The sequence below is a fragment of the Streptomyces sp. NPDC015532 genome (genome assembly GCF_043078065.1).
Classification (GTDB): Bacteria; Actinomycetota; Actinomycetes; order Streptomycetales; family Streptomycetaceae; genus Streptomyces.
Genome location: NZ_JBIBSY010000004.1, coordinates 1 through 51,358, shown reverse-complemented (window position 1 = coordinate 51,358; position 51,358 = coordinate 1). Strand labels below are relative to the sequence as shown.

The window sequence follows — 51,358 nt, the reverse complement described above, 5'->3', positions numbered from 1 at the left end:
TCCCGCCGGGCCCGCGGCACCCGCTCCCCGCCCCCCGCGGCCCGTGCCGGGGCCCCCCCCCCCGGCCGCCGGCGGCCCGGCCAACGGGGGGGGGGCCCCCCCCCCCGGGGGGGCCCCCCCCCCTCGCCATGGCCCGTGACCGACGTCAGTGGACGCCGCCCATGAGCTGCTTGACCTTCTTGCGGTACATCCACACCGCGACACCGGCGATCACGGCGAGCGTGGCCTCCAGGGCGACGATGCCCGTCTTGTTGAGGTCGACCTCGGCGATGGAGAGCAGACCGGTCGTGGCGTCACCGGCGGTGACGGCCAGGAACCAGACACCCATCATCTGGGAGGCGTACTTCGCCGGAGCCATCTTCGTGGTCACGGAGAGGCCGACCGGGGAGAGCAGCAGCTCACCGACGGTCTGCACGAAGTAGATCGCCACCAGCCACATCGCGGCCGCCTTGTGACCGCCCTCGGCGATCGTCAGCGGGGCCAGGAAGAGGAAGAACGACGCGCCGACCAGGATCAGACCCGAGGCGAACTTCGTCGCCGTGCTCGGCTCCTTGCCGCGCTTGTTCAGCCACAGCCACGCCCAGGCGAAGACCGGGGCCAGCGCCATGATCATGACCGGGTTGACGGACTGGTACCAGGAGACCGGGAACTCCCAGCCGAAGATGGTGTTCTTGGCCGACTCGTCGGCGAAGATCGACATCGTCGAGCCGCCCTGGTCGTAGATCATCCAGAAGACGGCCGCGGCCACGAAGAACCAGATGTACGCGGACATCTTCGACTGGTCGGCACGGTCCAGGGACTTGTCGCGCTTGATGCGCCCGATGACCATGACCGGGATGACCAGGCCGGCGATGATGATCGGGACCAGCAGCCAGTTCAGCGTGTAGTGGCCCGAGAAGCCGACGATCGCGTAGAAGACGACGGCGACAGCGGCCCACAGCGCGGACTTGCGCAGCGTCTTGGACTTCTCCTCGGCCGTCAGAGGCGTGGGGACCTCGTGCGAGCGGGCGCTGAGGTGACGGCCGCCGAGCAGGTACTGGATGAGACCCAGCGCCATGCCGAGCGCGGCGAGGGCGAAGCCCAGGTGCCAGTTCACGTTCTCACCGACGGTGCCGATGATCAGCGGAGCGGCGAAGGCGCCGAGGTTGATGCCGACGTAGAACAGGGTGAAGCCACCGTCACGGCGCGGGTCGTCCGGGCCGTCGTAGAGGTGGCCCACCATCGTGGAGATGTTGGCCTTCAGCAGACCGGAACCGATCGCCACGAGGCCGAGGCCCGCGTAGAAGGTTCCGGAGGAGGGCAGAGCCAGCGTGAGGTGGCCCAGCATGATGATCAGACCCGCGACGGCGACCGTCTTGCGGGGGCCGAGGACGCGGTCGGCGAACCAGCCGCCCGGCAGGGCGAGCAGGTACACCAGGGAGAGGTACACCGAGTAGATCGCGGTCGCGGTGGCCGCGCTGAGGTGCAGACCGCCCGGTGCCACCAGGTACAGCGGGAGCAGTGCCTTCATCCCGTAGTAGGAGAAACGCTCCCACATCTCGGTCATGAAGAGAGTGGCCAGTCCGCGGGGGTGGCCGAAGAAGGTCTTCTCGGAGCCGGAGATTCCCGGAGTCGCCGAGTCCTTCGTCAGGCTGGACGCCATTTCGATCCTTGCTGGTCGGGACGCGCGGTTGGGGGGTCCCCTCGCTCACGGGGAAACCGAGAGCTCGGGGGAATTGCGCGCCCATGGGGGGCGGCCGGCACCGGCGGGATACGGCGTCCGTCCCCACGCCCACGGGGAGTCCGCTCCGGAAGTACCGGAGCGGCGGACGGCGACCACCGGGATCCACGCCCGTCACGCGTCAGCGTGTCCGGGCCCGGCCACAGGTCTTTCCTTCAAGGCTGGCTGTCACCAGCCCGCACACAGAAGAGACCTTCAGCATCAAGTTCGAGCCAAAGGTCCCGATGTGGTGCAACAGGCGTTCGGTCACCTTACGACATCACAATGCCCCATATGGAAGGACTTGAGATATGGATCACAGGCGATCATGGAACCGTGAGCGATCTTTCGAAGGTCTCATCAACGATCTCATCCCACACCCACAGGTAAGAAACACCCGGACGGAGGGTGTGAATCACCAAGGCGGATCACTGCCCGGGCGTACTCCGCGGCGGACTACCATCACCCCATGACCCGTGTACTGCTCGCCGAGGACGACGCGTCCATCTCGGAGCCGCTGGCCCGTGCCCTGCGCCGGGAGGGTTACGAGGTCGAAGTCCGCGAGGACGGCCCCACCGCGCTCGACGCCGGAATGCAGGGCGGTGTCGACCTGGTCGTCCTGGACCTCGGACTGCCCGGCATGGACGGCCTGGAAGTCGCCCGCCGGCTGCGCGCCGAGGGCCACACCGTGCCCATCCTCATCCTCACCGCGCGCGCCGACGAGGTGGACACCGTCGTGGGCCTCGACGCGGGCGCCGACGACTACGTCACCAAGCCGTTCCGGCTCGCGGAACTCCTCGCCCGGGTACGGGCCCTGCTCCGGCGCGGCGCCGCCGAACCCCAGCAGCCGCCCGCCACCCACGGCGTACGCATCGACGTCGAGTCGCACCGCGCCTGGATGGGCGACGAGGAACTCCAGCTCACCGCGAAGGAGTTCGACCTCCTGCGGGTCCTCGTCCGGGACGCCGGCCGCGTCGTCACCCGCGACCAGCTCATGCGCGAGGTCTGGGACACCACGTGGTGGTCCTCCACCAAGACCCTCGACATGCACATCTCCTGGCTGCGCAAGAAGCTCGGCGACGACGCGGCGAACCCCCGCTACATCGCGACGGTACGAGGCGTCGGCTTCCGCTTCGAGAAGAGCTGAGGCCTCACGGGAGACTCCACTCCCGGAGGGGGCCGGGTCCCGAAGGGGCCGCGGCCCGGCCGGTCCGGCCGGCGACGGAGAACCCGCGCCCCGGACCGGTGACCCGCTCGGCGACGGAAAACCCGCGCGCCCGGACCGGTGACCCGCTCGGGCCGGAGCGGCGAACGTGCACACTGGTCCCGGTACAGCCATCTGCCCGGAGGGCCCCGTGCGTCGCCGTCTGATCCAGTCCACCCTCGCCGTCGTCCTCGTGGTGATCGCCGTCTTCGGGGTCTCCCTCGTCATCGTCGAGACCCGCACGATCAGCAACAGCGCCCAGGAGCGTGTGGACTCCGAGGCGCTGCGCCTGGCCAGCATCGTGGACAGCCGCATCCTCGGCGACGAGAACATCTCCGGCACGACGTTCAAGAACCAGGTCACCGACCGGCGCTACGCCGTGATCAGGATTCCGGGCCGCGACCCCATCGAGGTCGGCAACCAGCCCACCGGCGACGTCATCCAGTACACCGCCAAGGGCGAGTCGGGCGAGACCGTCACCGTCCAGGAGCCCCGCTCCTCGGTGACCAAGGAAGTCGGCCGCACGCTCCTGGTCATCGGAGCCGTCGCCCTGCTCGCGATCATCGCCGCCGTCCTGCTCGCCGTACGCCAGGCCAACCGCCTCGCCTCCCCCCTCACCGACCTCGCCGAGACGGCGGAACGGCTGGGTTCGGGCGACCCCCGCCCGCGGCACAAGCGCTACGGCGTCCCCGAGCTCGACCGGGTCGCCGACGTGCTGGACAGCAGCGCGGAACGCATCGGCCGCATGCTCACCGCCGAGCGCCGCCTCGCCGCCGACGCCTCCCACCAGCTGCGGACACCGCTCACGGCGCTCTCCATGCGTCTGGAGGAGATCACCCTCACCGACGATCCCGACACGGTGAAGGAGGAGGCGACGATCGCGCTGACGCAGGTGGAGCGCCTCACGGACGTGGTCGAGCGCCTGCTCACCAACGCCCGCGACCCGCGTACCGGCTCCGCCGTCTCCTTCGACCTCGACGAGGTCATCAAGCAGCAGCTGGAGGAATGGCGCCCGGCCTACCGCAGCTCCGGCCGCGCGATCGTCAGCTCCGGCAAGCGCCATCTCCAGGCGGTGGGCACCCCGGGCGCGGTCGCCCAGGTCCTCGCGGCACTGATCGAGAACTCCCTCATGCACGGCGGCGGCACCGTCGCGCTGCGCACCCGTGTGACCGGCAACCAGGCCGTCATCGAGGTCACCGACGAGGGCCCCGGCGTCCCCACCGACCTCGGCGCCCGCATCTTCGAGCGCACCATCAGCGGCCGCAACTCCACCGGCATCGGTCTCGCCGTCGCCCGCGACCTCGCGGAGGCCGACGGGGGCCGTCTGGAGATGCTCCAGGCCCAGCCGCCGGTCTTCGGCCTGTTCCTGTCCCGCACCCCGCACAAACGCCCGCCCCGGCTCGCCGAGGACGACGAGGAGCGCACGGTCAGGTAGAGCGGAGGGGCAAGCGGAGGGGCGGTCGGCCGGAGGGGGCGGACCGCTCAGTTCACGCGGGCCCGCGGACGGCGCGCCTCGGGCTCGGGCTCCTCGTCCAGGAACGATTCGGCGCTGGCCACCGCCTCGCGGGCGGGAAGCGCCCGGAACACCCAGGTTCGGTACGACCAGAAGCGGAAGAGCGTCGCGACGCCGATGCCGATGAACTTGAAGACGTTGCTCTGCAGCGGGGTGTCCCAGCCGAAGCCGTACGTCGCCGCGTACAGAACACCGTTCTCGATGACCAGGCCCACCACGCTGAACAGCAGGAACAGCGTCAGTTCCTTGGTGCGCCCGCCCTTGTCGCGGTCCCGGTAGGTGAAGTAGCGGAATCCGACGTAGTTGAAGACGATGGACACGACCGTCGCGATGACGCTGGCCCGCACGACCTGCAGGCCCGTGAGATGGCGTACGAGGTTGAACACGAGCAGGTTGACGAGCAGCCCCGCACCGCCCACCGCGCCGAACTTGGCGACCTCACGGAAGAGCAGGTCGAAGCGGCGCCGAACCGCGCTGCGAGGCCCGGCTTGAGGCCCCGATGTAGCACTGTCCATGGTGTCGCCAGCCCCCGTCGGTGGGTCTTGTCGTGTGCCGCGCGGTGAACGCGCGATGGAATACGCCAACCAGCCCATGCTAACCAGCGCCCCCGCGCGGTGCCTGTGCATGTGCTCACAGGTAAGAAAAGACGCGGTCACCGGAAGGGAAAATCGGGCGAATCGCCGCGGAAATCGGCCACTGTGGCGCGGCCGATACTCTTGGAGCGTGACGTTCCCGGTAGTCGGCATGGTCGGCGGGGGTCAGCTCGCTCGTATGACACACGAGGCGGGCATCCCGCTCGGCATCAAGTTCAAGCTCCTCAGTGACACTCCGCAGGATTCCGCGGCGCAGGTCGTCGGCGACGTGGTCGTCGGCGACTATCGCGACCTCGGCACGCTGCGTGACTTCGCGCGGGGGTGTGACGTGATCACCTTCGATCACGAGCACGTCCCCACCGAGCACCTGCGGGCCCTGGAGGCGGACGGCATCCCCGTCCGCCCGGGCCCCGACGCGCTCGTGCACGCCCAGGACAAGGGCGTCATGCGCGCGAAGCTCGACGCGATCGGCGTGCCGTGCCCACGACACCGCATCGTGACCGACGTCGCGGACGTGGCCGCGTTCGCGGCGGAAGGCCTCGCCGAAGGGGAGGAGGGCGACGGCTTCCCGGTCATCCTCAAGACCGTCCGCGGCGGCTACGACGGCAAGGGCGTCTGGTTCGTCCGCTCCCTGGAGGAGGCCGCCGACCCCTTCCGCGCGGGCGTTCCCGTCCTCGCCGAGGAGAAGGTCGACTTCGCGCGGGAGCTCGCCGCGAACGTCGTCCGCTCCCCGCACGGCCAGGCCGTCGCGTACCCCGTCGTCGAGTCCCAGCAGGTCGGCGGCGTCTGCGACACCGTCATCGCCCCGGCGCCCGGCATCGCCGAGGAGCTGGCCCTGGAGGCACAGGAACTGGCGCTGCGCATCGCCAAGGAACTCGGGGTCGTCGGGCACCTGGCCGTCGAACTCTTCGAGACCCGCGACGGACGCATCCTCGTCAACGAACTGGCCATGCGCCCGCACAACTCGGGCCACTGGACCCAGGACGGCGCGGTCACCTCCCAGTTCGCCAACCACGTCCGCGCGGTCCTGGACCTCCCGCTCGGCGACCCGCGCCCGCGCGCCCGGTGGACGGTCATGGCGAACGTCCTCGGCGGCGACTACCCCGACATGTACTCCGCGTACCTGCACTGCATGGCCCGCGACCCGCAGCTGAAGATCCACATGTACGGCAAGGACGTCAAGCCCGGCCGTAAGGTCGGCCACGTCAACACCTACGGCGACGACCTGGACGACGTCCTTGAGCGCGCCCGGCACGCAGCCGGCTACCTGAGAGGCACGATCACCGAATGAGCCCCGTTGTAGGCATCGTCATGGGTTCGGACTCCGACTGGCCGGTCATGGAGGCCGCGGCCCAGGCGCTGGACGAGTTCGAGATCCCCTACGAGGTGGATGTCGTCTCCGCGCACCGCATGCCCCACGAGATGATCGCGTACGGCGAGCAGGCCGCGGAGCGCGGGCTCAAGGCGATCATCGCGGGCGCCGGCGGCGCGGCCCATCTGCCGGGGATGCTGGCGTCCGTCACCCCGCTGCCCGTCATCGGTGTGCCCGTCCCGCTCAAGTACCTCGACGGCATGGACTCGCTGCTCTCCATCGTGCAGATGCCGGCCGGCGTACCGGTGGCGACCGTCTCCGTCGGCGGCGCCCGCAACGCGGGCCTGCTGGCCGCCCGGATGCTCGCCGCCCACGACGAGGAACTCCTCGGCCGGATGCGGGAGTTCCAGCAGGAACTGAACGACCAGGCCACCGAGAAGGGCAAGCGGCTGCGCGCCAAGGTCGAGGGCGCCGCCGGCGGCTTCGGCTTCGGGAAGTGACGCGGATGTCCTCGTCCTCCGAGTCCTCCCTGCCCTCGCTCGACCGTGCCCGGGCCCTGCTCGACGAGTTCCCGATCGTCGACGGACACAACGACCTCCCCTACGCCCTGCGGGAACAGGTCCGCTACGACCTCGGCGCCCGTGACATCGCCGCCGACCAGAGCGCACACCTGCACACGGACCTGGCCCGGCTGCGCGCCGGCGGCGTCGGCGCACAGTTCTGGTCGGTGTACGTCCGCTCGGACCTGCCCGGCGCCCTCACCGCCACGCTGGAACAGATCGACTGCGTACGGCAGTTGATCGACCGGTATCCGGCGGACCTGCGGGCCGCGCTGACCGCCGCCGACATGGAGGCGGCCCGCGCCGAGGGCCGTATCGCCTCCCTCATGGGCGCGGAGGGCGGTCACTCGATCGACAACTCCCTCGCCGCCCTGCGCGGGCTGTACGCGCTCGGGGTCCGCTACATGACCCTCACCCACAACGACAACATCGCCTGGGCGGACTCGGCGACGGACTCTCCCGTGGTGGGCGGCCTGTCCGCCTTCGGCCGTGAAGTCGTACGGGAGATGAACCGCGAGGGCATGCTCGTGGACCTCTCGCACGTGGCGGCGACGACCATGCGCGACGCGCTCGACACCTCCGTCGCGCCGGTGATCTTCTCGCACTCCTCGGCCCGCGCCGTGTGCGACCACCCGCGCAACATCCCGGACGACGTGCTGGAGCGGCTGCCCGCCAACGGGGGAGTCGCGATGGTGACGTTCGTGCCGAAGTTCGTCCTCCAGGCGGCGGTCGACTGGACGGCGGCGGCCGACGAGAACATGCGCGCCAACGGCTTCCACCACCTCGACACCACCGCCGAGGGCATGAAGGTCCACCGCGCCTTCGAGGAGGACAACCCGCGCCCGATCGCCACGGTCCCGACGGTCGCCGACCACCTCGACCACATGCGCGAGGTCGCCGGAATCGACCACGTCGGCATCGGCGGGGACTACGACGGCACGGCGTTCACCCCGGCCGGTCTTGACGACGTCTCCGGCTATCCGAACCTGATCGCCGAGCTCCTCGACCGTGGCTGGTCGTCCACCGACGTGGCCAAGCTGACCTGGCAGAACGCCGTGCGTGTGCTGGGCGCGGCGGAGGACGTGTCCCGCGACCTCCGGTCCCGCCGGGCACCGTCGAACGCGACGCTGGAGCAGCTGGACGGCTGAGGGGCGGCCTGTTGAAGGCCCGCCGTTCTCGGCTCACCGATCACGGAGCCACGGGCTCCGGCCCACGAAGGCGTCCGGGCCCACCGCCCGGACGCCTTCGGCGTGTCCCGGACGGATCGCTCCTTCGCGAGGATCGCCGCCCGGGAGGGCCGACCGCCGCCGGATGCCGCGTTCAGCAGGCGCAGAGGCAGAACGGGTGCCCGGCCGGGTCGGCGTACACCCGGAACGAACGCGCCCTGTCCTCGGTGTCCAGCGGCCTCGCGCCGAGCGCCAGCACGCCCTTCTCCGCCACGTCCAGGTCCTCGACGGCCAGGTCCAGATGGAACTGCTGCGAGCCGTCGGGCGAGGGCCAGCGCGGCGGTACGTACGCGGGTGACCCCTGGAACGCCAGCTTCCGGCCGCCGGGCACCTCCAGGTCGACCCAGTCGGTCTCCTCCGTGATGGTGCCGCCCAGCACCCCCGCGTAGAACTCGGCGAGCGCGAGCGGGTCGGGACAGTCCAGGACGACGACGTCCAGTTCGGCAAGAGCCATGAATTCCTCCGTGGGATCTCCAGCAACACCGACGCGTTGCCCGTGAACCGGTCCAAGAGGTAACGGTTACCCCATGCTCCCGCAAGCATGAATGACCGAGCGTCCGCGCCCGGCGGCCTGGCCCTGGTGAACACCCTGGACATCGAGGCGGGCGCCGACTCCCTGGCCGGGAGCCGGACGCAGTCCGGTGGTCTCCGGTCATCGCACAGCGAAGTGGTGCAGAATGCAACCGGCGCCGGTCCGGCCGACTGAGCCTCGGCCGGACCGGCGTCCCGCCCTCCGCCCGGCCCGGTGCCCGACCTGGAACCTGCTCTTCCCGCGGCCCGGAATCCGGGCCTGGGAGCCGGCCCGGTGTGCCGTCCGGGGACGGAATCCGTGGCCCGGGCGGGGTCCAGCCGCCCGTAGGGGCTCAGGCGGTGGGGCGGCCCATCGCTCGGTACGTCCAGCCGGCGCGGCGCCACGTCTCGGGGTCCAGCGCGTTGCGCCCGTCCAGCAGCACCCGGGACGTGACCGCCTCGCCCAGCACCGCCGGGTCCAGCTCACGGAACTCGCGCCACTCCGTCAGGTGCAGTACGACATCGGCCGCCCGTACGGCCTGCACGGCGGAGTCGGCGTACCCGAGCGTCGGGAAGAGCCGCTTGGCGTTCGCCATGCCCTTCGGGTCGTACACGGTGACCTGGCCGCCCTGGAGGTGGATCTGCCCGGCGACGTTCAGCGCCGGGGAGTCGCGCACGTCGTCCGAGTCCGGCTTGAAGGTGGCGCCGAGCACGGCGACCCGCTTGCCGAGGAACGAACCGCCGCCGAGCGCGTCGCGGGCCATCTCCACCATCTGCCCACGGCGCCGCATGTTGATGGTGTCGACCTCGCGCAGGAAGGTCAGCGCCTGGTCGGCGCCCAGCTCACCGGCGCGCGCCATGAAGGCACGGATGTCCTTGGGCAGACAGCCGCCGCCGAAGCCGATCCCAGCCCGCAGGAACTTCTTCCCGATCCGCTCGTCGTGCCCTATCGCCTCGGCCAGCTTGACGACATCGCCGTCGGCGGCCTCGCAGACCTCGGCCATCGCGTTGATGAAGGAGATCTTGGTGGCGAGGAAGGAGTTCGCGGACGTCTTCACCAGCTCGGCGGTGGGGAAGTCGGTCACGACGAACGGCGTGCCCTCGGCGACCGGCGTCACGTAGACCTCGCGGAGCAGCTTCTCGGAGCGCTCGCCGCGCACGCCGACCACGATCCGGTCGGGGTGCAGCGTGTCGTTCACGGCGAAGCCCTCGCGCAGGAACTCCGGGTTCCAGGCCAGCTCGGCGTCCGCGCCCGCGGGCGCCAGCTCGGCGAGCCGCGCGGCCAGCCGCTCCGCCGAGCCGACCGGCACGGTGGACTTGCCGACGACGAGGGCGGGACCGTGCAGATGCGGGGCCAGCGACTCGAAGGCCGCGTCGACGTACGACATGTCGCAGGCGTACTCGCCGTGCTTCTGGGGCGTGTTCACACACACGAAGTGGACGTCGCCGAAGGCGCCGACCTCGGCCCAGTCCATGGTGAAGCGGAGCCGGCCCGTGGAGCCCTCGATCCCGGCCACGTGCTTGCGCAGCAGCTCCTCGAGACCGGGCTCGAACATCGGGACCTCGCCCCGCTGGAGCATCTCGATCTTCTCCGGCACCACATCGAGCCCGAGAACCTCGAAGCCGAGCTCGGCCATGGCCGCGGCGTGGGTGGCGCCGAGGTAGCCGGTGCCGATCACGGTGATCTTGAGGGCCATGGATGCTCCTGAGGTGTGCGGCGCGTAGGTGCGCGCCTGAGCATAGTCGGGGCTTCGGGGAGCGCTTTCACCGGCGGTTTTCCCCCTGTCGCCAAGGTCACGTATCCGTCCTGCGGGCAGGCCCTTAAAATTTGTGTTACTTAACGGTAGTTAGCGCCGCCAGCACAGCACCTTTTGGAGCGTGAGAGACCTTGGCCGGATCGGCTGATTTCGACCTGTACCGCCCGTCCGAGGAGCACGACATGCTCCGGGACGCGATCCGCGCGCTGGCCGAGGCGAAAATCGCGCCGTACGCCGCCGCGGTGGACGAGGAAGCCCGCTTCCCGCAGGAGGCGCTGGACGCCCTGGTCGCCAACGACCTGCACGCGGTGCACGTCCCCGAGGAGTACGGCGGCGCGGGCGCCGACGCCCTCGCGACGGTCATCGTGATCGAGGAGGTGGCCCGCGTCTGCGTGTCCTCCTCCCTGATCCCCGCGGTGAACAAGCTGGGCTCGCTGCCGGTGATCCTCTCCGGCTCCGAGGACCTGAAGAAGAAGTACCTGAGCCCGCTCGCCAAGGGCGACGGGATGTTCTCGTACTGCCTCTCCGAGCCGGACGCCGGTTCGGACGCGGCCGGCATGAAGACGCGGGCCGTCCGCGACGGCGACTACTGGGTCCTGAACGGCGTGAAGCGCTGGATCACCAACGCGGGCGTCTCCGAGTACTACACGGTCATGGCGGTGACCGACCCGACGAAGCGCTCCAAGGGCATCAGCGCGTTCGTCGTCGAGAAGTCCGACGAGGGTGTCTCCTTCGGTGCCCCGGAGCGCAAGCTCGGCATCAAGGGCAGCCCGACCCGCGAGGTCTACCTCGACAACGTGCGCATCCCGGCCGACCGCATGATCGGCGAGGAGGGCACCGGTTTCGCGACCGCCATGAAGACCCTGGACCACACCCGCATCACCATCGCGGCCCAGGCCCTCGGTGTCGCCCAGGGCGCCCTCGACTACGCCAAGGGCTACGTCAAGGAGCGCAAGCAGTTCGGCAAGGCGATCGCCGACTTCCAGGGCATCCAGTTCATGCTCGCGGACATGGCCATGAAGATCGAGGCCGCCCGCCAGCTCACGTACGCGGCCGCCGCCAAGTCGGAGCGCGGCGACAAGGACCTCACCTTCCAGGGCGCCGCCGCCAAGTGCTTCGCCTCGGACGTCGCCATGGAGGTCACCACGGACGCGGTCCAGCTCCTCGGCGGCTACGGCTACACCCGCGACTACCCGGTCGAGCGCATGATGCGCGACGCGAAGATCACGCAGATCTACGAAGGCACGAACCAGGTCCAGCGCATCGTGATGGCGCGCAACCTGCCGTAGTACGCCCCAGGCGGCACCGGATCGCGGACCGGTGATCGCCGGTGAACGGCAGAGGTGGGAGGCACCCCGGGGTGCCTCCCACCTCTCGCGTTTCCGCGGCGGGCCGGGACGGGTCAGGTCGCCGGCGACGCCGTTCGGTGGCGGGTCAGTTGCCCGACACCGTGACCTTCTCGTCGTTCTTGAGCTCGTTCACCAGCGTCTTGACCTTCGCCTTGTCCCAGACGAGGTTGCCGCCGGCGGAACCGGAGATCGGCATGTTCATGGACGTGCCGTCACCGCTGGTGACGCCCTTCATGGCCCAGAACATGTCGGCCAGGTCCCACAGGCTCATGTCCTTGTCGACGACCAGCGAGTCCAGACCCGCACCCATCGTCGGGTAGAGCTTGAACGGGTTCAGGACCGTCGAGGGGGTCGCGACCTGGTGGGCCAGGGCGGCCAGGAACTTCTGCTGGTTCTTGGTGCGCTGGAGGTCCGAGGCGGCGAAGGCGTGCCGGGTACGGACGAAGGCGAGGGCCTGCTCGCCGTTCAGCGTCTGCTTGCCCGCCTTGAAGTCGGCGCCGGAGTACTTGTCCTTGAAGCCCTGGTCGAGCGTCATCTCGACACCGCCGACCGCGTCGACGATGCCCGCGAACCCGGCGAAGCCGATCTCCACGTAGTGGTCGATGTGCAGGCCGGTGTTGTACTCGATGGTCCTGACCAGAAGCGTGGGACCGTCGAACGCGTAGGCCGCGTTCAGCTTGTTCGGGCCCAGCGGGCCCTTGATCTTGCCCGACTCGGAGCCCTGGAACTTCGGGATCGTGACGTTCGAGTCACGCGGCAGCGAGAGCAGCGTGGAGCCGTTGCTGCCGGTGTGCAGGATCATCATCGAGTCCGTGCGCTTGCCCTCGGCGGAGCCGGTGTGCAGCTTCTTCTTCTCCTCGGCGGACATGCCGGCGCGGCTGTCGGAACCGACGATCAGATAGTTCGTTCCCTCGCCGGTCTCCGGCCGGTCTATGACCTTGGAGAGATCCACGTCACGGTGGAGCTTGGAGTCGGCCCAGAAGTACGTTCCGACGGAGACCACGACCATCGCGGTGACCAGCGTGATCGCGGTCCACTTGATCCGGCGCCGCCAGTTCGGCGCGGGGCGCCGGGGATAGGCGTCACCGCCGCCGCCGGGGCCCTGCGGACCGCCGGGCCCGTTGCCGTACACGTGGCCGGTGTTGTAGCCGGAGTCGTACCCGTTGTCGTAGCCCTGGCCCTCGTCGTGGCCCTGGCCGTCGACGTACGAGGGCTGCCGGGGCACCCCGGCGCCGTACGGCGGCGCGCCCTGGCCCGGTGCGGGTGCGGCGGGTCCACGACGGACCTGGCGCATGACGCGGGCGCTCTCAGGCTGTGCGCCTGCGCTGCCGCGTCCGTAGCGATCGCTGCGGTTGTCGTCGGACCACCCGTCGGGCCAATCATTCATGCCGACCAGTGTGCCGCTCTCCACCAGGCGTCTTACAAGGGAGCCGGGAGATCTGGGTCACGCCTGTTGCAGAGCTGATGCAAAAAGACCGCCACGCGCCCGGCATAAGGTGGAGGACATGACAGATCAGGCCCCCAACCCGGAAAACGACATCCCGGGCAAGCCGACCTCCGCGTCCCGGACCACCCTCAGCCACATCATGACCCACAACGACACGAACCTTCTGGGGTCGGTGCACGGTGGCGTGATCATGAAGCTCGTCGACGACGCGGCGGGCGCCGTGGCGGGGCGGCACTCCGGCGGGCCCGCCGTCACCGCCTCGATGGACGAGATGGCCTTCCTCGAACCCGTTCGCGTGGGTGACCTGGTCCATGTGAAGGCCCAGGTCAACTGGACCGGACGGACCTCGATGGAGGTCGGTGTGCGGGTCCTGGCCGAGCGCTGGAACGAGTCCACCCCGCCTCAGCAGGTCGGTTCGGCCTATCTCGTCTTCGCCGCCGTGGACGGCGACGGCAAGCCCCGCCGGGTGCCGCCGGTCGTCACCGAGACCGAGCGTGACGAACGCCGCTTCCAGGAGGCGCAGATCCGCCGCACCCACCGGCTGGCCCGCCGCCGCGCGATCATGGACCTCCGCGAGAAGCGAGCGGCGGAAGGCCTCGACGACTAGGACCGCCCTGCCCCCCGGATCATGCGGCGGGACGCGGCACCGGCACCGGGTACGGACGAGGGCCACGGACGCGGAGCAGGGGGCGGACGCGCGGCACGGCGCCGGCGGAGTCACTCCGGCGCCGGGTGGGTGCACGTCGCGAGGGCGATGACGGACCGGGGGACCCGGCCGAGGGACTCCGCCGGTGTCCGGGTCAGGGGCACACCACCTGGTCTCCCGTGATCACCCCGGACTCGCCCTGAGCGGGATCCTCGGCCCGCACCCGCGTCACCCGCTTGAAGTCGGCACCGGCGATCACCTTCAGCAGCGGCCCCTGCCCGGGGACCGCGCGCAGCTCGGCGCCGGGCAGCGCGGTGGCGAGGGACTTCGCCGAGCGGTCCCAGCGGGGGTCGTACGCGACGACGGTGCGCCGGACGTGGGGGTCGCGGGCCGTCGTGGGCCGGCCCGTCGTCCGGAAGCCGGTGGCGGCGAGCGCGCCGTCGACCCGCTTGCCGAGACCCGTCGTGGAGGTCCCGTTCTCGATCTGGACCCGGATCTGCTGCGGGGCCACGGCCACCCGGACGGCCCGGGGCCGTGGCGCCCGGGGCGCCGCGAGCGGCTTGTCCTCGCGCAGCTCCTGGAACAGCTTCCGCGCTTTCGGCTCGTCCCACTTCAGGGTCGAGCCGATGCCCTTCACGGGGTAGGCCATCTGTCCGATCGGCACGGTCGTGAACTCGGACGAGGACGGGGAGAAGTTCCGCATCGCCCGGCCCAGGTCCAGCAGCTCGTCCGTGCCGAACCCCTTGTCGGCCCGCACGGAGCCCAGCACCGCCCGTGTCACGTCCCGGAACTTCATCGGGTTCAGCAGCACCCCGGAGGACGTGGCCTGGGAGGCGAGCGAGGCCAGGAAGCGCTGCTGGCGCTTCATCCGGCCGAGGTCGGAGGAGCCGTCGGTGTGCCGGGACCGTACGTACTGAAGGGCCTGTCCGCCGCCCAGCAGATGCGGGCCGGCCGCCAGGTCGAGGCCGGTGTACCGGTCCTTCAGCGGTTGCGCGGTGCAGATACGGACGCCACCGAGCACGTCGACGGTCTTCATGAAGCTGGTGAAGTCGACCTCCAGATAGTGGTCGATCTTCACGTGGGTCATGTTCTCGACGGTCCGCACGGTCAGGGTCGGGCCGCCCTCCGCGTACGCCGCGTTCAGCTTGAGGGGGTGCGGGGTGTGCCGCCTGCCGGTGACCTCGTCGGTGTGCGCGGGCACCTCGGCGTAGGAGTCGCGCGGCAGGCTGACGATGCTGGCGCGCTCCCGGTCCTCCGAGATGTGCACGATCATGACGGTGTCGGTGCAGTGGCAGGGCGCGCCGCCGAGCCGGTACTTCCGCCGCTCCGCCTGGGTGATCTTCTCCCGGCCGTCGGTGCCGACCATCAGCAGATTCATGCCGTGGCCGCCCTCGGGCCGGTTCTTCATGTCCTTGAACGGGTCGACCCGGGCGATGTCCGCGTCCAGGCTGCTCAGCACCGCGTGTCCGATGCCCGCCGAGGCGAGGACCACCACGGAGACGGTGGTCAGCGCCCGCATGGCCCAGCGTGGCCTCCTGCGCCGTACGGGTCGTACGGGCCGTCCGTCGGAGCGCCGGACGGGGCGCCGTGCGGGAGACGGCCGCGGGGGGCGCTGAGGGCGGACGGGGGAGCGGGGCGGCGTGGGCAAGGGGGACACCTCCGCGAGGCTGGACGGGGGAGGGAAGCGTTCCGCGGGGCCGGACGGAGCCGCGTTCCGCTGGCGTGGGGATCCGTGTGCACGGTAGGCCCATACGATCTGCGGCCCGGTCCTTACGCCGGGCGGCGCGCGACCGTGTCCCCCGTTCGCGGTAACGTGAGCTCCAATGAGCGAGAAGTCTGACGTGCGGTCCCCCGCCGTTTCTGTGATCATGCCCGTCCTCAACGAGGAGCGGCATCTGCGCGGGGCCGTCCAAGCGATCCTGGCGCAGGAGTACGACGGCGAGATGGAGGTCGTGATCGCCATCGGTCCCTCAACGGACCGGACGGACGAGATCGCCGCCGAACTCGTCCGTGAGGACCCGCGCGTCCATACGGTGCCGAACCCGACCGGGCGCACGCCCGCGGCCCTGAACGCCGCGATCAAGGCGTCCCGGCATCCCGTCGTCGTGCGCGTCGACGGGCACGGCATGCTGTCCCCGAACTACATCGCCACCGCCGTACGGCTCCTGGAGGAGACCGGCGCGCAGAACGTCGGCGGCATCATGCACGCCGAGGGCGAGAACGACTGGGAGCACGCCGTCGCCGCCGCCATGACGTCGAAGATCGGCGTGGGCAACGCCGCCTTCCACACGGGCGGTGAGGCGGCCCCGGCCGAGACCGTGTATCTCGGGGTGTTCCGGCGCGAGGCGCTGGAGCGGCAGGGCGGTTACAACGAGGAGTTCATCCGCGCCCAGGACTGGGAGCTGAACTTCCGGATCCGTGAGGCCGGCGGGCTGATCTGGTTCTCGCCCGAGCTGAAGGTGTCGTACCGCCCGAGGCCGTCCGTCAAGGCGCTGGCCAAGCAGTACAAGGACTACGGCCGCTGGCGGCACGTCGTCGCCCGCTACCACGAGGGCTCCATCAACCTGCGCTACCTCGCCCCGCCGACCGCCGTCTGCGCGATCGCGGCGGGCCTGGTCGTCGGCGCGGTGCTGACTCCGTGGGGCCTGATCGTCCCGGCCGGCTATCTCGCGGCCATCGGGCTCGGTTCGCTGCCCGCGGGCAAGGGGCTGCCGGCGAAGGCCCGGCTTCAGATCCCCGTGGCCCTCGCGACGATGCACATGTCGTGGGGCTGGGGCTTCCTGACGAGCCCCAGGTCCCTGGCGAAGAAGGTGATCGCGTCCCGGCGGCCCGCGGTCGTCGGCGCGACCCGCTGAGACGGCATGGGGGAGGGGCCGCCCCGACCCGCTGAGGCGGCACGAGGGAGGCGCCTCCCCGACGTTCGGGCAGATGCGTACGCCCGAGCCGACGAGGGGGCCCTGATCCCCGCGCGGGCCGCCCACCGCACATGAGTCGGGCCCCTCTCGCCTTCGAGAGGGGCCCGACCGCCGTTCGCGGCGCGGTCCTACGACCAGGTGTAGTCCGGGTTGACGTGCATGCAGGCGCTGGTGTCCGAGCCCTTGTCGAGCTTCGCGGACTCGGGCGCCGAGTCGTCGTCCTCGGGTGCCTTGTACGTCGTGCCGTCCCGCCAGTCGGCGCCGACGACGAGCGTGACCCCGGAGACGTCCGCCGACTTCTCCACCGCGTGGCTCGACATCCCGAGGGCCTTGGCGACCCGCAGGGCGTCGCCCTCCAGATCGGCGCTCGGGTAGCGGATCACCGTGGCCGCCTCGGCGGTCACCGTCGACGGGTCGGCCTTCGCCTGCGTGAATCCCTCGCCGACGAGCAGCTCGCTCACCGCGCTGGCGCGTCCGGACACCGGGGCCAGCGTGCTGGTGCGGGTGCCGTTCCGCACCAGCACGGCGATCTTGTCGTCCGCCGCGGCCGGGTCCGAGGAGGTCTTCTCCGCGGTCTTCTTCTTGTCCTTGCCGTCCAGCGCGATGTCCTCGCGCAGCAGCCGCCAGACCTTGTCCGCGTCCGCCGGCTTGGGCAGGACCCGGTTGCCGTCGCTGGAGTACACCCACGGCATCGTGGTCATGGTGATGCGCTTGGTCGGGACCTTCTTCAGCTCTTTGCTGAGGTCGTAGAGCTTGGTGACCGAGCCAAGGCCCTGGTCGACGGTCAGCGCGCTGGTGGCCGTCTCGGCGAGACCGCGCAGCTTGCCCGGGTTGCTCAGCGTGGCGTTCTCACGGAGCTGGCGCACCATCGAGTTCATGTACTGGTGCTGGGCCTTGGTCCGGCCGATGTCGCTGCCGTCCTCGAAGCCGTACCGCGTGCGCAGCCACTGCAGGGCCTGCTTGCCCTTGACGGACGTCGTGCCCTCCTCGAGCTTCAGTCCGGAGCCGTGACCGGTGGAGGTGTGCGAGTAGATGTTGGCGTCCACACAGACGGGGACGCCGCCGATCGCGTCGGCCATCGACACCACACCCGCGAAGTCGACCATGATGAAGTGGTCGATGTGGATGTCGGTCAGCTTCTCCCAGGTCGCGACCGTGCAGCCGGGGCCGCCGCGGCCCAGCGAGTCGTTCGTCATCGTCAGCGACGAGCTCGCGGCGTAGGTCTTCCCGGTTTCCGTGTCGGTGCAGTTGGGTATCCGCAGCAGGGTGTCGCGCGGCATGCTCACGACCGACATGTTGGTGCGGTCCGCGGACAGGTGCAGCAGCATCTGGACGTCCGCGCGGGCCGGGGTGTCGAAGGTGTCCTTGGCGCCGCCGAGCTTCTGGTTCTCGGTGGAGTTCCGGGCGTCCGAACCGATCAGGAGAATGTTCAGCGGGGTCTGGCCCGCCGCGTTCGGTTTCGTCTTGGCGGCGCGGTCCTTCGCGTCGCCGATGTTCAGGTCTTCCCGCTTGAGGTTGTTGTTCAGGTGCCGGTAGTAGAGATAGCCGGCACCGGCGGTGCCGAGTATCAGGACCGACAGCACCATCGCCGACCAGCGCAGTATTCGGCGTCTGCGCCGGGGGCGGCCCGTGATCCCGTGCCGTCCGTCGTCGTCCCCGCCGAGCGGACCCCGCTCCTGCGGGCCGAGCGGCCCGGTGCCGTCGCCGTCCGCCGTCCGGACGGCGTCGCCGCCCTCCTCGTACACGCTGTCGTCCCAGCCCAGTTCGCCGGCTTGCGGGACACGTGGTCGTGCTCCCTCCCCGCGCACACTGCTTCGCGCCATCTCCCAGCCTCTCCCCACCCAGCGCCTGACAAACGGGTCCGTCGGGCGTGGGGGGGGGGGGGGGGCCCCCCCCCCCCCCCCCCCCCCCCCCCCCCCCCCCGCCCGCGGCCCCCCCCCCGGGGGGGGGGGCCCCCCCCCCCCCCCCCCCCCCCCCCCCCCCCACCCACCCCGCCCCGGCCCCCCCCCCCCCCGGCCCCCCCCCCCCCCCCCCCCCCCCCCCCCCCCCCCCCCCGCCCGGGGGGGGGGGGCGCGCCCGCCCCCCCCCCCCCCCCCCCCCCCCCCCCGCCGCTCGCGCCCTGTAGGACGCCTGACGGACCCGTTAGGTCACTTCGCGCACACCGTTTTGTCCGCCGTGGACTTCTCCACGTCCGGCGCCTTCGTCGCAGCGGTCAAAGGCACTCCGGCGCCCTTGAAGTCCTTGCCCAGGGTCAGCACGATCGCGGGCAGCCCCTGTGAGTTCTTCTCGCTCTCGCCGGGCTTCATCGCCGAGCCGGACAGCCCCATGAGATCCGCCAGCTTGCGTGCCTGGTCGGCCTGGTCGGGAGAGTACTCCAGGGTCGTCTTGCTCAGCGGTGCGTCGGCGTTGCCCAGCTGGCTGGACTTGAGCACGCCCTCATCATTCTGCAGCCAGTTAAGAGTTTCCTGTGCGGAGCCGGACACGGCACCGCCGTTGTAGATGTCGACGCGGATCTCGGACGCGGCGGAACGGGAGCCCTTGAGGCGGGCGGCCACCGCGGCCTTCTCCTTCTTCGCCTTCTGCTTCACGGCGCTGAAGGAGACGTCGTTCTTGATCGCGTCGAAGACCGCCGGGGCGGTGTTGGGGTTGGGGACGACCGTGGCGTGCACCGTCTCGGCCGGGTTGTCTATCACCGGAACCGTGGTGAAGGTGATGTTCTTCGGCGGCACCTTCTTCAGCTCCAGGGCCATGTCCTTGAGCGTGCCGACGCTGCCGATGCCGGTGTCCACGGTGAGCGCCTTGGTGGCGGCCTCGGCCAGCTTGTACAGCTTGGTCGGGCTCGTGAGGGTGTCGCTGGAGCTCATCTTGCGCATCAGGGAGCCCACGAACTGCTGCTGCACCTTGATGCGGTCGAGGTCGCCCTGGTTGCCGAAGCTGTGCCGGGTGCGCACGAAGGCCAGGGCCTGCTCGCCCTTGATGGTGTGCTCGCCGGCGGAGAGCTTGAGGTGCGAGTCGGCGTCGTCGACGTTCTTGGCGAGACAGACGTCGACCCCGCCGACCGCGGTGGTCAGCGTCTTGACGGCGTTGAAGTCGGCCATCATGAAGTGGTCGACCGTGATGCCGGTGACCGCCTTGACCGTGTCCATCGTGCAGCCGGGGTTACGGCCCTCCTGGCCGAGGCTCGTGTTGAAGCGGACACCCTCCGAAGGCTTGATGACCTTCTCGGTGCCGTCCTCCTGCTTCGACCGGCACTCGGGGATGTCGACGATCAGGTCGCGCGGAATGCTCATCGCGGTCGCGTTCGTCCGGTCCTTGGCGACGTGCAGCAGGATGTTCGTGTCCGCGTGGCCGACGCTGTTCTTGTCGCCGTATCCCGAGTTGCCCGCACCGGTGCGCTTGTCGGTGCCGATGATGAGGATGTTGAAGGCCTCGTCCTTGCTGAAGCCGTCCTTGGCGGAACTGCCGACGTCCTCGGTCTGGACATTGCCCTCGAGGTGCTTGAGGTAGGCGTACGCGGCGCCCGAGACGGCCACCAGGACCAGCGCCATGGTGCCGCCGGTCCAGAGCAGTATCTTCTTCGCCTTCGACTTCTTGGGCGGCCTGTTGCGGCCGCGTCGGCGCCCCGGCAGGGGTTCCGGCGGCTCGGCACGCCGTCGGCGCGGCCCCGGCACGTCGGGGCCGGGCACCTCACGGTCCCGTCCCGGTGCGTCACGGTCCCTGCCCGGTGCCGCGCGGTCCCGGCCCGGCGCGCTTCGGGTGCGCGTCGCCGCGGAGGGTGCGCCCCTCCGCGGCCGCGGCACTCCCGATTGCGCTCCGGAAGGGGGCAGTCGCAGTTCGTATTCACCGGTGTTCGGGTTGAGCACCCACTGGTCTGCGGGGTCGATGTCGTCCGCCCGCCCACGGCCTTGCGCGTCCACGGTTGTCTGAATCCTCCGTCGGGGCCACGCGGCGCCTTTTCCCCCTCAAAAGGCGCTCGGGTCTCGGTCAAGCAGTGCGCGACCTCCAGGACGGACCTCGTGGCCGGGTGCACCGGATCGCTCACACTATCCGCCCAGTTCAGCGTCCAGCGACGGCCGTGACAAATTCAACTTCCCTACAACCGGGCAATCCGCCCCATTTTTCGAGACTTCTTAGCTCAGCTGTTCCCCGCCTTGGTGTGCGCTTTACCCGCAGGCGTCCTGTGCCGCCGTGTTGCCTCGGAAAGTCGGGGCCGGATCGGGTGTGCCGGAGAGACGCGCGACCCCTATTGACGTCGACATTCCGTGACCGTCCGACTTCTCTTCGTCATCGCGGAAGGATTTCCCGTACAGGCTTACGGAATGCGGGGCCTGGCCCTGGGCGGGGCGCGTCGGCGGCTCCTTCGCGACCACGACGGGCTTGTCCGCGCGCAGCCGCTTGAAGAGCCGGGCCGCCGCGGGCTCCACGAGCTGATCGCGGTTGGCGTTGAGGACGTAGGACGTCCGGGGCACGGTCAGGAACTGGATGCTGTCCGTGGGGATGCCGCGCAGGCCGCGGGCGAGGTCGTACAGGCCGCGCAGGCTCGCCAGCCCCGGGTCGGTGGTCAGCGACGAGGTGGCCGCGTCCAGTACCGGGTACAGCTTCGCCGGATTGAACAGGACGTCGTCGCTGCGCACCTTGCTGATCAGCGCGCCGAGGAACCTCTGCTGGCGGTCCATCCGGTCGGTGTCGCTGCCGTTGCCGATGCTCTTGCGGGCGCGCACGTAGCCGAGCGCCTGCTCGCCGTTGAGGACGACCTTGCCCGCGGGCAGCCTCAGCTTCGCCGCCTTGTCGTCGATCGGCTCGCGCAGGCACACCTCGACGCCGTCCACCGCCTCGACCATGTCCTTGAAGCCATGGAAGTCCACCACCATGTGGTGGTCGACGCGGATGTTCGTGAGCTTCTCGACGGTCCGGATCGTGCAGGCCGAGCCGCCCACCTCGAAGGCGTAGTTGAACATCGCGAACATGGGGTCGGTGCGGGTCCCGTCGGGGCGCCGGCAGCCCGGCACGTCCACCATCAGGTCGCGGGGCAGCGACATGGCGGTCGCGCTGCGCCGGTTCGCCGCGAGGTGCAGCAGGATCGTGGTGTCGGACCGTTCCGTCCCCGAGTCGCGGCCGTACTTCTTGTTCCCGGCCCCCGAGCGCGAGTCGGACCCGATCAGCAGGATGTTCTGCGCGTCGCGCACGAGCGCGGTGGGCCGTTCCCTCTCGTACCGGGCGAGCTCGGCCGCCGTGTCGTTGTCGGCCGTGATGTTCCCGTTCAGTTTCTCGTACGCGGCCCAGCCGACCGCCACGGCGCCCAGGACCACCACGGCCACCCCGGTCGCCGTCCAGCGCAGCCAGCGCCGCCGCCGGCGACCTGCCCCCGCCCCTGTGGGCGACGCTCCCGGCCCCGGCTCCTCGGGGCTTCCGGACGGAGTGCCATCGGTGTCGGTCACGTCGGGACCACCACCCCTCATGGCGTACGAACGGGTCCGGCTGCTCCTACGACCATGTCCCGGCGCGGCGGGTGAGGGGGGCCGGTGATGGGCCGAACGGGGGACGCCCCGGCGCGCACGGCACTCCGCGGGGGCCCCGCCGGGAGGCGGACACCCCTTGTCGGGCGGTCCCGTCGGCCGGTTTCGACGGCCCGTCTCAACGGGCCGTCGCGGTCACCCGCTCGCTCTCGATCCGCCGGGCGAGCGCGTCGTCGCCCAGCCCGTCGAGATGGCGGCACAGCACCACGGACCCGCCGGTCGCCAGCGGCGCGTACAGGCCCGCGGCCACGCCCTCCCAGGTGTCGTACGAGAGCGCCGACAGGATGCGTGAACCGGGTCCCGTCAGATCCAGCCCCGGGGCGTCGGCGCGGGCCTGTTCCACGACCTCCGCGCCCGTGTACGCGGCCCCTGCGACGATCAGTGCCCGATCCTCCGGGTCGACGGGCGCGTACGGCGCGAAGCGGTCGCCCTGGCTCGGCACCTCGACGGCGTAGTCGGCGTATCCCGCGGGCGGCGTCGGGAAGCGGCGGCCGAGCGGCGCGAGCGAGAGGGCGACGCGCTCACCGGAACAGGCGAGCCCGGCGTCGAACCGGCCGGGGCCCGCGACGACATGGTCGGCGGCCGCCGGGTCACCGCCGAGATCCGCGACGACGCCCACCGAGGAACAGGCGAGCAGCCACACCGCCGTCTGCCAGTGCGCGGGCAGCAGCAGCGCGACCCGCTCGCCCGGCTCGGCGGACATCTCGCCCTGGAGCAGGTTGGCGGTCTTGGCCACCCAATTGGCGAAGGTGGCCACGGACAATTCGACCCGTTCGCCCGTCGCGTCGTCGTAGAAGGTCACCAAAGGACGTGCGGGGTCCTCGGAGAGCGCGGATCGCAGCAGGTCGGCAGGGGTGCGGTCGGTGGCTTTCACGCGCGCAAGCGTACGCGGGGACGCCGCGCGGCACGGACCGCGCGCGCCACCGGTTCGGCGGAGCGCGTCCGACGGCCCGTCAATTCCGCGATGGACAGATATGTATGACTATGTCCAGGATCAGGAGCATGCGTGGATTCCTTGCTTCCTCGGTCGGCGTCACCTGCGCGGCCGCACTCGCCCTTCCGCTGACCCTGCCCGCCACCCCGGCCGAGGCCGGGCCGTCGACGCTGACATCGGAGGCAGCCGCCCCCGGCAGCACCCAGTCCCTGCCCCTCGTCCCCCTCACCCGCAAACGGTCCCTCGGCCCGACCGCACAGACCCAGGGCCTCGCCCGCCGGAACGTACGGCCCTTCTCCCTGGTCGGCGTCGTCTGGGACGACCCGGACAGCGAGCTGAACGGCCGAGTCCAGGTCCGTACCCGGGCGGCCGGCACCGGCGACTGGTCGGACTGGCAGGACGTCGAGGCCCACAACGACGAGCACGCCGCCGACCCGGACACCGTCGAGAGCGCGTCGAGCCGGGTGCACGGCTCCACCGCTCCCCTGTGGGTCGGGAACTCGGACGGCGTCGAAGTCCGCGTCGAGCCGGAACAGGCGGCGCGGGACGCCGCGGAGGCTCCCGAGCCGGAGGAGGGCACCGGAGGCGGCCCCGAGAACAGGCGCGCGGCCGCCCCGGCGACGGCGTCGCTGCCCGGCGGCCTGCGCCTCGAACTGGTCGACCCCGGCGGGGATCCCCCGAGCCCGCAGGACCGGACGGCCGGGCGGGCCGGCGGCGCGTCCCCGGGGCTGCGCGCCAAGGCCGTGCCCGCGGGCGTGACGAACGGCGGCGGCACGAAGGCCACCGTGATCCCCGCACTCTCGCGGGAGGAGACCACGCGCACGTACTTCCCCGACGGGACGGCCCAACGGCGTGCGACGCCCTACATCGGCCCGCGCCCCCGCATCGTCACCCGGCACGGCTGGGGCGCGAACGAGAATCTGCGCGAACGCGGCTTCCTCTACACGAAGACGGTCAAGGCGGCCTTCGTGCACCACACGGCGTCGGGCAACAAGTACAGCTGTTCGCAGGTGCCTTCGATCATCCGCAGCATCTACCGCTATCACGTGGTGAGCAGCGGCTGGCGCGACATCGGCTACAACTTCCTCGTCGACAAGTGCGGCACCATCTACGAGGGCCGCGCCGGAGGCGTCGCGAAGGCGGTCATGGGCGCCCACACCCGCGGGTTCAACACGAACAGCATGGGGATCGCCGTGATCGGCACGTTCGGCGCCACGAAGCCGACCGACGCGGCGCTCAAGGCCATCTCCCGGCTCACGGCATGGAAACTCGGTCTGTACGGTGCCAATCCGCGTGGCAAGACATACCTGAAGTCGGCCGGTGGCAATCTCTACCGAAAAGGAAAGAACGTACGACTGAATGTGATCTCCGGCCATCGGGACGGGTTCGCCACGGAGTGCCCCGGACGGCTTCTCTACGGCAAGCTCGGCTCCGCCAGGACGACCGCGGCCCGCTACCAGGGGCGTTAGACCGCCCGCACGGCTGCCCGGAACGGCCAGGCCGGCGACGGACCGGCCGGGCCGGACCGGCAGAGATCACCTGACGTCACGGCAGAGGCCCGTCGAAGGACACCGCACGGCCATCGAGGGCGCCATCGAACGGTCTGCATACACTGGCCGGCCGAAAGACAGTTCGGCCGGTCCCGGCAGGAAGCAGAGACGACAGGTGACAGAAGCGATCCTCCTGGTCGGCGGCAGAGGCACCCGGTTGCGCCCGCTCACCGTGCGCACACCCAAGCCGATGGTCCCGGCGGCCGGGGTCCCCTTCCTCACGCACCAGCTGGCGCGGGCGCGCACGGCGGGTGTCGAGCACATCGTGCTGGCGACCTCCTACCTCGCCGAGGTCTTCGAGCCGTACTTCGGTGACGGTTCCTCGCTGGGCCTCCACATCGAGTACGTCACCGAGGAGGAGCCGCTGGGCACCGGCGGAGCCATCCGCAACGTGGCCTCCCGGCTGCGCTCGGGCCCCGACGACCCGGTCCTGATCTTCAACGGGGACATCCTCACCGGCCTGGACATCCCGGCGCTGGTGACGGCCCACGAGACGACGGGCGCGGACGTCTCCCTGCACCTCACCCGCGTGGAGGACCCGCGCGCGTTCGGTCTGGTCCCCACCGACGCCACCGGGCGCGTCACCGCGTTCCTGGAGAAGCCGCAGAGTCCCGAGGAGATCGTCACCGACCAGATCAACGCGGGCGCGTACGTCTTCCGCCGCTCGGTCATCGACACGATCCCCGCGGGCCGCCCGGTCTCGGTCGAGCGCGAGACCTTCCCGGAGCTCCTGGCCACCGGCGCCCACCTCCAGGGCATGGTGGACTCCACCTACTGGCTCGATCTGGGCACCCCGCAGGCCTTCGTGCGCGGTTCCGCCGACCTGGTGCTCGGGCGCGCTCCGTCCCCGGCGGTCCCCGGCCGCTGCGGCGACCGGCTGGTCCTGCCCACGGCGACGGTGGCCCCCGACGTGAAGCTCACCGGCGGCACGGTGATCGGCGAGGGCGCGCGCGTCGGCGAGGGCGCCCGGATCACCGGCAGCACGATCCTGGCCGGTGCGGTCATCGAGCCCGGAGCGGTCGTCACCGACTCCTTCGTCGGCGCCGGCGCCCGCATCGGCGAACGCACCGTCCTCACCGGCACGGTCATCGGCGACGGCGCGGTGGTCGGCCCCGACAACGAACTCCGCGAGGGAGTCCGCGTCTGGTGCGACGCCCAGATCCCGGCAGCAACGCTCCGCTTCTCCTCGGACCAGTAGACCCGCCGAGACCTTGCCGGAGGGGCGATGCCGGCCCTCCGGCAAGGTCGCGGGGAGATGTCAGCCCCTCCGGCGTTTGAGGAGCGGGTCTGGGGCGCAGCCCCAGGGGTGGGCAGGGCAGGGGCGGAGGGGGCGAAATCCCGCCCGCGCGGAGGCATGGCCGACGGGGTGCGCCGCAAGCCCTGTGCCGAGGCGACCGGCAGGCGACACCGGGCGACCGGAGACAGCGGACGCCAGGCCCGCGAGGTCGGGGCCCCAGGTCGGGGCCCCAGGTCGGGGCCCACCAGGCCCGCCTAGAGCAGCCCGATGTCCGTGCGAGGCATCTTCGGCGTACGCCGCGGCGGAGTACGCCCGGCCAGCAGAATCAGCCGAGCGGCCCGATGCCGCTGCCCGGCATAGGGCTCCAGCAGCTCCAGCATGACGGAGTCGTCCGCGTCCCGGTCCCCCGCCAGCGCGTACCCGACGATCCCCGGCAGATGCAGATCCCCCACGGTCACGGAATCCGCCGAGCCATGACTGCGCTGCACGACCTCCGCCGACGTCCACGGCCCGATACCGGGTACCAGCTCCAGCCGTCGCTGCGCCTGTACGGGATCGAACCCGACGGCCTCCTCCAGCCGCGCCGCGACCCGTACGGCCCGCAGGATCGTGGCGGCCCGCTTGTCGTCGACCCCGGCCCGGTGCCACTCCCAGGACGGGATCAGTGCCCAGGTCCGCGGCGCCGGCATGACGTACATCCGCTCGGGAGCGGGCCCCGGCGCGGGCTCCCCGAACGTCCGCACGAGCAGCCGCCACGCCCGGTACGCCTCGTCGGTGGTGACCTTCTGCTCCAGGACGGAGGGGATCAGCGACTCCATGACGAGCCCGGTCCGCACCAGTCTCAGACCGGGCCGCCGATGCCGGGCGAGCGCGACCAGCCGGTGCCGGGGTACGAAGGCCTCGGGATCGTCGGCGGCGCCGAGCAGGTCGGGGAGCCGGTCGAGCAGCCATGCGGCTCCGGGACCCCAGGCCTCGCCCCGGACGACCCCGCCGCGCAGAGCGACGCGCAGCGTTCCCGGCCCGGCGGGCGTGCGGCTGGTCCGCCACACGGAGCCGTCGGGCGTCGTACGGAACGTCGGATCGCCCGGTCCGCGCCGCAGTGGCCCGAGCACGAGCCCGAGGTCCAGGGGCCCGCCGGGTGTCCAGGTGCGGACGTGCCCGGGTCCGGCGGCCTGACGGGGTACTCCGCCCGGCACGCCGCCGGGCACCACGACATGCCCGCCGCGCACGGTCGTACGCGTCGGCCGGGGAGCGAAACGTCCAGACACGGATGAGGTCCTAGAGATACGCGGGCTGTCCTACGAGAGTAGGCGCTCCCTCCACGCCCCGGTGTCCGGACACCGGGGAAGAACACCCCGGACCACCCACATCCACCGACCGACGTCCCCGACGGAGCCGCACTCCGGACCGGCACGCCCGAGGCACCGCACCGGCACACACGCCCCGGACCGGCGCTCACGAGACCGGAGGTCCACCCTCGCCCGCAGAGAAGGACCCCCGCCCGCTGCTGGCCCCCGCCAAGGCGCCGCCCTGCCCGCAGAAGGCACCCCGCCCGCTGAAGGCACTCCGCCCGCCAAAGACGCCCTGCCTGCTGAAGGCGCCCCCGCCAAAGACGCCCTGCCCGCAGAAGACACCCCGCCCGCCAAGGCGCCCTGCCCGCGAGAGACACCCTGCCCGCAGAAGGCACTCCGCCCGCCAAAGGCGCCCTGCCTGCTGAAGGCGCCCCCGCCAGACAAAGGCGCCCCCGCCAGAATCAGCGCAGCTCGATGAACGCCGCCGCGTCCCGTTCGGGCCGGGCTCTTGGTTCCTCCGCCGCGTGCCCGACGGCCACGGCCCCCATCGGGTCCCAGTTCTCCGGGAGCTCCAGCACCTCACGGACGACGTCACGGCAGAACATCGTCGACGACACCCACGCGGAGCCCAGCCGCTCCCCGGCCAGTGCGACCAGGAAGTTCTGCACACCCGCCCCGGTGGCGACGACGAACATCTCGCGCTCGGCGCCGTCCCGCCGTCCGTCGCCGTACGTGTGCGATCCATCCATGACCAGGCACGGCACCACGAGGTACGGCGCCTTGCGCAGCACATCGCCCCGGCGGACCCGCTTGGCGATGGACTCCTCGCTCTTCCCGTCGCCCCGCAGATCCGCGATCCACGCGTCCCGCATGGCGTCGAGCAGCCGTGTCCGCGACCGAGCGGACTCCAGGAGCACGAACCGCCAGGGCGTGGTGTGGTGCGGCGCGGGCGCGGTCACCGCCGCCGCGACCGCACGGCGTACGGCGCCCGGGTCGACGGGCTCGTCGGTGAAGGCCCGTACCGTACGCCGCTGGGTCACGGCCTCCCGTACGGCCTCCGAGGTGCCCAGCCGGAACATGTCGTCCCGCGCGTCGCGCACCATCGCCCGCGCGCCCGTGCCCTCCGCCTCGGTCACCAGATGCGCCAGACCGCGCACGACGGCGACGGGCAGCCCGGAGGCCTTGCCCTTGACCAGGTCACCGGCGGCGGCGAGTTCGTCGGCCGTGGCCACGACGGTCGCGCTCAGCGGGTTGCCGTGCGCGTCGGTGTCGCCGCGCAGGTCGTCCAGCACCCGGACGCCCGCGGCGCCGATGGCGACATCGGTGAGCCCGGTGCGCCAGGGCCGCCCGAAGGTGTCCGTGATCACGACGCCGACGTCCACGCCGAGGGCGTCCCGCAGTCCCTCACGGATCGCCTGCGCGGAGGCGTCGGGATTCTCGGGCAGCAACAGCACTGTCCCGGCAGGGGTGTTGGAGGCGTCGACCCCGGCGGCGGCCATCACGAGACCCTGCCGGTTCTCGACGATCCGCAGAGCGCCGCGCCGTGCCACGACCCGGACGGTCTCGGCGTCGATGGCGGCCTCCCGGTCGGCGGCCTCGACCGACCGTCCCTCGGCCTTCGAGACGATCTTGGAGGTGACGAGCAGCACGTCCCCGTCCACGAGTCCGGGCCCGGCCGTCGCGATGAGCTTCGCCAGGTCGTCCCCCTGACGCACCTCGGGAAGTCCGTCCAGCGCCCACACCCGGTAGCCCGCGTCGGCGGGCCGGTCCCCGTGTTCGCCGCCGGTCCGCCCTCCCGGGCGCTCCGCCTCGCCGTGAAAGGCCGCTTCCATGGTGCTCACGGCGTCCGTACCTCCTCCGCCAGTGCCAGCGCCTCCCGCGCCATACGCGCCGTCGCGTCGAGGTCGGACATCATCAGCGGGACGGCCCGGCAGCGGATCCCGGCCGTCTCGACGCGCTCCACCGCGGAGGCGTCGACCGTGTCGACCAGCCAGCCGTCCAGCAGGCCCGAGCCGTAGTGCTCGGCGACCGCGGCGGCGGTGGACTCGACGCCCACCGCGGCCAGCACCTTGTCGGCCATGCCCCGCACGGGCGCGTCACCGACGATGGGGGAGAGGCCGACGACCGGGACGCCCGCCTCGGCGATGGCCTCGCGGATGCCGGGCACGGCGAGGATGGTGCCGACGGAGACCACGGGGTTGGACGGGGGGAAGAGGATGACGTCCGCCTCGGCGATGGCCTCCAGCACCCCGGGAGCGGGCTTGGCCTGCTCGGCGCCGACCGGCACGATCGCCTCGGCCGGCACGGAGGCCCGCAGCCGGACCCAGTACTCCTGGAAATGGATCACCTTGCGCTCGCCCGCGGCCCCGGCCGGGTCGCCCTCCGGCAGCGTGACGGCGACATGGGTCTCGACCCGGTCGTCGGACATGGGGAGGAGACGCACGCCCGGCTTCCACCGGTCGCACAGGGCTTCGGTGACGGCGCTGAGCGGATAGCCCGCGCCCAGCATCTGCGTCCGCACGATGTGCGTCGCGAAGTCCCGGTCGCCGAGCCCGAACCACTCGGGTCCGAGTCCGTACGCCGCGAGCTCCTCCTTCAGATGGAAGGTCTCGTCGGCCCGCCCCCAGCCCTGCTCCTCGTTGATGCCGCCGCCGAGCGTGTACATCACCGTGTCCAGGTCCGGGCAGACCTTCAGCCCGAAGAGGTGGATGTCGTCGCCGGTGTTGCCGATGACCGTGATGTCCGCGTCCGGCACGGCCCGCTGGAGACCACGCAGGAACCGTGCACCACCGATACCGCCTGCCAGAACCACAATGCGCATGGGGTTCAGTCTCGCAGGCGGGTACGACAACGTGTCAGCCGGTTACGAGACCCCGGTGACGGCGGGCGGCTCTCGGGCGCGAACGCGTCACACGGTTTCGGCGACCGCGCAACGCGCCGCGTGCATCGGCATCTCGGTGAGGCCCGGGTAATAGATGTGCAGGCTGACGGCCGGTTCGAGCGCGTCGTTGACGACCTCGTGGGCATAACCGGGCGCGAACACGCGCTGCGCGCCGGAGCCCAGGGCGCGCGTGCCCCGCTCGGTGTGCTCGGTCAGCGCGCCGTCCAGGACGGTCAGCACGCCGGAGGAGCCGCCGTGGTCGTGCAGTCCGCTGCCCTGTCCGGGCACCCAGGACAGGAGCCACACCTCGTAGCCGGGCCCCGTGCGCAGCCGGTGGTACCAGCGCGAGGCGGCGTCGTAGCGGACGAGGTGTTCCCACTGGGACCGGTCGGCGGCGATGGAGCGCGCCAGGCCGGCGAACTCGGCCACGGTGGAGGGGTGTTCGCGCGGCGGCTGGAGCAGGTGCGGGACTTCGAGGATGTCGCCGGCGATCTGGAGGTCGTTGTCGCTGTTCATGGATGCGGTGGTTCCTCGGCGGGAGAGTGCTGGGGTGTCGCTGGCCGTTTCCACCCGGGTCGCGGGCGGGGATTCCGCCCGGGTCGGGAGCGGGGGAGGAGCCCTGGTGCGGGCGGTGGCCCCGGTGGGGGCGGGATGCGCCTCAGTGGCGGCGAGGCAGCCGGAGCGCGGTAGGGCTCAACAGCTGGAACAGCAACAACAGCTACAGCGCGCGTGGGCAGCACCGAGGGACCCGGCGGTGCGGGTCGAGGTGGATGCCAAGTGCGCGAGCATGCCCACAAGCACACCGGTTCACACCTCGACTGTCAACTGCATGTCCGGTATGTGAGCGATGTTTCACCTCATCCGGTTCATCTGGCAGGCGAAAGGTTTGTTCAGGCGACTCCCCGGACACATGGCGCACAACCGGGTGAACAAACCTCGCCGCGGACCCGTGATCTAAATGTGATCAGTTTCGCTTCGGGGTCTGCGTCGGAACGAGATCGAACGCCTGGACGTCCCCCTCTGTGAAGGGGGCGGGCGTCTGACCTGGACCTCTTGGGCTGTCAGGGTTTATGCCGATTTGAACACTTTCCGCATAGCCTTGGTTCCGCAGAGTGAATAAGGGGCCCAATAGCAGATCTCGGCTTGACTGGCCCGGATCGGCACACTTGTAATTTCACTCGTGTCGTTCAGCCGGGATCGGTAACGGCAGCATCACGGGGACGCGAAAGACAGACGAGGGGCGCACATGACCGAGCTGGTGCAGCAACTGCTGGTCGACGACGCGGACGAGGAACTCGGCTGGCAGGAGCGCGCGCTGTGCGCCCAGACCGACCCCGAGTCCTTCTTTCCCGAGAAGGGCGGCTCCACCCGCGAGGCCAAGAAGGTCTGCCTCGCCTGCGAAGTCCGCTCCGAGTGCCTCGAATACGCGCTCGCCAACGACGAACGGTTCGGCATCTGGGGCGGTCTGTCCGAGCGGGAACGGCGTCGTCTGAAGAAGGCCGCTGTCTGAAAACCGTCGCACGCGGCAGCGGACGCGGAACACCGGTGGCACCCGCGGGTGCCACCGACCAAACGGCACACACTCTTACGTAAGGAACGGCCCGTCGCGCGTGGGTTATCCACAGGCGGCGGGCCGCCGTCTTTCCCAGCCGTTAGTGTGGGCCCTCGTCCGAGACGTCCCGCTGTCCCCGCCGGACACAGACGTCCACCGCAGTCCATCGAACCGGGGCCCGTACCTCGATGTCCGTGCACAGCCTTTCGGCAGACAGTAACGACGCCGCTGCCGCCCCTGAGTTTCCGCGCCACGTGGTGACCGCGGTGCTCGTCTCCCACGACGGCGCCCGCTGGCTGCCACAGGCCCTCTCCGGGCTGCTCGGCCAGGACCGCCCCGTGCAGAACGCGGTGGCGGCCGACACCGGCAGCGCGGACGAATCCGCCCAGCTGCTCACCGAGGCGCTCGGCGCCGACCGCGTGCTGCACCTGGCGCGGCGCACCGGCTTCGGCCAGGCGGTCGAGGAGGCGTCCCGCACCGCCCCCGAACTGACCCCGGACGACCTGCCGTACCTCAAGCGTCCGAGCGGCTGGGACCCCGTCACCCGCAGCTGGCGCGACGACGCCTACGACATGCCGGACCTCCCGCACGGCGAACCCGAGCAGTGGCTCTGGCTGCTGCACGACGACAGCGCCCCCGAGCCCGACGCCCTGGCCCAGCTGCTGCGCGTCGTGGAGAGCGAGCGGGAAGCCGGCCAGGACGTGGCCGTCGTCGGCCCCAAGCTCCGCGGCTGGTACGACCGCCGGCAGCTCCTCGAGGTCGGCGTCACCATCGCCAACTCGGGACGCCGCTGGACCGGTCTCGACCGACGCGAGCAGGACCAGGGGCAGCACGACCACGTCCACCCCGTGCTCTCCGTGTCCACCGCGGGCATGCTGATCCGCCGCGACGTCTTCGAGGAGCTCGGCGGCTTCGACCGCCGGCTGCCCCTCATGCGCGACGACGTCGACCTGTGCTGGCGCGCCCAGGCCGCCGGCCACCGGGTCCTCGTCGCCCCGGAAGCCGTCGTACGGCACGCCGAGGCGGCCTCCCGCGAGCGCCGCGCCGTCGACTGCGTGGGCCGCACCGCCGCCTCCCCGCACAAGGTCGACAAAGCGGGCGCCGTCTACACCCTCCTCGTCAACGCCCGCACCGCGCAGCTCCCCTGGATCCTGGTCCGCCTCGTCCTCGGCACCCTGCTGCGCACGCTCGCCTACCTCGTGGGCAAGGTCCCCGGGCAGGCCGTCGACGAGATCCGCGGCCTCCTGGGCACCCTGCTGCGCCCCGAGCGGATCATCGCCGGACGGCGCAGGCGCGGCCGCCCGCAGGTCGACAAGGGCGAGCTGCGCCCCCTGTTCCCGCCTCCGGGTGCCACCGTCAGGGCCACCTTCGAGCAGGTCGCGGGCAACCTGACGAGCCGCTCCGACGCCGACGTCACCACGGGCGCGGGACGGCACGGAGGTGCCGTCGAGTCCGGACCGGGCGGCGACGACGGAGACTTCCTGGAGATCGAGCAGTTCGCCCGGATCAAGCGCATCGCGCGCAACCCCGGCCCGATGCTCTTCCTGGTGCTCCTGTTCGTCTCGCTCCTCGCGTGCCGCCAACTGCTCGGCGGCGGGGCCCTCGCGGGCGGCGCGCTGCTGCCCGCCCCCGCCGACGTCTCCGAGCTGTGGGCGCGCTACCTCGACGGCTGGCATCCGGTCGGCGCGGGCTCCACCGGGTCCGCCCCGCCCTACCTCGCGCTCGTCGCGCTGCTGGCCTCCGTGCTCGTCGGCTCCACCGGCCTCGCGGTCACCGTGCTCCTCGTGGGATCCGTGCCACTGGCCGGCTTCGCCGCGTACTTCGCCTCACGGCCCCTCGTCGAGTCCCGGCTCCTGCGGGCCTGGGCGTCCGTCGCCTACGCCTTCCTGCCCGCCGCCACCGGCGCGCTGGCGGGCGGCCGTATCGGCACCGCCGTCCTCGCGATCCTGCTGCCGCTCATCGCGCGCGCGGGCATCGCGGCGAGCGGTCTCGCGAACGGCTCCCGCGCGCGCGGCAGCTGGCGCGCGACCTGGGCGTACGCCCTGCTGCTGACGTTCACGACGGCGTTCACCCCGATCGTGTGGCCCATCGCGCTGGTCCTCGGCGTCGCGCTCCTCGTGGTGCGACGCAGGGAGATCCCCGCCTACGGGCTGCGGTTCCTGGCCCAGCTCGGCACCCCGCTGCTGGTCCTCGCCCCCTGGTCGCTGACCCTGCTGCCGTTCGGCTTCTTCCGGCAGGCCGGCCTGGACTACGGCGCGAGCACGGCCTCCGCGCTCGACCTGCTGAGCGCCGGCCCCGGCGGACCGGGGACCGTCAGCGGACTGATGCTCTTCGGCATCGTGCTGGCCGCGCTGGCCGCACTGCTGCGCTCCGAGCGCCAGGCGGGGATCCGGACCGCCTGGGTCATCGCCGTCGTGGCACTTCTCTTCGCGGCCCTGTCCAACCGCTCCACCTGGGCGGGACCCGCGACCCTCGTGTACGGTCTCGCGCTGCTCGCCGCCGCCGCCGTCGGCTCCGACGGTGCCCGCGCGCGGGTCGCCGAGCAGAGCTTCGGCTGGCGCCAGCCGGTGGCCGCGCTCATCGCCTTCGCCTGCGCCGCCGGCCCCCTGCTCGTCGCGGCCGGATGGATCATCCGCGGCGCCGACGGACCCGTCGAGCGCCGTGACCCGGTGCAGGTGCCCGCGTTCGTCGCCGAGGAGAGCGGCACCCGCGACCAGGCCCGCACGCTCGTCCTCGACAGCAGTTCGGCCGCCAGGGTCGGCTACGTCCTCGTCCGCGGCTCCGGCGCCCGTCTCGGCGACGCCGAACTCGCCGCGGCCGGCGGCGCGAACAAGAAGCTCGACAAGGTCGTCGCCAACCTCGTGGCGGGCTCCGGCGCCGACCAGGCCGACCAGCTCGGCGGCTTCGCCGTGCGCTATGTCCTGGTCCGCAAGGGCGCGCCGCGCGAGGTGAGCCGTGTCCTGGACGCCACCACGGGCCTGTCCCGGCTGAGCCAGCAGGACGGCAGCGCCCTGTGGCGCGTCGACCAGCAGGTCTCACGCGCCGCGATCGTCCCCGCGTCGGGCGCCCCGGAGTCCATCGCCGCGGGTCCGGTCGACGTGCACGCCACGATCCCCGCCGGTGACGGGGGCCGTGTGCTGCGGCTGGCCGACAGCGCCGACGCCGGCTGGACGGCGACCCTGGACGGCAAGCCGCTGACCCGCACCACGGTCGACGGCTGGGCCCAGGGCTTCCGGCTGCCCGCCGACGGCGGCAGGCTGGACGTCACGTTCGACGCACCGCTGAGCCACACGGCCTGGCTGTGGACCCAGGGCGTCCTCGCCCTGGTCCTCGTGGTGCTCGCCCTCCCCGGGCGGCGCCGGGACATCGACGACGACCTCCCCGAGGAGCAGCAGCCCGTAACCGCCGAGGACATGACGGGCGACGGCCGCCGCGCCCGCCGCCTGCGCGCCCAGGCCGAGGCCGAGGCGGACTCCGCCCGGCCGGACGAGGACCCGGAGTTCGACGGCGGGTTCCCCGCGGACGCCGACGCGGACGAGGAGATCCCGGCCGTCATCCCGCGTCAGCAGGCGTACGACGCCTGGGACAGCCGGAGTTACGCGAACGCCGAGTACGACACCTACGGCGGCGAGCAGTACGAGGGCCAGCAGGGCCAGCAGGGCCAGCAGGGCCAGCAGGGCCAGGCGGGTTACCCGGCGGGCACCTACGAGCAGCCCTATCAGGCGGATCCCTACCAGGGCGGCCAGTACGACCCGTACGCCTACGGCGGCACGGCGGCGTACGACCAGAACTACGGCCAGGGCTACGACGCCAACGGCAATCCCTTCGATTCCCGGGGCCAGGGCTACGAGACGGGCGAGCAGGGCTACGACCCGGCCTACGACCCCACGCGGCCCCCGCACGGCAACGACAGTGAGCGCCCCGACGGGAGCCATCAGTGAACCGCACCACCCTGTCCCTGATCGCCGCGGCGACGGCGCTCGCCGCCGTCACCGGTTTCGCGACCCTCACGCCGGCCGGCGCCTCCGGTGACAGCGCGTCCGCCTCGGCCGCGCGGCTGCCCGTGGAGCGCACGAGCCTGCTCTGCCCGCAGCCGAGCACCTCCGACATCGCGGATACGACGTACACGTCCTTCACGCCCGTCGTGGAGGGCGCGAGCGGCAGCGGCAAGGCCCAACTCCAGGCAGCCACCGAGGAGTCGGCCGACGGGGCCGGCTCGTCCGACGGCAAGAAGAGCGGCGCCAAGGCCGCCAAGCCCGTCGTCCAGCCCAAGGAGCCCGGCAAGCCGGCGGCCGGCGACACCTCGGGTGCCGACGCGCCCGCCCTCGTCGGCCTCGCGTCGGGCAAGTTCGCGCCCGGCTGGACGGTCCAGGAGACCTCCGAGGTCGCCGCGGGCGCCGGTCGCGGCCTGCTCGGCACCAACTGCACCGCGCCCGACACCGAGTTCTGGTTCCCGGGCGCCAGCACGGCCGCGCAGCGCACCGATTACGTGCATCTGACGAACCCGGACGACGCCGCGGCGGTCGTCGACATCGATCTGTACGGCAAGGACGGCACGCTCAAGTCCACGGTGGCCGACGGGATCACGGTCCAGGCGCACGCCAGCGAGCCGATCCTGCTGAACACCCTGACCGGCGATCCGCAGGCCGACCTGACCGTGCACGTGAAGGTCCGCAGCGGCCGGGTGGGAGCCGCCGTACAGGCGCTCGACGCCAAGACCGGCGGCGACTGGCTGGCGGCCTCCGCCGACCCCGCGGACAGTCTCGTCATGCCGGGCATCCCCAAGGACGCCACCTCGGTGCGCCTGGTCGCCTTCGCGCCCGGTGACACGGACGCCGACCTGAAGGTCCGCCTCGCCTCGCCCTCGGGGACGATCACCCCGGCGGGCAACGAGACACTGCACGTGAAGGCCGGTATGACCTCCGCCGTCGACCTCGGGGACGTCACCCGCGGCGAGGCGGGCTCCCTGGTGCTCACCCCCACCGGCTCGTCCGTGCCGGTCGTCGCCGCCCTGCGGGTGGTGCGGGGCAAGGGCGCCGATCAGGAGACCGCGTTCATTCCGGCCACCGCCCCGGTGGGTGCCCGCGCGACGGTCGCGGACAACACCGCCAAGGGGTCCACGCTCGCCGTGACCGCCCCGGGCGAGGGAGCCAGGATCAAGGTCACCGCGTCCGCGGGCAGCCGGGGCGGCACGGCCGTGTCGAAGACGTTCACCATCAAGGGCGGGACCACCCAGAACGTCGAGGCACCCGTCCCGAGCGGCCTCAAGGGCACGTACGCCCTGACCGTCGAGCCGGTCTCCGGAGGTCCGGTCTACGCCTCCCGGATGCTCTCGGCGACCCAGGAGGGCGTTCCCGCGTTCACCATCCAGGGCCTCCCGGACGACCGCGGGACGGTCTCTGTGCCGGATGCCGAACAGGACCTCTCGGTGCTGCTCAAGCAGTGATCGGGGACCGGTGATCCGCCCGGCCGAGCGAGCGCTCCCGGGCGGTTCTCAGTCCTCGCCGTACCGCGGGTCGACGGTCTCCGGCGTCAGGCCCAGCAGTTCCGCGACCTGTTCCACGACGACCTCGTGCACCAGGGCGGCGCGCTCGTCGCGCCCCTTGGTGCGGATCTCGATCGGACGGCGGTAGACGACCACGCGCGCGGGATGTCCGTCGCGCGCCGCGATCGTGCCGCCCAGCGGCACCGCCTCGTCGCTCCAGCCCTCGCCCGAGCGCTCCAGGCGGGGGACTTCGAGCACCATGAAGTCGATGTCGGCGAGCTGTGGCCAGCGTCGCTCCAGCCGTTCCACGGAGTCCTGCACGAGGTCCGCGAAGACCTCGGCACGGCTCGCCGCGAGCGGTACCTGGGGCGGCGCCACGGGGCCGCGCATGCCCCTGCCGTGGCGGTCACGACGACGGGGACCGGCTGCTGCGGCACGGGGCGGTACGGGGTTGTCCATCACTGACGAAGAGTAGTCCCCGCCCGGCCCGGCCGCCCGGCCCGACGCGGTGGTCACCGGCGGCCCGGCAGGGGCCGGGCGGCCGCCCGGCGGCTGGTGGCACCCGGCCCGGCCGGTCGTCCGGATGACGCCCGATGACCGTTCCCGTCAAGATTCGGCTCGATTCCGTATCTCTCCAAGACCGTCTCTGACATGGCAATTGGCATGATTCACACCAAGTGGTGACCGGATTCAGGTCTGTTCGGTATCCCGACACCTGATGTCGCCCCAGGTCAGGGTCTGATGCTCCGAAAGCGGTGTGCGGCGTCTCACAGGACGACACGGTGGGGTGACCTGGGGGAGAGTCGTCGCGGCCCGCTCAAGAGTGCGGTACCGTCCAACGTCGTGAGCCTTGTACGTCGCTGTTCGCGCACCGCCTGCGGCCGTCCCGCCGTCGCGACGCTGACGTACGTCTACGCCGACTCGACCGCGGTCCTCGGCCCGCTCGCCACCTACGCCGAACCCCACTGCTACGACCTGTGCGCCGAGCACTCCGAGCGCCTCACCGCGCCGCGTGGCTGGGAGGTCGTCCGCCTCGCCGACTCCTCCGGTCCCGCGCGTCCCAGCGGCGACGATCTGGAGGCGCTGGCGAACGCGGTGCGCGAGGCGGCCCGTCCGCAGAAGCGCGCGGCGGAGGGCGGCGGCGCCCGCTCGGCGGACCCGATGGAGGTCGCTCGCCGCGGCCACCTGCGGATCCTGCGCTCGCCCGAGAACTGAGCGCCGGCCTCGCCGGCGCGCGCGGTTCTCCGCGCCGCGCCCTCCCGCCGTACCGCGCGGCCCGTCCCGCCGCCGAAACTCCCGGACGCCGATTCCCCCGGGCCGCGCACACCCATTGACGTGATGTTGTCGTGGACACGACGATTTCGGTGTCCGTGTGACATCGCTTTCCGCATCACGGAATCCGGGGAGGCGTCCGTGTACGTCCAGGAACTGCGACCCGTCGCCGACTCGCTCGGCCTGTCCGCCCTCGTGGCGGCCCTGCCCCTCGTCCTCGTCCTGATCCTGCTCGGCGGCGTCCGGCTCAAAGCCCACCTGGCGGGCCTGGCAGGCCTTCTGGCGGCCTCACTGGTCGCCTGCCTCGCCTACGGCATGCCCGTGGACCAGACGCTCTCCAGCGCCGCTCAGGGCGCCGCGTTCGGCCTGTTCCCCATCCTGTGGATCGTCGTCAACGCCCTGTGGGTGTACCGGATGACCGTCCGCACCCGGCACTTCGACATCCTGCGCCGCTCGTTCGGGCGCCTGTCCGACGATCCGCGCGTCCAGGCGCTCGTGGTCGCCTTCTGCTTCGGCGCGCTGCTGGAGGCCCTCGCCGGTTTCGGCGCCCCCGTCGCGATCTGCTCCGTGATGCTGGTCGCCCTCGGCTTCGACCCGGTGCGCGCGGCGGTCGTCGCCCTCGTGGCCAACACCGCGCCGGTCGCCTTCGGCGCGATGGCCACCCCGGTCGTGACCCTCGCCCAGGTCACCGGCCTGCCGCTGGACTCCGTCGCCTCCCTGGTGGGCCGCCAGACACCGCTGCTCGCGCTGGTCGTGCCCCTCGTCCTGGTCGGCCTCGTCGACGGCCGGCGCGGACTGCGCGAGACCTGGATACCCGCCCTCGCCTGCGGAGTCGCCTTCGCCGTCGTCCAGTTCGCGGCCTCGAACTACGTCTCCGCGCAACTCGCCGACATCGGCGCCTCCTTGGCCGGAGCCGCCGCCCTGATCGCCGTACCGCACGCGCGCGTGCCCGCGACCGAGGCCGTACGGGCGTCGGTCCTGACCGGTGCGCGCAGCGAGGAACTCGACGAGCGGGACCCGCGCCGCGAAGTCGCGCGCGCCTACGCCCCGTACGCCCTGATCGTCACGGTCTTCTCGATCGCGCAGATCCCGGCCGTGAAGGACTGGGCGGCGCGCGCGACCCGCACGTACGACTGGCCCTTCCTCGATGTCGTCGGCCCCGACGGCCGGCCCGTGGGCGGGAACGTCTTCACCTGGCCGATCGTGTCGACCGGCGGCACCCTCGTGCTGCTCGCCGGGCTGTGCACGGCCGTCGTGCTCGGGGTGCACGCGCGCGTGGCGGTCCGGGAATGGCTCGCGACCGTGCGTGAGTTGAGGTTCGCGATCCTGACCGTGACGTCCGTGCTGGCCCTCGCCTACGTCATGAACCTCTCCGGACAGGCCGCCACGATCGGCCACTTCGTGGCGGCGGCCGGATCCGGACTCGCCTTCCTGTCACCCGTTCTGGGGTGGTTCGGTGTGGCGGTCTCCGGCTCCGACACCTCGTCGAACGCCCTCTTCGGCGCTCTCCAGGTGAGCGCCGCCCGGGAGTCGGGGCTCTCGCCCGAACTCCTCGCCGCCGCCAACAGTTCGGGCGGTGTCCTCGGCAAGATGATCTCGCCGCAGAACCTGACGATCGCCTGCGCGGCCGTCGGGCTCGACGGCCGCGAGGGAGACCTGCTGCGCAAGGTGCTGCCCTGGAGTCTCGGACTGCTGCTCATCATGTGCCTGATCGTCGCGGGCCAGAGCTCACCGGTCCTCTCCTGGATGCTGCCCTGAGGTTCGCGGACGCTGCCTCGAGACGGGCGGGTTTCCCCCGGATGACCGGGACGGTTCGCAGGTCACGTATGCGCCCCACTCGGGCTCGGCACGGCTCGCCGTCATCCCGGACGGGTAGTTTGGGGTGACCGAAGTGGACTCCTGGAGGGTTGGCCGTGACTGCTGATCTGTCGCAGCTCGTGAAGGCGTACGACGTACGCGGGGTGGTCCCGGACCAGTGGGACGAGCCGCTCGCCGAGCTGTTCGGTGCCGCCTTCGTCCAAGTGACGGGTGCGGACGCCATCGTGATCGGGCATGACATGCGGCCCTCGTCGCCCGGCCTCTCGCGCGCCTTCGCGCGCGGCGCCGCGGCGCGCGGGGTCGACGTGACCGAGATCGGCCTGTGCTCCACCGACCAGCTCTACTACGCGTCGGGCGCGCTCGGCCTGCCGGGCGCCATGTTCACCGCCTCGCACAACCCGGCCCAGTACAACGGCATCAAGATGTGCCGGGCCGGCGCGGCCCCCGTCGGCCAGGACACCGGCCTCTCCGAGATCCGCCGGCTCGCCGAGACCTGGCTCGACTCCGGCGCCCCGGCCTCGGACGCGACGCCCGGAACGATCACGCGGCGGGAGACGTTGGAGGACTACGCGGCATACCTCCGCTCGCTCGTCGACCTGACCTCGATCCGCCCCCTGAAGGTCGTCGTCGACGCGGGCAACGGCATGGGCGGACACACCGTGCCCACGGTGTTCTCCGGCCTGCCGCTGGAACTCGTCCCGATGTACTTCGAACTGGACGGCACCTTCCCGAACCACGAGGCCAACCCCCTCGACCCGGCGAACATCGTGGACCTCCAGAAGCGCGTCCGCGAGGAGGGCGCCGACCTCGGGATCGCCTTCGACGGCGACGCCGACCGCTGCTTCGTCGTCGACGAGCGGGGCGAGCCGGTCTCCCCGTCCGCGATCACCGCCCTGGTCGCCGCCCGCGAACTGCACCGGCACGGCGGCGGCACCGTCATCCACAACCTCATCACCTCCTGGTCGGTCCCGGAGGTCGTCCGCGAGCACGGCGGCACCCCCGTCCGCACCCGCGTCGGCCACTCCTTCATCAAGGCCGAGATGGCCGCCTCCGGCGCGATCTTCGGCGGCGAGCACTCCGCGCACTACTACTTCCGCGACTTCTGGAACGCCGACACCGGCATGCTGGCCGCCCTCCACGTCCTCGCCGCGCTCGGCGGCCAGGACGGCCCGCTCTCCGGGCTCGTCGCGGAGTACGACCGCTACGCCGGCTCCGGCGAGATCAACTCCACCGTCGACGACCAGGCCGCCCGCCTCGCCGCCGTCAGGGCCGCCTACGAGGGCCGCGAGGGCGTCACCATCGACGAACTCGACGGTCTGACGGTCACCGCCGAGGACGCGTGGTTCAACGTCCGCCCCTCCAACACCGAGCCCCTCCTCCGCCTCAACGCCGAGGCCCGCGACGAGGCGACGATGGCAAGGGTCCGCGACGAGGTGCTGAAGATCATCAGAGCCTGACCCCGACACCGCCGCCGGGAGCGGGCCACGGCCGGACACCGTCGTCGGCCGCCCGCGGCCCGGGGCGGACGGGCGCGGGTACGAAGGGGGGCGTGGGCCGCGCAGGCCCGCGTACCCGCTTCTCGCGGCCATCGAACCGGTGGCGCGCCCCGGCGACCGGCTTCCCGCAGCGGTACCCTGACCAGGCCGCATCCACTGTTTCGGAAGGACACCCCATGCCGCTCGAAGCCGGCCTCCTGGAGATCCTCGCCTGCCCGGCCTGCCATGCCCCGCTCAAGGAGCAGGAGACCGAGCTGATCTGCACGGGAGCGGACTGCGGCCTCGCCTACCCGGTCCGCGACGACATCCCCGTACTCCTGGTCGACGAGGCCCGGCGCCCCGCGTAACCGACGCATCCGCCTCGCGCACAGCGGCGCCGCGACCGCCGTACGCGAGGCGACAGCGGCGCTGTCCCCGCCCACGGGCGGTCCGACGGCGCGGCAGGTACGACGACGAGCCACGACACCCGACGACGAGCGACGGCCCGGCCGCCCGCACGGACGACGGCGACGCGGCCGTCCCGATCGGGGACCGGCGCCACACCCGGCCGGCACCCGGTCCGACCCAGCGCCGCTCGGCACCTCCCGCGAGCGACCCCGTGCAAGCGACCCCGGCGGCTCACGCGCAAGCGCCCCCGGCGATCGGAGGCTACCGACCCCATGCTCGACGAATCGCTCCTCGACGATCCCGACGCGCTCACCCGTGCCGACCGGCGGGCCCTGCTCCGCGGTGCCGCCGAGGCCGGCGCCCGGGTACGCACCGCGGTCCGGCACGCCGCCGAGGCCGGCATCTCCGAGCTGAAGCCCGACGGCCGCCCGCGCGCCGTCCTGATCGCGGGCCCCGGCATGGCCGCCACCGGCGTCGCCGAACTGCTCGGCACCCTCGCCGGAGCGAGCTGCCCCCTCACCCGGCTCACCCCCACCGGCGTCGCCCCCGCCGGAGGAGCCCTGCGCTGGGACCTGCCCGGCTGGGCGGGCCCCGTCGACCTCCTGCTGATCGCCACGCCCGACGGCAGCGAACCCGGCCTGGAACTGCTCATCGAGCAGACCTACCGGCGCGGCAGCACCGTCGCCGCCGTCGCCCCCGCCGGCTCCCCCCTCGCCGAGTGGGTGGAAGGAGCCCACGGCCTCTTCGTACCGATGGCGACCGCCCCGTACGAGCAGGCCGAGTCCCAGGCGGCCTCGGCCCCCGGTGTGCTCTGGGCGCTGCTCACCCCGCTGCTCGTGCTCCTCGACCGCACAGGCCTGGTCTCGGCCCCGCCCCAGGCGCTGCAGAAGGTCGCCGACCGTCTCGACCGCGTCGCCGAACGCTGCGGCCCGGCCATCGCGGCCTACAGCAACCCCGCCAAGACGCTCGCCGTCGAACTGGCCGAGGCGCTCCCGGTGATCTGGACGGAGGGCACCTCGGCGGGCCCGGCCGGCCGCCGCTTCACCGCCGCGCTCGCCGAACTCGCCGGCCGCCCCGCGCTCACCGCCGAACTGCCCGAGGCGCTCGCCTCGCACAGCGTGCTGCTCGCGGGCGCCCTCGCCGCCGGCGCGGACCCCGACGACTTCTTCCGGGACCGCGTCGAGGAGGCACAGGCGCTGCACGCGCGTGTGGTGCTGCTGCGCGACCGTCCCATCGGCGGGATCAGCGCCGCCCCCGCCGCCCGCGAACTCGCCCTCAGCCACGACACCGCGATCAGCGAACTCGAACCCGAGGAGGGCGGCGAACTGGAAACCCTCGCCGAGCTGATCGCCATCACGGATTTCGCCGCCGTTTACCTGGCGCTCGCTTCGGGGGCCTGATCTTGGGCGTGACCTCGCGCCCGGCGCCGACAGCGGGTGTCGGACCCCGCGGCCGGCGCCCCTGACACCACGCTTCCCGACCGACGCCCGCGCCCGGCGGGCCGCGCAGCGCACGTATGGAGAAGAAGACACCGATGGACCGCCTCGACAACACCGTCCGCCCCTACGCCTGGGGTTCGACCACCGCCATCCCCCGGCTGCTCGGCGTCGAGCCGACCGGTGAACCGCAGGCGGAGATGTGGATGGGCGCCCACCCGGGCGCGCCCTCGCGCACCGGGCGCGGTCCGCTCAACGAGGTCGTCGCCGAGGACCCGGTCAAGGAACTCGGCCGCGCTGCCGTCGCCAGGTTCGGCCCCCGCCTGCCGTTCCTCCTGAAGCTCCTCGCCGCCGGCGCCCCGCTGTCCCTCCAGGTGCACCCCGACCTCGAACAGGCGCGGGAGGGCTACGAGGACGAGGAGCGCCGGGGCGTCCCGATCGACGCCCCGCACCGCAACTACAAGGACGCCAACCACAAGCCCGAACTGATCTGTGCCCTCACCGAGTTCGACGGCCTGTGCGGCTTCCGCGCCCCCGAGGAGGCCGCCGCGTTCCTCGCCGCCCTCGACGTCGACTCCCTCAAGCCGTACGTCGACCTGCTGCGCGCCCACCCGGAGGAGGCCGCGCTGCGCGAGGTCCTCACGGCGGTGCTGAGCGCCGACCCGGACGACATGGCCCGTACGGTCGCCGAGACCACCGCCGCCTGCGCCCGCCTCGGCGGCGACCACGCCCCGTACGCCGGCCTCGCCCACCACTACCCGGGCGACCCCGGAGTCATCGCCGCGATGCTCCTCAACCACGTCCGGCTCCAGCCCGGCGAGGCCCTCTACCTCGGCGCCGGTATCCCGCACGCCTACCTGAACGGCCTCGGCGTCGAGATCATGGCCAACAGCGACAACGTCCTGCGCTGCGGTCTGACCCCCAAGCACGTCGACGTCCCCGAACTCCTGCGCGTGGTCCGCTTCGAGGCCGCCGACCCCGGCGTCCTGCGACCCGAGGCCTCACCCGACGGCGAAGAGGTCTACGCGACCCCCATCGACGAGTTCCGCCTCTCCCGGTATGTCGTCGCCGAGGGCGCCGACCCGCGCGACCTCACCCGAGAGACCCCGCAGATCCTGCTCTGCACCTCCGGCTCCGTGCGCGCCGACGGCATCGACCTCACCCCCGGCACCTCGGTCTTCGTACCGGCCGGCGAAAAGGCCGAAGTGTCCGGGTCCGGCACGATCTTCCGTGCGACAGTTGTGGCCTGACGGGACGACGGCACCGACCTGAGGCGCGTCGCCCCCGGACCGGGCTGCAAGAATGGCCCACCGCAAAGGGCGGGCAAAGCCCGGACCGGGCGGGGTACGAGGGTACGAACGGGTCCGGACGGCGTACGAAGGGACAGCAGGAGCAGATGAGCGCTTCAGGCGGCACCAAGGCGATCGTGGCGGCACTCGGCGCCAACCTCGCGATCGCGGTAGCGAAGTTCGTGGCGTTCGCGTTCAGCGGCTCCTCCTCGATGCTCGCCGAGGGCGTTCACTCGCTCGCCGACTCCGGCAACCAGGCACTGCTCCTGATCGGCGGCAAGAAGGCCCAGCGCGAGGCGACCCCGCAGCACCCGTTCGGCTACGGCCGCGAGCGCTACATCTACGCCTTCCTCGTCTCGATCGTCCTGTTCTCCGTCGGCGGCATGTTCGCCGTCTACGAGGGCTACGAGAAGATCAAGCACCCGCACGCGATCGACCACTGGTACTGGCCGGTCGGCGTCCTGGTGTTCGCGATCATCGCCGAGAGCTTCTCCTTCCGTACGGCCATCAAGGAGTCCAACGAGCTGCGCGGCTCGCACTCCTGGTCCCAGTTCATCCGCCGCGCCAAGGCCCCCGAACTGCCGGTCGTCCTCCTGGAGGACTTCGGCGCGCTGATCGGTCTGGTCCTCGCGCTCGGCGGAGTCGGCCTCGCCCTGCTCACGGACGACGGCACCTGGGACGGCATCGGCACGGTCTGCATCGGTGTCCTGCTCATCCTGATCGCGCTGGTCCTCGCCGCCGAGACCAAGTCCCTGCTGCTGGGCGAGTCGGCGGGCCCCGAGGACACCGAGAAGATCGAGGCGGCGATGGTCGACGGCGCCACCGTCACCGGCATCATCCACATGCGCACGCTCCACCTCGGCCCGGAGGAACTCCTGGTCGCCGCGAAGATCGCCGTCAAGCACGACGACACGGCCGCCCAGGTCGCCTCCGCCATCGACGCCGCCGAGTCCCGCATCCGCGCCGCCGTCCCGATCGCCCGGGTGATCTATCTGGAGCCGGACATCTACAGCGACACCGAGGCGGCCAAGGGCCCGGACCCCGCCGCGACCCCCGGCGGGCCGACGCCGGCCGGCCACTGACCCCACCCGCTCGTACGCCGCCGGGGCCCGTCCGACACCTCGGACGGGCCCCGGCGGCGTTTCCGCCTCCGGCGTCCGTCTTCTCCGCCCAGCGACTCGGCCGACCCTCTCGGCCCGGGCGGACGGGGGCGGACGGGGGCCGCTTTGTCCGGAGGTGGACTGGGGAGGGACAGCCCCACCGGTGTAGCTTGGGTGCTGAGCCAGACGTCGCTGCTGATGGCGGTCGGGCGGTCCCACCGCGGACCGGCCGAGGGAGAGAGGGCCTCCGACGGATGCGCTGCGCGCACCGGGCACAGCTGTGCCCTGCCGGTGCACGTCCGTGCCCCGGTCGGGGTACGCGTATGTGCCGCCGCCGCGCAGGACAGCCCTATCCACCTCGCCCCGATTCCGAGGAGCAGCTCGTATGACGACTGTCGACAACCGACAGGACTTCAAGGTCGCCGACCTCTCCCTGGCGGCCTTCGGCCGCAAGGAGATCACCCTCGCCGAGCACGAGATGCCCGGCCTGATGTCGATCCGCAGGGAGTACGCCGAGGCGCAGCCCCTCGCGGGCGCCCGCGTCACCGGTTCCCTGCACATGACGGTGCAGACCGCCGTCCTCATCGAGACCCTGGTCGCCCTCGGCGCCGAGGTCCGCTGGGCCTCCTGCAACATCTTCTCCACCCAGGACCACGCCGCCGCCGCCATCGCGGTCGGCCCGAACGGCACGCCCGAGAACCCGCAGGGCGTCCCGGTCTTCGCCTGGAAGGGCGAGACCCTGGAGGAGTACTGGTGGTGCACGGAGCAGGCGCTGACCTGGCCGAACACCCCCACCGGCGGCCCGAACATGATCCTGGACGACGGCGGTGACGCCACCATGCTCGTCCACAACGGCGTCCAGTACGAGAAGGACGGCAAGGTCCCCTCGACCGACACCGCCGAGTCCGACGAGCACCGCGTCGTCCTCGAACTCCTGCACCGCACCATCACGGACGGCTCGCAGAAGTGGACCCAGCTCGCCTCGGAGATCCGCGGCGTGACCGAGGAGACCACGACCGGCGTCCACCGCCTGTACGAGATGTACCGCGACGGCACCCTGCTGTTCCCGGCGATCAACGTGAACGACGCCGTCACCAAGTCGAAGTTCGACAACAAGTACGGCTGCCGCCACTCCCTGATCGACGGCATCAACCGCGCCACCGACACCCTGATCGGCGGCAAGACCGTCGTCGTCTGCGGCTACGGCGACGTGGGCAAGGGCTGCGCGGAGTCCCTGCGCGGCCAGGGCGCCCGCGTGATCATCACCGAGATCGACCCGATCTGCGCCCTGCAGGCGGCGATGGACGGCTACCAGGTCACGACCCTCGACGAGGTCGTCGACAAGGCGGACATCTTCGTCACCACGACGGGCAACAAGGACATCATCATGGCCGCGGACATGGCCAAGATGAAGCACCAGGCGATCGTCGGCAACATCGGTCACTTCGACAACGAGATCGACATGGCCGGCCTCGCCAAGATCCCCGGCATCGTCAAGGACGAGGTCAAGCCCCAGGTCCACACCTGGAAGTTCCCCGACGGCAAGGTCATCATCGTGCTGTCCGAGGGCCGCCTGCTGAACCTGGGCAACGCGACCGGCCACCCGTCCTTCGTGATGTCCAACTCGTTCGCGGACCAGACCCTGGCCCAGATCGAGCTGTTCACGAAGCCCGAGGAGTACCCGACCGACGTCTACGTGCTGCCCAAGCACCTGGACGAGAAGGTCGCCCGTCTCCACCTCGACGCGCTCGGCGTGAAGCTCACGACGCTCCGCCCCGAGCAGGCCTCGTACATCGGTGTCGAGGTCGACGGCCCCTACAAGTCGGACCACTACCGCTACTGAGCACGCCCGCCGAGCAGCGGTACCACCGCTCGGCGTCCGGATGTCAGCAGGCCCTCGCCGTCCCGGCGGGGGCCTGTCCCCGATGAGGACCTGAACGCCCATGCCCCGCGGCCGCTATTCGCTCCATGATCCGCACGATCACACCCCCCTCGCCGACGAACACTTCCACTGCGCGCCCGGCCCCTCGGGCTGGCGCTATGTCTCCCAACGCACGACCCCCTCCGGCACGGCGCCCGACGGCCTCCCCGAGCCTGCGACGACGACGGTCACCGGCTCCGTCGACCTCGCCCTCGACGATCTCGGCCGCCCCATCCGACTCGAACTGCACGCGGCGGGCTGGCAGGTGCGGGGCGCCGCCCTCGACGGCGTGACCTGGGTCCGCACCGACCCCACCGGAACCGAGGCCACCGAAGGCAACGTGCCCGCCCACGCCTTCACCGGCACCTCTCCCGCCTTCCTCGTCGCCACCGCCCGCCTCCTTCGCCTGACCCCTTCCGCCGCCCCCTCGGCGACCCGTGTCCGCCTCGTCGCCTTCACCGACCCGGTTCTCGCCCCGCGCACCCTCGACCAGTCCTGGGCCTTGATCGCAAGCGAAACACACGCCACTGACAACGGGCCGCTGACCGTGGACGAATACCAGGTCACAGCGCTGGACACGGGGGAACAGCACGCCGTGCACATCGCCGGCGACGTGGTGCTCGCGGCTCCCGGCATCGAACTGGAGCATCTCGAATCACCGCCGTCGGTGTTCACCTGACGGCGGTGCCGGACTGTTCTGGGCCACCGCCGATCCACCGCCGATCCACCGCCGACCTGCCGCCGATCCGTCGGCGAGGCGAGGGCGGCTACGCGGGCGGCGCGAAGCCGGTCGAAGGACGCTCGTCCCGGCCGCCTCGCTCGACCGGAGCGACCGGAGCGACCGGGTTGGCCAGGTTGGCGGAACCGACCTGCGGCGGGGACGGCTGCTGAGGCGCGACCCCATATCCGGCGGGGGCCGACGGGGTGGGGTGAGCGCCGGGTCCCGGAGAGAACGGGTAGCCGACAGGCGCGCCGGGCTGAAGGGAATGACCGAGGGGCGCTCCGGGCTGCACCGGATAGCCGACAGGCCCACCCGGTTGCCCCGGCTGGGGGAAGTGATGGCCACCGGGTGCGGGGGCCCCGAATCCGCCCGGCACCGCACCGAACGTCCGTCGGACCTCGCGGGTCTGCCGCTCATGCACGACAGCCGCCAGAAACGCGCCCGCCGGCACGCCCTGCGGCGCCGGAGCCCCGGTACGAGCGGCGAGATCCACGGCGAGCCGTTCCGCCATCGCCGCACCGACCTGCGGATCCAGTTGCCGCATCCGGGTCAGGTACTGGCGGATGGCCAGCCACAGCCCGTCCGGTACGGCGGACAGGTCGAGTTCCGCGAACCGCCCCGCCAGCCAGGGCGGCGGCGCGGGAACGTACGGCATACGTCCCGCCGGAATCCGCTCCCGCACGACGAGGGTCCCCGCGAACACGTCACCGAGCCGCCGCCCGCGCTCCGACACCAGCGAGGCGATACACGCGACGATCCCGAACGTCATCAGGATCTCGACCACCCCCACGGCACCGCGCACCAGCGCGTGCCGGAACCGGATGGGCCCGCCGTCGTCCCGCACCACCCGCAGCCCGCACGCCAGCTTTCCCAGAGAGCGGCCGTGACTGAGCGTCTCCACGGCGATCGGACCGCCCACCAGCACCAGCAGGAAACTCGCGATCGAGACGGCGATCTGGGCCGCGTCGTCCAGCCCCGCGGTCGCGGCGACCAGACCGATGGTCACGACGATGTAGACCGCCACGGCCAAGGCCAGGTCGAGCATCACGGCAAGTGCCCGGCTCGGCAGTTTCGCGGGCCGCAGCTCCAATGCCACTGCCTCGCCCGTCACCAGCTCACTCACGCACGCCGCCCTTCCCCTGACCTGCCCCGACAACCGCCAGTCTGCCAAGCTGAGGGCGCATCGCGCCCCAGTAGGACAAGCTGACATCCACGATGAGCCCCCGATGCGCAGCGAGGAGCAGGCAAACAGATGGACCTCGACGTCTTCGTCTCCGCCCACCGATCCGAGTGGGACAGACTCGACGCCCTGCTGCGCCGCCAGCGCCGGCTGACCGGGGCCGAGGCCGACGAACTCGTCACCCTGTACCAGCGGACCGCCACCCATCTCTCGCTGATCCAGTCCAGCGCGCCCGACCCCCAGCTGACCGGGCGTCTCAGCCAACTCGTGGCCCGCGCGCGCAGCGCGGTGACAGGCACCCGCCGAGCCTCGTGGCGTGACGTCACCCGCTTCCTGACACACGGTTTCCCGGCGGCCGTCTACCGCTCCCGCCACTGGTGGGTGCCCACGGCGCTTCTGTCCACGCTGATAGCCGCCCTCCTCGGGTGGTGGATCGGTACCCACCCTGAGGTCCAGGCCGCCATCGCCGCGCCCGGCGAACTGCGTTCCCTCACCCGCCCCGGCGGTGAGTACGAGACCTACTACTCCAGTCATCCCGCCGCCGCCTTCGCCGCCCAGGTGTGGACGAACAACGCCGAGGCGGCCGCCCTGTGCCTGGTGCTGGGCGTCTTCCTGGGTCTACCGGTCCTGTGGGTCCTCCTCGAGAACATGCTCAACCTGGGTGTCGGCATCGGCCTGATGTCGTCGGCCGGCCGCCTCGACACCTTCCTCGGCCTCGTCCTCCCGCACGGCCTGCTGGAACTGACCGCCGTCTTCGTCGCCGCGGGGACAGGACTGAAGCTGGGCTGGACGGTGATCGACCCGGGCCCGCGATCCCGTCGTACCGCTCTCGCGGAAGAGGGGCGCGCCGCGCTGGGCATGGCGATCGGACTGGCGCTGATCCTGTTCGTCTCGGGTGCCATCGAAGGCTTCGTCACGCCGTCGGGCCTTCCGACCTGGGCCCGTATCGGCATCGGGATCGCTGCTGAACTGGCCTTTCTCGCGTATGTCTATGTCCTCGGAGGCCGCGCGGCACGCTCCGGCGAGACCGGAGACGTCACAGCGTCCGAGCGCAGCGCCACTCTGCCGACGGCCGCCTGATGTGCGCGTGCCCCGTCTGACCTGCTAGCCTTCTCGTCACCCCAGAAAACTCGTTGACACGGGTTGATCGGGGAGGTAGATTTGAACAGTTGCCTAGAACTGGACACGTCCGGCGGCAGCGGTTAGAGTCTGCTCGCTTCTCAAAGCAATCGACACGTCGATTCAGAAGAAGCCCCTCCTGATGATTCAGAAATGGTTGCCGGTCAATCCGGCCCACGGATTCTGATAAAGTCGGAGTCGCTGAAAAGGGAAACGCGAGAGCGCATTACCTTGAAAGCGCCGAGGAAATCAGGCCCGAAAGGATCTGATAGAGTCGGACTCGCCGGAAAGGGAAACGCGAAAGCGGAAACCTGGAAAGCGCCGAGGAAATCGGATACGGAAACGGTCTGATAGAGTCGGAAACGCAAGACCGAAGGGAAGCGCCCGGAGGAAAGCCCGAGAGGGTGAGTACAAAGGAAGCGTCCGTTCCTTGAGAACTCA

General features: G+C 71.6%; 41 protein-coding genes. 24 read left to right on the top strand and 17 right to left on the bottom strand.

The genetic code is table 11. The features are described 5' to 3' along the window. Window positions 1–145: 145 nt before the first annotated feature. Window positions 146–1,642 (bottom strand): oligopeptide:H+ symporter, encoded by a 1,497-nt coding sequence (locus ACF07B_RS14680; protein ID WP_392179235.1) that lies wholly within the window; start codon window positions 1,640–1,642, stop codon window positions 146–148. A gap of 526 nt (window positions 1,643–2,168) precedes the next feature. Here ACF07B_RS14680 and ACF07B_RS14675 point away from each other — a divergent pair. Together ACF07B_RS14675 and ACF07B_RS14670 are read left to right on the top strand one after the other, a co-directional pair. Further along, window positions 2,169–2,846, top strand: a complete 678-nt coding sequence (locus tag ACF07B_RS14675; RefSeq protein ID WP_018566970.1) for a response regulator transcription factor — start codon at window positions 2,169–2,171, stop codon at window positions 2,844–2,846. Between the two features lie 208 nt (window positions 2,847–3,054). Continuing rightward, window positions 3,055–4,338 carry an ATP-binding protein gene (locus ACF07B_RS14670; protein ID WP_369481264.1) on the top strand — a complete coding sequence of 428 codons (1,284 nt, stop codon included), beginning with the start codon at window positions 3,055–3,057 and terminating at the stop codon, window positions 4,336–4,338. Between the two features lie 47 nt (window positions 4,339–4,385). On the opposite strand, the gene ACF07B_RS14665 is transcribed toward ACF07B_RS14670, so the two are convergent. Next, window positions 4,386–4,931 carry a GtrA family protein gene (locus ACF07B_RS14665; RefSeq protein ID WP_369481263.1) on the bottom strand — a complete coding sequence of 182 codons (546 nt, stop codon included), beginning with the start codon at window positions 4,929–4,931 and terminating at the stop codon, window positions 4,386–4,388. 208 nt (window positions 4,932–5,139) lie between these two features. Between ACF07B_RS14665 and ACF07B_RS14660 the strand changes: the two genes are divergently transcribed. Genes ACF07B_RS14660 through ACF07B_RS14650 form a run of 3 tightly spaced genes read left to right on the top strand, consistent with a single transcriptional unit; the run spans window position 5,140 to window position 8,029 of the window. Further along, window positions 5,140–6,300 carry a 5-(carboxyamino)imidazole ribonucleotide synthase gene (locus ACF07B_RS14660; protein ID WP_369481261.1) on the top strand — a complete coding sequence of 387 codons (1,161 nt, stop codon included), beginning with the start codon at window positions 5,140–5,142 and terminating at the stop codon, window positions 6,298–6,300. Then, window positions 6,297–6,821, top strand: a complete 525-nt coding sequence (gene purE / locus ACF07B_RS14655; protein ID WP_151471261.1) for a 5-(carboxyamino)imidazole ribonucleotide mutase — start codon at window positions 6,297–6,299, stop codon at window positions 6,819–6,821. The genes ACF07B_RS14660 and purE overlap by 4 nt, the downstream gene beginning before the upstream one ends. A gap of 5 nt (window positions 6,822–6,826) precedes the next feature. Then, window positions 6,827–8,029, top strand: coding sequence for a dipeptidase (locus tag ACF07B_RS14650; protein WP_369481260.1), 1,203 nt, complete (start codon window positions 6,827–6,829; stop codon window positions 8,027–8,029). 172 nt (window positions 8,030–8,201) lie between these two features. Here ACF07B_RS14650 and ACF07B_RS14645 read toward each other — a convergent pair whose 3' ends face one another. Next, a complete protein-coding gene (locus tag ACF07B_RS14645) occupies window positions 8,202–8,561 on the bottom strand; it encodes a VOC family protein (RefSeq protein ID WP_362408609.1) in 360 nt (119 codons plus the stop codon). An 87-nt stretch (window positions 8,562–8,648) separates the two neighbouring features. Between ACF07B_RS14645 and ACF07B_RS14640 the strand changes: the two genes are divergently transcribed. Next, entirely contained in the window at window positions 8,649–8,813 is a 165-nt protein-coding gene (locus ACF07B_RS14640; RefSeq protein WP_392179547.1) for a hypothetical protein, read from the top strand. 157 nt (window positions 8,814–8,970) lie between these two features. On the opposite strand, the gene ACF07B_RS14635 is transcribed toward ACF07B_RS14640, so the two are convergent. Beyond that, window positions 8,971–10,314, bottom strand: coding sequence for a UDP-glucose/GDP-mannose dehydrogenase family protein (locus tag ACF07B_RS14635; protein WP_369481259.1), 1,344 nt, complete (start codon window positions 10,312–10,314; stop codon window positions 8,971–8,973). A 191-nt stretch (window positions 10,315–10,505) separates the two neighbouring features. Between ACF07B_RS14635 and ACF07B_RS14630 the strand changes: the two genes are divergently transcribed. Next, window positions 10,506–11,663, top strand: a complete 1,158-nt coding sequence (locus ACF07B_RS14630; protein WP_369481258.1) for an acyl-CoA dehydrogenase — start codon at window positions 10,506–10,508, stop codon at window positions 11,661–11,663. A gap of 145 nt (window positions 11,664–11,808) precedes the next feature. Here ACF07B_RS14630 and ACF07B_RS14625 read toward each other — a convergent pair whose 3' ends face one another. Then, window positions 11,809–13,110 carry an LCP family protein gene (locus ACF07B_RS14625; RefSeq protein WP_369481256.1) on the bottom strand — a complete coding sequence of 434 codons (1,302 nt, stop codon included), beginning with the start codon at window positions 13,108–13,110 and terminating at the stop codon, window positions 11,809–11,811. A gap of 118 nt (window positions 13,111–13,228) precedes the next feature. On the opposite strand from ACF07B_RS14625, the gene ACF07B_RS14620 reads away from it, so the two are divergent. Beyond that, window positions 13,229–13,777, top strand: a complete 549-nt coding sequence (locus ACF07B_RS14620; RefSeq protein WP_369481255.1) for an acyl-CoA thioesterase — start codon at window positions 13,229–13,231, stop codon at window positions 13,775–13,777. Between the two features lie 193 nt (window positions 13,778–13,970). Here the strand turns inward: ACF07B_RS14620 and ACF07B_RS14615 are convergent, their stop codons facing one another. Further along, window positions 13,971–15,335: an LCP family protein gene (locus ACF07B_RS14615; RefSeq protein ID WP_392179234.1), complete on the bottom strand. Its 1,365-nt coding sequence runs from the start codon at window positions 15,333–15,335 to the stop codon at window positions 13,971–13,973. A gap of 304 nt (window positions 15,336–15,639) precedes the next feature. Here ACF07B_RS14615 and ACF07B_RS14610 point away from each other — a divergent pair, with 304 nt between their 5' ends. Next, window positions 15,640–16,671 carry a glycosyltransferase family 2 protein gene (locus ACF07B_RS14610; protein WP_329300042.1) on the top strand — a complete coding sequence of 344 codons (1,032 nt, stop codon included), beginning with the start codon at window positions 15,640–15,642 and terminating at the stop codon, window positions 16,669–16,671. Window positions 16,672–16,859: 188 nt separating this feature from the next. Here ACF07B_RS14610 and ACF07B_RS14605 read toward each other — a convergent pair whose 3' ends face one another. The 4 genes from ACF07B_RS14605 to ACF07B_RS14590 all read right to left on the bottom strand — a co-directional run bounded on the left by ACF07B_RS14605 (window position 16,860) and on the right by ACF07B_RS14590 (window position 23,121). Continuing rightward, window positions 16,860–18,554, bottom strand: coding sequence for an LCP family protein (locus ACF07B_RS14605; RefSeq protein ID WP_392179233.1), 1,695 nt, complete (start codon window positions 18,552–18,554; stop codon window positions 16,860–16,862). 324 nt (window positions 18,555–18,878) lie between these two features. Then, complete coding sequence (locus ACF07B_RS14600) at window positions 18,879–20,648, bottom strand: LCP family protein (RefSeq protein WP_392179232.1); 1,770 nt, start codon at window positions 20,646–20,648, stop codon at window positions 18,879–18,881. A gap of 246 nt (window positions 20,649–20,894) precedes the next feature. Next, window positions 20,895–22,169 (bottom strand): LCP family protein, encoded by a 1,275-nt coding sequence (locus ACF07B_RS14595; protein ID WP_392179231.1) that lies wholly within the window; start codon window positions 22,167–22,169, stop codon window positions 20,895–20,897. 196 nt (window positions 22,170–22,365) lie between these two features. Beyond that, entirely contained in the window at window positions 22,366–23,121 is a 756-nt protein-coding gene (locus tag ACF07B_RS14590; RefSeq protein ID WP_362408046.1) for a TIGR03089 family protein, read from the bottom strand. 128 nt (window positions 23,122–23,249) lie between these two features. Here ACF07B_RS14590 and ACF07B_RS14585 point away from each other — a divergent pair, with 128 nt between their 5' ends. Next, window positions 23,250–24,650, top strand: coding sequence for an N-acetylmuramoyl-L-alanine amidase (locus ACF07B_RS14585; protein ID WP_392179230.1), 1,401 nt, complete (start codon window positions 23,250–23,252; stop codon window positions 24,648–24,650). Between the two features lie 196 nt (window positions 24,651–24,846). Then, a complete protein-coding gene (locus ACF07B_RS14580) occupies window positions 24,847–25,929 on the top strand; it encodes a sugar phosphate nucleotidyltransferase (protein WP_392179229.1) in 1,083 nt (360 codons plus the stop codon). Between the two features lie 293 nt (window positions 25,930–26,222). On the opposite strand, the gene ACF07B_RS14575 is transcribed toward ACF07B_RS14580, so the two are convergent. From ACF07B_RS14575 to ACF07B_RS14560, 4 genes are all read right to left on the bottom strand, one after another. Continuing rightward, entirely contained in the window at window positions 26,223–27,236 is a 1,014-nt protein-coding gene (locus tag ACF07B_RS14575) for a DNA-3-methyladenine glycosylase family protein (RefSeq protein WP_392179228.1), read from the bottom strand. A 485-nt stretch (window positions 27,237–27,721) separates the two neighbouring features. Beyond that, complete coding sequence (locus tag ACF07B_RS14570) at window positions 27,722–29,092, bottom strand: coenzyme F420-0:L-glutamate ligase (protein WP_392179523.1); 1,371 nt, start codon at window positions 29,090–29,092, stop codon at window positions 27,722–27,724. A 5-nt stretch (window positions 29,093–29,097) separates the two neighbouring features. After that, window positions 29,098–30,081: a 2-phospho-L-lactate transferase gene (cofD, locus tag ACF07B_RS14565; protein ID WP_369481246.1), complete on the bottom strand. Its 984-nt coding sequence runs from the start codon at window positions 30,079–30,081 to the stop codon at window positions 29,098–29,100. A gap of 87 nt (window positions 30,082–30,168) precedes the next feature. After that, window positions 30,169–30,657 (bottom strand): cysteine dioxygenase family protein, encoded by a 489-nt coding sequence (locus tag ACF07B_RS14560; RefSeq protein WP_362408058.1) that lies wholly within the window; start codon window positions 30,655–30,657, stop codon window positions 30,169–30,171. Between the two features lie 730 nt (window positions 30,658–31,387). Here ACF07B_RS14560 and ACF07B_RS14555 point away from each other — a divergent pair. The 3 genes from ACF07B_RS14555 to ACF07B_RS14545 all read left to right on the top strand — a co-directional run bounded on the left by ACF07B_RS14555 (window position 31,388) and on the right by ACF07B_RS14545 (window position 37,139). Continuing rightward, a complete protein-coding gene (locus ACF07B_RS14555; RefSeq protein WP_003975777.1) occupies window positions 31,388–31,651 on the top strand; it encodes a WhiB family transcriptional regulator in 264 nt (87 codons plus the stop codon). Window positions 31,652–31,881: 230 nt separating this feature from the next. Beyond that, on the top strand, window positions 31,882–35,634 hold the full coding sequence (locus tag ACF07B_RS14550) for a glycosyltransferase family 2 protein (protein WP_392179227.1): 3,753 nt from the start codon (window positions 31,882–31,884) through the stop codon (window positions 35,632–35,634). After that, window positions 35,631–37,139, top strand: a complete 1,509-nt coding sequence (locus ACF07B_RS14545) for a DUF5719 family protein (protein WP_392179226.1) — start codon at window positions 35,631–35,633, stop codon at window positions 37,137–37,139. Before ACF07B_RS14550 ends, ACF07B_RS14545 begins: the two co-directional genes overlap by 4 nt. 48 nt (window positions 37,140–37,187) lie before the next feature. On the opposite strand, the gene ACF07B_RS14540 is transcribed toward ACF07B_RS14545, so the two are convergent. Then, window positions 37,188–37,637, bottom strand: a complete 450-nt coding sequence (locus ACF07B_RS14540) for a metallopeptidase family protein (protein ID WP_369481312.1) — start codon at window positions 37,635–37,637, stop codon at window positions 37,188–37,190. Between the two features lie 282 nt (window positions 37,638–37,919). Between ACF07B_RS14540 and ACF07B_RS14535 the strand changes: the two genes are divergently transcribed. From ACF07B_RS14535 to ACF07B_RS14495, 9 genes are all read left to right on the top strand, one after another. After that, window positions 37,920–38,393 (top strand): DUF3499 domain-containing protein, encoded by a 474-nt coding sequence (locus ACF07B_RS14535; RefSeq protein ID WP_362408063.1) that lies wholly within the window; start codon window positions 37,920–37,922, stop codon window positions 38,391–38,393. A 198-nt stretch (window positions 38,394–38,591) separates the two neighbouring features. Beyond that, on the top strand, window positions 38,592–40,208 hold the full coding sequence (locus ACF07B_RS14530; RefSeq protein ID WP_392179225.1) for an L-lactate permease: 1,617 nt from the start codon (window positions 38,592–38,594) through the stop codon (window positions 40,206–40,208). Window positions 40,209–40,363: 155 nt separating this feature from the next. Beyond that, window positions 40,364–41,725, top strand: a complete 1,362-nt coding sequence (locus tag ACF07B_RS14525) for a phosphomannomutase/phosphoglucomutase (RefSeq protein ID WP_392179224.1) — start codon at window positions 40,364–40,366, stop codon at window positions 41,723–41,725. A gap of 215 nt (window positions 41,726–41,940) precedes the next feature. After that, window positions 41,941–42,111, top strand: coding sequence for a Trm112 family protein (locus ACF07B_RS14520; RefSeq protein WP_351874062.1), 171 nt, complete (start codon window positions 41,941–41,943; stop codon window positions 42,109–42,111). Between the two features lie 312 nt (window positions 42,112–42,423). Next, complete coding sequence (locus ACF07B_RS14515; protein WP_392179223.1) at window positions 42,424–43,551, top strand: SIS domain-containing protein; 1,128 nt, start codon at window positions 42,424–42,426, stop codon at window positions 43,549–43,551. A 134-nt stretch (window positions 43,552–43,685) separates the two neighbouring features. Next, entirely contained in the window at window positions 43,686–44,837 is a 1,152-nt protein-coding gene (gene manA, locus ACF07B_RS14510) for a mannose-6-phosphate isomerase, class I (protein ID WP_392179222.1), read from the top strand. A gap of 146 nt (window positions 44,838–44,983) precedes the next feature. Next, window positions 44,984–45,958 carry a cation diffusion facilitator family transporter gene (locus ACF07B_RS14505; RefSeq protein ID WP_369481239.1) on the top strand — a complete coding sequence of 325 codons (975 nt, stop codon included), beginning with the start codon at window positions 44,984–44,986 and terminating at the stop codon, window positions 45,956–45,958. A gap of 403 nt (window positions 45,959–46,361) precedes the next feature. Next, the gene (gene ahcY, locus ACF07B_RS14500) at window positions 46,362–47,819 is read left to right on the top strand and encodes an adenosylhomocysteinase (RefSeq protein ID WP_392179221.1); all 1,458 of its coding nucleotides are present in this window, start codon (window positions 46,362–46,364) and stop codon (window positions 47,817–47,819) included. 100 nt (window positions 47,820–47,919) lie between these two features. Continuing rightward, window positions 47,920–48,576 carry a hypothetical protein gene (locus ACF07B_RS14495; protein ID WP_392179220.1) on the top strand — a complete coding sequence of 219 codons (657 nt, stop codon included), beginning with the start codon at window positions 47,920–47,922 and terminating at the stop codon, window positions 48,574–48,576. Window positions 48,577–48,664: 88 nt separating this feature from the next. Here ACF07B_RS14495 and ACF07B_RS14490 read toward each other — a convergent pair whose 3' ends face one another. Beyond that, window positions 48,665–49,741: an RDD family protein gene (locus ACF07B_RS14490; protein WP_392179219.1), complete on the bottom strand. Its 1,077-nt coding sequence runs from the start codon at window positions 49,739–49,741 to the stop codon at window positions 48,665–48,667. Window positions 49,742–49,870: 129 nt separating this feature from the next. Between ACF07B_RS14490 and ACF07B_RS14485 the strand changes: the two genes are divergently transcribed. Beyond that, window positions 49,871–50,878: a stage II sporulation protein M gene (locus ACF07B_RS14485; protein WP_369481235.1), complete on the top strand. Its 1,008-nt coding sequence runs from the start codon at window positions 49,871–49,873 to the stop codon at window positions 50,876–50,878. A 203-nt stretch (window positions 50,879–51,081) separates the two neighbouring features. Here ACF07B_RS14485 and ACF07B_RS14480 read toward each other — a convergent pair. After that, window positions 51,082–51,358, bottom strand: a 277-nt coding sequence (locus tag ACF07B_RS14480) for a hypothetical protein (protein WP_392179218.1), incomplete at its 5' end; no start/stop codon positions are given.

Excerpts from the sequence above, each read along its gene's own strand:
- ACF07B_RS14680 (WP_392179235.1), bottom strand. The coding sequence starts at position 1,642 with ATGGCGTCCAGCCTGACGAAGGACTCGGCGACTCCGGGAATCTCCGGC.
- ACF07B_RS14675 (WP_018566970.1), top strand. The coding sequence starts at position 2,169 with ATGACCCGTGTACTGCTCGCCGAGGACGACGCGTCCATCTCGGAGCCG.
- ACF07B_RS14665 (WP_369481263.1), bottom strand. The coding sequence starts at position 4,931 with ATGGACAGTGCTACATCGGGGCCTCAAGCCGGGCCTCGCAGCGCGGTT.
- purE (WP_151471261.1), top strand. The coding sequence starts at position 6,297 with ATGAGCCCCGTTGTAGGCATCGTCATGGGTTCGGACTCCGACTGGCCG.
- ACF07B_RS14650 (WP_369481260.1), top strand. The coding sequence starts at position 6,827 with ATGTCCTCGTCCTCCGAGTCCTCCCTGCCCTCGCTCGACCGTGCCCGG.
- ACF07B_RS14645 (WP_362408609.1), bottom strand. The coding sequence starts at position 8,561 with ATGGCTCTTGCCGAACTGGACGTCGTCGTCCTGGACTGTCCCGACCCG.
- ACF07B_RS14640 (WP_392179547.1), top strand. The coding sequence starts at position 8,649 with ATGAATGACCGAGCGTCCGCGCCCGGCGGCCTGGCCCTGGTGAACACC.
- ACF07B_RS14635 (WP_369481259.1), bottom strand. The coding sequence starts at position 10,314 with ATGGCCCTCAAGATCACCGTGATCGGCACCGGCTACCTCGGCGCCACC.
- ACF07B_RS14625 (WP_369481256.1), bottom strand. The coding sequence starts at position 13,110 with ATGAATGATTGGCCCGACGGGTGGTCCGACGACAACCGCAGCGATCGC.
- ACF07B_RS14620 (WP_369481255.1), top strand. The coding sequence starts at position 13,229 with ATGACAGATCAGGCCCCCAACCCGGAAAACGACATCCCGGGCAAGCCG.
- ACF07B_RS14615 (WP_392179234.1), bottom strand. The coding sequence starts at position 15,335 with ATGCGGGCGCTGACCACCGTCTCCGTGGTGGTCCTCGCCTCGGCGGGC.
- ACF07B_RS14610 (WP_329300042.1), top strand. The coding sequence starts at position 15,640 with ATGAGCGAGAAGTCTGACGTGCGGTCCCCCGCCGTTTCTGTGATCATG.
- ACF07B_RS14605 (WP_392179233.1), bottom strand. The coding sequence starts at position 18,554 with ATGGCGCGAAGCAGTGTGCGCGGGGAGGGAGCACGACCACGTGTCCCG.
- ACF07B_RS14585 (WP_392179230.1), top strand. The coding sequence starts at position 23,250 with ATGCGTGGATTCCTTGCTTCCTCGGTCGGCGTCACCTGCGCGGCCGCA.
- ACF07B_RS14570 (WP_392179523.1), bottom strand. The coding sequence starts at position 29,092 with ATGGAAGCGGCCTTTCACGGCGAGGCGGAGCGCCCGGGAGGGCGGACC.
- cofD (WP_369481246.1), bottom strand. The coding sequence starts at position 30,081 with ATGCGCATTGTGGTTCTGGCAGGCGGTATCGGTGGTGCACGGTTCCTG.
- ACF07B_RS14560 (WP_362408058.1), bottom strand. The coding sequence starts at position 30,657 with ATGAACAGCGACAACGACCTCCAGATCGCCGGCGACATCCTCGAAGTC.
- ACF07B_RS14555 (WP_003975777.1), top strand. The coding sequence starts at position 31,388 with ATGACCGAGCTGGTGCAGCAACTGCTGGTCGACGACGCGGACGAGGAA.
- ACF07B_RS14550 (WP_392179227.1), top strand. The coding sequence starts at position 31,882 with ATGTCCGTGCACAGCCTTTCGGCAGACAGTAACGACGCCGCTGCCGCC.
- ACF07B_RS14540 (WP_369481312.1), bottom strand. The coding sequence starts at position 37,637 with ATGGACAACCCCGTACCGCCCCGTGCCGCAGCAGCCGGTCCCCGTCGT.
- ACF07B_RS14535 (WP_362408063.1), top strand. The coding sequence starts at position 37,920 with ATGCTCCGAAAGCGGTGTGCGGCGTCTCACAGGACGACACGGTGGGGT.
- ACF07B_RS14520 (WP_351874062.1), top strand. The coding sequence starts at position 41,941 with ATGCCGCTCGAAGCCGGCCTCCTGGAGATCCTCGCCTGCCCGGCCTGC.
- ACF07B_RS14515 (WP_392179223.1), top strand. The coding sequence starts at position 42,424 with ATGCTCGACGAATCGCTCCTCGACGATCCCGACGCGCTCACCCGTGCC.
- manA (WP_392179222.1), top strand. The coding sequence starts at position 43,686 with ATGGACCGCCTCGACAACACCGTCCGCCCCTACGCCTGGGGTTCGACC.
- ACF07B_RS14505 (WP_369481239.1), top strand. The coding sequence starts at position 44,984 with ATGAGCGCTTCAGGCGGCACCAAGGCGATCGTGGCGGCACTCGGCGCC.
- ahcY (WP_392179221.1), top strand. The coding sequence starts at position 46,362 with ATGACGACTGTCGACAACCGACAGGACTTCAAGGTCGCCGACCTCTCC.
- ACF07B_RS14495 (WP_392179220.1), top strand. The coding sequence starts at position 47,920 with ATGCCCCGCGGCCGCTATTCGCTCCATGATCCGCACGATCACACCCCC.
- ACF07B_RS14485 (WP_369481235.1), top strand. The coding sequence starts at position 49,871 with ATGGACCTCGACGTCTTCGTCTCCGCCCACCGATCCGAGTGGGACAGA.